Below are 56,012 nucleotides of genomic sequence, written 5' to 3' on the forward strand. Positions count from 1 at the left end.
ACACAAACATAATCACAACACAAAAAACCAAATCTACCAAAAAACATACGCCAAACCCCCACCCGCCAAACCCCCTCTCGGTCTAGCCCCTCACCCCCCCCCCCCCCGACTAGTGGGAATGCTAGCGAGTGGAGTTCGCATACAGCACGCCGCCAAATGGGGGGATAAATCCGGGGCTCGGCGCTTATTCGCTGAACGGAATATCCGACAGAAACTCCGCGTCACGCGGGTCGGGTCGCCTTGCCGTCCAGCCAGAGCGTGTCGGACTCGTCGCGGTGCGAGCCCGTCGTGCCCACGTGCTTGGCGTCGATCTTCGCGCCGTGCTTGAAGACGTGGACGAGCGCCATGCCGTGCCCCCGGCCCAGGCCGTAGTCCTCCTTGAGCCAGGTGAGGATCGCTCCCGCCTTCGTGGCCGGGCGTCGAAGCCGCGCTGCTCGGCGAGGGCGATGAACTCGCGCGGCGTCAGGCCGGTCTTGGTCTCGATGGTGTCCAGGTACGCCTGAAAGGACATGTGCCGTCTCCTGCTCGTATCGGTGTTCCGTGTCGGTGTTCAGGGTGTGGACCTGCCCCGAGCCCGAAACTCATCGCTCGACGCCGAAAATTTTCAGGCGGGTCCGTGGATCGGGCCGACGACGCGGCACCCCACACCCGCGGCCCCGCCCCGACACCCCGCAAGATCCCTGCGCACGAAGCCATTTGAACGGGGAAAACGCAACTTCGACAAGGATCGGAGAACGGGCTACCTTCACCTGACCTTCGGTGGTCGCCCACGGTCGCACCGGGGTTCCTCCAGGCTGGGCCACCCTCAACAGGACGGTTCGGTCACGCCCCAGGAACCCCCGCCCCCGTACACGAGCCACCGGAGCGGGTCCACACCAGGCAGTCCTGACCAGGGAGAGACGCATGCCCCAGCTCGCTCTGTACACCTTCGGCGTCCTGAAGTCACCGCTCGCCGATCCCGCGCCCCTCACCCGCGAGTTCCACGACAGCGCCGAGCCCATCTACCGGACGCTCAGCGAACACCCCGGCTACCTCGGTCACGCCGAGGCGGCCGAGGGCAGCCGGGGCGCCCACTTCGACCTGGACTGGGGCCCCTGGGGCCGGTTCGTCGTACCGGCCTGGTACGACAAGGGGCGCACCACGGACACCATGGCCTTCGCCGCCTCCCTCTCCCTCTGGACCGACCTGGGCCTCGCCTTCGACGCCATCTACACCGGCCTGCACCGCGCGGCACTGAACCGGCGTCACGACTGGTTCGAGCGGAGCGGACACCCGGCCTACGTGCTCTGGTGGGTCTCCGACGGCACGGTACCCACCTGGCAGGACGGGGTCTCCCTGCTGGAGCACCTCCACGACCACGGCTCCGCGCCGCACGCCTTCGGCTTCCGCCACGCGTTCGGTCCGGACGGAACTCCGGCCACCGTCAAGGGCTTCGGGCCGAAAGCGGCCCGGCCGCACTGACCGGTCGGGAGTCAGGACGGCCGGCACGCGTCAACCGGCCTGGGCGCCCCCGATGTAGGCCCGCAGTTCGGCGTGCCCGGTCGGCACCTTCCACCGTCGCAGGGCATCCGTACCGCCGTACGGCCAGGAGAGGTCGCGGTGCTCGGCGAGGAACCGCACGACCCGCTGCTGCACGTCGCTCAACTCGCCGAAGGACTGCGGTGGTTCGAACGGTCCGACTCGTTCATCCGGAAAGGCCGTGGTGAACAGCCGGTGCGCGAGGTAGTACCTGTCGCCGGACCGCTCACGGTCGTCCACGCAGTCGGCCAGGCCGGCCAGCACGGCGTCGATCGCCCGGGGCGTCGCGGCCTCGGGCGTCCCGGCCAGGGCCATCACGGCGAGGGCGGCATAGGAGCCGCTCAGGAACGACATCGTCTCGGTCTTCTCCGGTGGCCGGGCGACGGTCTCGACCAGCACGTCGACGACGGCCGCCCCGGCGACGCCGAGCCGGGTCAGGGCGAAGGCGGCGGCCCAGCGCAACTCGACGACGGGGCTCCCCAGGTGGCCTTCGAGGAAGGGGACGACCGCCGGATCACCGAGCAGCCCGAGGGCGACCAGGCCCGTCGCCGCCGCGCCCGGCGAGGCTTCGGCTTCGGCTTCGGCTTCGCGGGCGACGAACTCCGTCAGCAGCGGGATCGACGTCGCCGCGGACTCGGGGAACCAGGCGAACAGGTTCGCCGTCCCGGCGCGCAGCTCGGGAACGTCCGAGGTCAGCAGGACGGCGAGCGCGGGCAGCGCCTCCCGGACGGCGTCGTAGCAGAGCACCACCGCCTCGGCGTCGATGAGCAGTTGCTCATCGACCTCCTCGCGCCATCGGCGCTGTTCGTCGTCCGCGGCCTCGGCGATCCACCGCGCCCGCTCGTCGGCCTCGCCCCGCATGGTCTCCAGGGCGTCGCGGTCCTCGCGCGGGTCGTAGCCGTCCGGCAGGTGGTTGTTGTCGAGGCCGATCGCGATGGCGACCAGCAGTCCGACGAACCGGTGCCGGTCGGCCAGCCGCGAATCGAGCGCCATCCGCACCAGGAACGGGACGGTGTACAGCGCGGCCTGCGAGCGGGTGCCCTGGTGCACGATGTGGTTCGCGAGCAGCACACTCGGCGGGTAGTGGCCCCCCGAGTCCCCCGCCCGCATCGCCCGTAGGTGTCCGGGGACGTCGTCGGCCTTGCCGTAGGAGTGCCGCAGCCGGGCCCAGGGCACGTCGTCCAGGCCGGCGAGGGGGTCGTTGATCACAGCAGCAGATCCTGGCACACCGGGGACGCTTCCTTCGAACTGGTGTCCGACCGTGCGCGGGTCGTGCGATGCTTCCTCCCGTGCCCGAGCAGCCCTCAGCCGGACGGCGGGACGATCTTCGCCTCATGCGCGGCGATGGCGAGCTGCACCCGGTCACGCGCGTCGAGCTCGGCGAGCAGCCGGGCCACATGGGTCTTGGTGGTGGCCAGGCTGATGTACAGCTCGGCGGAGATCTCGCTGTTGGACATGCCCCGCCCGATCAGGGTCAGGACCTCGCGTTCGCGTTCGGTGGCGTGATCGGCGCCCAGACCCTGCTCGGCGAGACGGCCGGCGGTCTGATCCGCACCACCTTCATGGCCGTACCGAACCGCAGCCGGGTCCTGCTCGCCAAGGCCGGCGTCCTGACCGCCGTCCTGACCGCCGTCGGCGCGCTCGTCGCCGTGCTGACCTGGTCCGTCACCCTGGCCTGCTACGCGGACCGGATCACCGCCTTCTCCTGGAGCACCCCCGGTCTCGGCCGGTGGACACTGGCCACCGTGGTCGCGTTCCCGGTGTCCGGCCTGATCGGCATGGCCGGCGCCGCACTCGTCCGCAACACCGCGGCCACCGTGTTCGCCCTCTTCGTCAACTTCGTGACCGTGGCCGTCTGGCTGGCCGCCGGACGCTGAACGCCGTTGTTGCGGCCACCGGGGACCGGCGGTCCTGCCCTGCCCTGCCCTGCCTTGCCCTGCCCTACTCGGTCCGAGGTCGTGAACCCGTTCCCGGGTGTCCTGCACGACCGTGCTCAGCACCCCGAGCGCGACGACCGCCATGATCATCAGCGTGAGCACGGCCACCAGGGCGCCCATGGTGATCCGAGCAGTTCGACGGCCCGGCGGTACTTCGCCGAACCGGCCTCACCGAGCTGGTCCACGCGGACGCCGTCGACGGTCACGGTGCCACTGGAGGGCTTGTCCAGACCGGCGATCAGATTCAGCAGCGTGGACTTCCCGCTGCCGGAGTGCCCGAGGATCGCCACGCACTCACCGGACGCCACGGACACGGTCACACCGGCCAGCGCCGACGGGCCGTCGTCGTACTTCTTCATCGCGTCCTGGAGAGCGATCATCGGTGCATTCGTCGTGGCCATGAACCTAGGAGCGGGCCGTCATCCGCCGCGTCGGCCGGCGGATGTCACCTCTCCCCCCGGGGCCATCGGCCCGGCGGTGTACCGGCGTACATCCCCGGGGCGACGCGCGGAGCCGACGCCGCTGAATACGATCTCCGCATGGAAGAGCTCCTCCGGCGTCTCTCGACATCGAAGCGCGTGACCCGACTGGCGCCACAGGCCGTGGTGCTGGCCACTGCCTGCCTCTACGCGGCGCTGATCCCGTTGACGATGGGGGTTCCTGAGAACGGCCTGTTCCGGTTCCCCGACCTCGAACCCGTCGAGATGCTGGGTCTGTACGTCGTGCTCGCCCTGCCGGTTCTGCTGGTGCGCCGTCTGCCGGGGACCGTCTTCGCGGTGGTCCTGGGCGAATCGGTCCTCGGCAACGTCTTCGGCGCGCGGCCCGACATCATGTTCGGCCTGCTCGTCGTCCTGGCCGGGTACCTCGCCGTCCGGCGGCCGAAGGCTGCCGCCGTCGGCTCGGTCGCGGGCGTCGCCGCCGCGTTCGTCAACGATCTCCACGCCCGCGCGCAGACCGTCAGCGACGCGGCCCAGTGGGCCGGGGGGCTCGCGTTGTGGTTCGCGGTCGCGTGGGTCTTCGGGGGTGTGTACCTCAAACGCCGTGAATACCTCGGCGCCCTGCGCGAGCAGAGGGAGGCCCGCGCCGTCGTCACCGAGCGGCTGCGGATCGCCCGCGAACTGCACGACAGCGTCGCACACAGCATCGGGATCATCACGGTGCTGGCGGGAGCGGCGGCGCGGGTCGTGGACACCAAGCCCGAGCAGACTCGGCAGGCGCTGGCCGGCATCGAGTCCACCAGCCGTCAGACGCTGCTCGAACTGCAGCGCATGCTCGGGGCGCTGCGCCGCGCCGAGCCCGACGACGCCATGCTGGGGGCCGCCCCGCTGGCGCCGGCCGGCAGCCTGGCCGACATCCCGCGGCTCGCCGAACGTACGGCCGACGCCGGGGTGCGGGTCGAGGTGGACTGGCGGGGCGAGCGGCGTCAACTGCCGCCGGAGATCGAGCTGTCGGCGTTCCGGATCGTCCAGGAGTCGGTGACGAACGTGGTGCGGCACTCCGGTGCGAGCACCTGCCGGGTCGCGGTGGGCTACGAGCCGGAAGGGGTGACGATCGAGGTGGTGGACGACGGGGACGACGGTCCCGGCGAGCCGGGCCGGCCGAGGGCCTCGGCGGCGCCCGCCGGGAGCGGCTTCGGCCTGCTCGGCATGCGCGAGCGGGTGTCGCTGCTGTCCGGCCAGTTCAGCGCCGGCCGGCGTCCGGAGGGCGGATTCCGAGTGACGGCTAGGCTCCCGGCATGAGCGTGCGCGTACTGCTGGTCGACGACCAGCCGCTGATGCTGGTCGGGCTCACGATCCTGATCGGCAGCACCGACGACCTGGAGGTGGTCGGCGAGGCCGGCGACGGCCGGGAGGCGGTGCGCCTGGTCCGTGAACTGCGGCCGGACGTCGTGGTGATGGACATCCGGATGCCGGGCATGGACGGGATCGAGGCGACCCGGCAGGCGACCGCCGAGCCGGACCCGCCCAAGGTGCTGGTGCTGACGACCTTCGACGACGACGAGTACGTCTACGGCGCACTGCGCGCCGGGGCCAGCGGATTCCTGCTCAAGAGCATGGCCCTGGACGCGATCCTGGACGCGATCCGCGTGGTGGCGGCCGGCGAGGCGTTGCTCGCGCCGAGCGTCACCCGACGGCTGATCGCCGACTTCGCCGGAACCTCCGCGACCCCCGTGGCCGCCGCACCCGCCACTCCCGTACCGGACATCGAGCCCGACGCGGACTTGAGCCTCATCGCGGAGATCACCGACCGGGAGCGCGAGGTGCTGGCACTGGTCGGACAGGGACTGTCGAACGGTGAGATCGCCGAGCGGCTGGTGATCAGCGCGGCGACGGCGAAGACCCATGTCGCGCGCCTGTTCGCCAAGTTGGAGGCCCGGGACCGCGTCCACCTGGCGATCATCGCCTTCGACACCGGGCTCGTGCCGCGCAAACGGTAGGGCGGGTGGAGAGGAACAGCCCGACCACGTCGGGCTGTTCCTCTCCACCCCGACCCGGCGTCACTAGGGCTGGAAGAGCACTTCCGGATTGTCCGGCGAGGGGCCGTCCAGCAGCGGACTGTCGATCCCCTTCAGCGACTTGTCGAAGAACGCCGTCACGTACTCGCGGGTGATCGCCACCCCGCGTTCCGGGGAGAGGGCCGGCGTCGGGAGCCCGGCCTCCTCGGCGAGCACCTCGTGGTCGGCGAAGCTGAAGTGGCCGGCGCCGGCGACCGTCAGCCACTTCTTGTAGCCACCGAGGGCGTCCCAGGCGTGCCCCCAGACGACGCCGTCGCCGCTGCCGGGCGTGTGGCCGTCGGCCCTGCCCAGCAGGAGGAACGGCCGGTTGATCTGGCCGGGCAGCGGGGTCGGGAAGAAGGTGCCGTCCATGTCCACTCCGGCCCGTACCCGCGGGTCGGCGATCATCGCGGCGGCCGCCGTCGCTCCGCCGAGGGAGTGTCCGGCCATGCCGATCTCGTGCCTGTCGATGAGGTGTGCCAGGCGCCACGCGCCGTTGCCGTGCGTCAACTGGTCGATCACGAAGGACACGTCCCGCGCGCGGCTGGCGACCTCGGCGGGGAGGTCGAGCTGTGCCGGGTCGTCGCAGATCGCGCACGGCGGCGTCCGGCCGTCCGCCAGCGTCTCGCCGCTGTCCTCGTAGGTGTGGCCGACGAGCGCGACGACGTAGCCGTGACTGGCCAGTTCGGTCGCGAGCGAGGTGAGCATCATGCGCGGGTTCTCGGCCGCGGCCGAGAGGACCACCAGCGGATGCTTGCCGTGCTGCGGCCGCGCGCCGTCGAAGGCGTGGGTGGTGACGCCGGAGAGGGTCTGCGGGGTGATGCCGGTGCTCGCCGGGAACTTCTGGCGCTGGATGATTCCGGCTGCCTCGCCGAGGGTCATGTAAAGGGCCGGGGTCCCGGTCCCGGGGACGGCCGGGTAGAGCATGGTGACGGTCAGTTGGCGGGGGCCGGAGGACGGCACCCACGGGTCGGGACGGCTCTCGTCGGTGAGGTGGATGATCTCCTCGCCGGCGGCGTAGCGGCCGGTCGGCGCGGGGAGCGTGCCTTGGAAGGACCGCGTGGGCGCGGTGGCCGCGGCCGGAGCGGCGCTGAACGCGTGGGTGGCCGACGGTGCGGCCGACGGCGTGGTCGTGGCGGCGAACCCGGGGCCGGTTCCGGTGACGAGGGCGGCGAGCGCCAGCGCCGCGACGGCGCTGATACGGCGGTTGCTTTTCATGGGGACGACGCTAGATTCCGCGGCTCCGTGTCGAATCGGCCCGCGGATGTAAACACTCCGACGGCGTCCGTAACCCCCGTGAGGTATCGGAGTACACCGCCGGGAGTATGCCGTGCGGCCCGGGGTTCCCTGGCGCCCTGACTACGCTGCGGGTATGTCCGAACAGGGAAGTTATCGCCGCGAGTCCGCCCGGGTGCTGTTGACCGACGAGCTGGACCGCCTGCTCCTGCTGAAGTTCCACATCGACCCGGACGCTCCCGGGAGCGGTCACGGCTGGTGCACGCCCGGCGGTGGAATCGAGGCCGGGGAGAGCCTGGCGGAGGCGGCGGCCCGCGAGCTTCGCGAGGAGACGGGCCTGTCCGTGGCGCCGGAGGCCCTGGGAGCGGCGGTCGCGGAGACCTCCGGTTATGCGGATGTCGGGTGGGCCGAAGGGGTCTTCCGGGACGTCTTCTTCCATTGTCGCGTAACCGGCCACCAGGTCGATGTGACGGGCCAGGAGGCGCATGAGCGCACGTACCACGCCGGGTACCGCTGGTGGCCCGTCGCCGAGCTGGCGGCCACCGATGAGACGGTCCATCCCTTCGGCCTGGCCGAGTTGACGGCCCGGCTGGTGGCCGGGCACGCCCCGGCCGAACCGGTCCGTCTGCCCTGGCACCACTGACGTCCGTCCGCGTCAGCGCCGGACGAGGCCGGCCCGGTGGGTGAGGTGTGGGTCGTCCGGGGTGCCGAGGACGAGGATCTGGAGGGCCGCGCCGGTGTAGACGGCCAGGAGGCGGACGATCCTGCGGGTCTTCTGCATGGTGGGGTCTCCGTTTCCGGGTTCGGCGGGTGGTGCGGTGGGTGCGGGGGTGGGTGTGGGGGTTACCAGGAGGTGGCGTCGTCCATGGACTGCTGCCAGTAGGTGACCTTGAGGGAGTCGTCGACGTAGACGCCCTTGGCGGGCAGGGCGGGGTGGGCTCCGGTGCCGACGCTCCCGCTCATGGCGGGGCCGGAGAAGTAGACGGTCAGCGAGGTGGCGGTGTAGCCGTGCTCGGCGTTGCCGCCGTCGGTGGAGGAGAGGTTGACGGAGGCGTAGCCGGACTCGCCGGGCTGGAGGGTGACGACGGCCTGGGGCTTGGAGTCGTCGATGACCGGGGGCACGGCCTGGGCCTCGCCGAAGCGCACCGCCGGGTAGCCGTACAGGAAGCACGCCCCCGCACCGGTGTTGGTGACGGTCAGCAGCATGTGGTTGACCGGACGGTTCAACGGGGCGGCCGTGGTCTTGGTGTTGGAGCCGGTGCAGGTGCCCGGCTTGGCGGGCTTGGCGGGCTTGGCGGGCTTGGATGGCGCCGGGATGCGGGTCGGGGCCTTCGGAGCGGCGGGGGCCTTGGGAGTGGCGGCGGTGCCGGTGCCGGTGCCGGAGTCAGCGGCAGCATGCGCGCCGGTACCCAGTGGTGGCAGCGGTGTCGGTGGCGGCGGTCGGGGCGGAGGCCGCAGTGGTGGCCTCCTGGGTAGGGCGGGCGGTGGCCGACGGGGTGGCAGCCGCCTTGCCGCCGCTGTTGTTACCGTTGCCGGCGCCGTGGTCGCTGCCGCAGGCGGTCAGCGAGAGGGTGGCGAGTGCGACGCCGGTGGCGGCGATGAGACGGATGCGGGAGGTGCGGACGGACATGTGGTCTGGCCCCTTTCGGCGTTCGGTCGAGCGGTTCGCCGGCTCGATGACCAGAGCTTGCGGGCCGAACCGTCCCGGCCGGAAGGTCCACCCGCAGAACCGGCACGGTGGAACGCCGATACCGGCTCTGACCAGCAGGGACGCCACGCACCTGGAACGCTGGAACGGGACACGGCGACCTCGGGACCAACCCGTCGGGACGGCCGGGGCGGGGCCGGCGGGGCGCGGAGTTGACGAGATCGTTCGTACTCGGGAGCATGTTCCGCCGCGCCTGTGCGCGCGTTCGCGGATGGATCGTTTTCCCGAGGTGTGGGGGTCATGACGTTGATGGTGTCCGAGCAGGGCAGGGGAAGGGCCGGCCTCGCCGTCGGCGCGGCGCTGGTGGTGGCGGCCTGTGCCGTCCTCGGGGGCGGCGTGGCGTCGGCTGCACCGGTCGCACCGAGCCCTCAGGTCGCGCAGGCCAAGGCCGCGACGGTCTCCCCGGACCGGGCCCCGGCCGCCGTCTCGATCACCGAGGGCGAGGTCGGCGAGGTACGCCCGCGCGGGACGATCACCTACCCGTCGGTGACCAGCTGCCTGGTCGTCACCGTCTACCTGCGCGACGGCGGCAAGGTCGGCGGGCACGCCAGCCTGTTCCAGGTCCCGGGGAAGTACACCTCCGACGAGATCCTCCCCGCCATCAGGCGTGCCGTCGGCCACCGGCCGGTGAAGGCCGTCGACGTCAGCGGGGCCGTCGGGGCCTGGAACCCCTCGTACTTCGACAAGGCCATCGAGCACTACACCGACGGCACGCCCCCCGAGCCGACCGGCGACGCGAAGGGCATCGGCGACACGGTGGCGAGGCTGCTGGGCCAGCCGCGCACGAAGGTCACCGTCCAGGACGTGCCGGACGGCGACATCACCCGCTGAACCCGCTGAACCGCTGAACCGCTGAACCGCAGGAAGTCGGACGGGCCGACTTCCGGTGCCCCGCCGGTACAGGGGAAACCGGCGGGGCCTGGTCGGACTACAGAACCTCCTCGCGGGGGTTGTCGAGCCAGCCCGCAGCGGTCACATGGGTGCCGGCCCCGGCACCGTTGACCCAGGTCCAAGCCGCAGTACCGGCCCGGCCGGTGTCGGACGTGGCCGGGTGCTCGACGACGGTGGCGGCCCGGACCGGGGCCGGCTGTGCGGTGCCGTCCGCTCCCGCGTGGGCGGCGAGCGCGATGCCGCCGCCGATCACGGCGAGGGCGGCCGCGGCCGCGCCGACCACGATGTGCTTGATCATGTCGGTCCTCCTGGGACTCGAAGAAGTGATGCCCGTAGTCGACCAGGCGCTCGCAGACGTTTGATCAACGCCGTTCCCGCAACCCGCAGCTGAGGGCAGCAAGGCCCTGTCTACCGGCCGCCGCGACGCCCTCCGGCCCCGCCGCCGAAGCGGGTTTGGCGGGGCACACCGCCGAACTCGGCCGCCCTGACCCTCGGCATCCGGGTCGCCCAGCAGCGCCAGTGCCGATCAGCCGTTCGATCCGTACCGGGTGAAGTGTCCTCGAAGAGGCCGCGAATCGGGGGCCGGTCGTGGATCCGACGGTGCGGGAGGACCCGTTCTGGGATCGTCGGTCCCGCGCCCGGGGCCGGGTGCTCCGGGCAGGCGCAGGAGTGGGGAGACGCCGTGGTGAAGCAGGAGACGTGGACGACGGACGAGTTCGGGCCCTCGCACACGGGATCCGTCGGCGTGCTCCTGCGCGACGGGACCGTCCCCGAACCCGCGTACCTGATGCTGACGGAGCACGGGGCCGGGCTGACCACCTCGCAGTGGACCGTGTACGACGGCCGCTCAGGTCTCGCCCCGCGGGCCCACGCCCTGCGCGCCGTGTGCTCCTGCGGATGGTCCGGCCGCGAGCACCGGCTCGACTGGGAGCGGATCGGTGAACGGCGGCTCGGGGAGGCCGCCATGGAGCCGGCGGACGCCTGCGAGCAGGAGTGGGACGAGCACACGGTCGAGGTGGAGAAGTCGGCCGTGGTCGTGCCCGAGGACGTCATGGAGCAGTTGCGGCGCCTGGGTGACGCCGTCGAGCGGCTGACGAAGGACTCCCCGCTGGCGGCCTTGCGGGCCGCCCGGCTGCTGGAGGTGACCGCGGAGCGGACCGCCTACTGGGCCGCTCGCGATGCCCGGTGCGAGGTGAGTCTGGCCGAGGCGGCCGCCGGGCTCGGGTTGAACGAGGACGGGGCCCGTCACCTGTTGGCCCGCTTCGGCCGCTGGAGCCCGTACAGCTGGCCCCTCGACTACTGAGCCGTGCCGGGGTCGCCCAGCTGGCGGCCACCCTAGGGGAGGGCCGGGGGGACCGGCCCTCCCCTCCCGGGGGTGGTCAGTTGCAGGTCATGGCGACGGGGGCGTGGTCCGGGTCGTTCCGGTGGCACAGGTGCTGCGGGGCCTTCAGGTCCGTGATGGAGCCCTGCCACACGGTGCCCTGCCAAAGGGCCTGCGGGGAACCGGAGTTCTCCAGCAGACGCGGGTAGCGCAGGACCTCCCAGGACGGGTACTTGTCCTTGTTGGTGTCGACGTCGAAGCCGGTGAAGTTCTTGTTCTTGTCGTCGTAGCCGTGCGGGTAGATGTGGAAGGTCGCGTTGATCCGGCCGAGGTCCGCGTACTGCGAGCCGGGGACGTCGACGAAGGAGTTGACCGCCGAGACGTCCACCCGGATGCCGCCGTCGCCGTAGGGCTCCACCCAGTACTCGTTCTGCGGGGTCCGGTCGTCCTGGACCACCTTGGCGTGCTCGGTGCGCACCAGGGGCTTGGCGTTGCGGCAGGTCAGATCGCCGACGCAGGACTGGTCGACGTAGATCCCGACCTGGCCGGTGGCGGTGTCCCAGGCGATCGCCACCTTGGAGCTGGCCTCGGGCTCGGTGCTCCACAGCCGGTGGTTGCCCAGGGCGTGGTTGACCGGGTTGCCGTCGTCGCCGATGTAGCCGCGCACCACGACGATGCCCCGGTCGGGGCCCTTGGGCAGCAGCGTGGCGCTCTCCTTCAGATCGCCCGGGGCCGGACTGCCCTGGAAGAACTGGGCGTTCGCGCGGGGGATCAGCGGGTTCGCGGTCTCGTTCGGCGACCACCGGACGGGGCCGTGCTCGAACATCTGGGTGACGCCCTCCTGCTGGAGTTCGTCGGTGACGGGGTAGCCGTACACCCCGCCCTCCCAGCCCGCCTGTCCCCAGCGCTGGCCGATGACGCCCCAGACGGGGTGGACGCCGTTGGATCGCGTGGGGTGCCAGTAGAGCGAGCCGCCCTGGAACACCTGGCGCTTTCCCGCGCCGTCGGGGAGGGAGAGTTCGTCGCTGGTGGGGTAGCCGAGGGAGCCCTTCTCCCAGCCCAGGGCGGCCCACTTGTCGCGGATGAGGCCCCAGATGGCGTGGGCGTCGGTGGCGGGGCTCCAGTAAATCGAGCCGCCGTCGAAGACGCTGAACCGGCCCACCCCGTCGGGTGCGGTCTGCTCGTCGGTCTGCGGGCAGCCGAGGGTGGTCCGGTACTCCCGGTACTTCTCCAGGATGCGGCCCTGGACCGTGTGGCCGCAGATCTGTTCCGGGTCCTGTCCGGCGGCGGAGGCCGTCGCCGGGACGAGGGCGGAGCCGGCGAGGAGGGCGGTGAGCAGGAGCGAGATCCCCGCTCCCCGTCGGCGGGCGCGTCCACGGGGCGTTGAGTGTTCTCCGTTGGTGTTCACCCGAATGATTATCGCGCGCATGCCAAGAGGAGGGCAGTGTGCGAAGCGTCAAGGAAATGGGCGGGTCCGCGGCAGAGGAACGGAGTGAACGCCGAGGGCGCCCCGGCGCCGGGGCGCCCCTGGGTCGTGCGGGGTCGTACGGGGTGGAGCCGGTCAGGGCTGCAGGCCGGCCCGCAGCACATGACGGACGCCCTGGACGCGGCCCTCTGCCGCTGACCCGCCCACGGACGGCTTCGACCCCACCGGGATCCCGTCCCGGTGGGGTCGACGGTCACGCTCGGCCCGGACTCGACTCGACTCCGCCCGGCCCCAGGCCACTTCAGCCTTCTTCAGCCCGCCTCAGCTCGCAGGGTTCGCGGACCGGGCCTCCACCAGGCCCGATTCGTACGCCGCGATCACCGCCTGGGCCCGGTCGCGGACGCTCAGCTTGGCGAAGATGCTGGTGATGTAGTTCTTGACCGTGGAGACGCTGATGCCCATCGCCGACGCGATCTCGGCGTTGTCGAGGCCGGTGGCCAGCAGGTGCCACACCTCGATCTCGCGGGGCGTGAGTTCACCCAGGTCGGACACCGGCACCGCGACCGACGACGGCGGCTGCGGCCGGCGGGGCGTGGTGACGTAGGTGGAGATCAGCCGGGTGAGCAGACGCGGCGCCACCGCCGCCTCCCCGGTGTGCACGGTGCGCACGGCCGCCGAGAGCTCCTCCGGGGAGACGTCCTTGGGCAGGAACCCGGAGGCGCCGGCCCGCAGGGCGGCCACCACGTACTCGTCCATGTCGAAGGTGCTCAGGGCCAGGACCCGGCATTCGGGCAGCTCCCGGGCGATCCGCTCGGTCGCCTGGACCCCGTCGAGCACCGGCATCCGGATGTCCATCACCACGACGTGCGGCCGGTGCAGGTGCGCGAGCTCGACCGCCCGCTGCCCGTCGTCCGCCTCGGCCACCACCTCGAACGCCGGGTCCGGTGCCAGGATCAGCGCCAGGCCCCGCCGCACCAGCGGCTGGTCGTCCGCGATCAGCACCCTGATCCGCTCCGGGGTTCCCGTTCCCGTCATCCGAGCCGTTCCTCTCCATCGGCCGGCGCCACCGGCAGGCTGGCCACCACCCGGAAGCCACCACCGTCGACGCCGCCGGCCACCATGCTGCCGCCGTGCAGCGCGACGCGTTCGCGCATGCCGATCAGACCGTACCCGGTGCGGCCCGCCCGCGGTCCGGCCGCACCGCCCGTCCCCGCCAGGGTGCCCACCAGGGCGTCGGCCGGCACGGCGGAACCGTTGTCGGACACCTCGACGGTGACCCGGTCCGGGTGGTAGGTCAGGTGGACCCGAGCCTGGGCCCGACCGCCGGCGTGCTTGCGGGTGTTGGTGAGGGACTCCTGGACGATCCGGAAGACCGCCAGGCTCGTGCTCGGCGACAGCGGACGTTCCTCCCCCAGGACGGCGAACTCCGTGGGCAGACCGGCCCGGCGGGACTCCTCGACGAGCCCTGCGAGGTCCCCGACACCGGGCTGCGGCGCGGACGGCGCCCCGGCCCCCGCTGCCTCCTCCTCCGGCACGTCGCCGGCCCGGAGCACGTCGAGCAGTTGGCGCATCTCGCGCAGCGCCATCCGCCCGGAGCCCTCCAGCGTGACCAGGGCGTCGCGCACCACCTCGGTGTCGCCCCCGAGGTTCGCCCTGGCACCGCCGGCCATCAGCTGCATGGTGGTGATGTGGTGGGCCACGATGTCGTGCAGCTCCCGTGCGATGCGGCGCCGTTCCTGCGCCACCGCGCGGTCGGCCAGCAGCCTGCGCCGCACCTCCACCTCCTGCTGCCAGCGCTTCAGCACCTCGGCCGCGACGATGACCAGCGCCGCGGCGAACACGTTGGCCGCCACCTCCCCCGCCCGAGGGGGCAGCGGATGCCCCCGGCCCAGCAGCGGCACGGCGGCCGCCGCCAGGCCGGCCGGCACCGCCACCGCGATGCCACGGGAGCGGGCCACGGCGAACAGCGCGACGCACAGCGTGCAGTTGAAGTGGTTCGGCACCGGCCCGCTCAGGTTCAGCGCCAGGCCGAGGAGCAGCACAGCGGCCAGTGACGTCAGCGGGTAGCGGCGCCTGGTGAGCAGCGGCATGGCAGCCAGGACGAGCAGGAGTACCGCGGTCACGGCGATCGGCTGGGTTCCGTCCGGACCGCCGACCGTGTAGCCGAGCAGGTCCAGGGCGGCCGCCCCGACCGCCAGCAGCGCGTCACTGGCCGTCCAGGGCAGGCCGTCCGCTCCCGGCGACGAGGGCGGGGGCGGGGACGGCGCCGGGGGCGGGGACGGCGCCGGGGGCGGGGGTTGCGTCGGCGTCGGCGTCGGCGGCAGTGGCCGGTGGGGCGTCGACATGCTGGTGCTGGTCCTATCTGTGTGCTGCGGGAAGGCGTCCACGGTCCATTCTCCCTGCGGCCCCCCGGCCGCGGGCCGGCACCCCGGACCGATCCCCGACCAGGCCCCTGGTCCTGGTCGGGGCCGCGGACCGGGCCCAGGTCCCGACAGCGTTCTCCTTCCCCGCTCGGACGAGAACGCCCAGGTCACCGTGATGGTCTGGAGATGCGCCGGAACCCCCCGGCTACCGCACCCCGCACCCCGCACTCTGCACCACAGCCGGAGGAACATCGTGATCCGCGCCCTGACCGGATTCTCCACCAGGAATCCGTGGAAAGTGATCACCGTATGGACGGTCCTGGGACTACTCCTGACCGTCCTGAGCCAGACCCTGATCTACCGGGTGACCGAGACGCAGACGGCCGACTTCCTGCCGAAGAGCTACGACTCGGCCGCGGCGATGCAGATCGCCCACGACCGCTTCGGGACGAAGCCCGACGCCAACCCGGTGACCGTCCTGGTCGCCCGGACCGACGGCCGGGCACTGACCCCCGCGGACCACGAGCAGATCGACGCCGGGACGAAGCGGCTGAGCCGCCTCAAGGTCACCATGCCCAAGCCCAAGGACGCGGCGCCCTTCCAGAAGGACTACTCGCAGATCCCCCAGGTCGGCCCGGCCATGACGGCGCCTGACGGAACCTTCGAGCTGCTCTCCGCCAACCTCACCGGAAACCCCGCCGACCCGGGCCTGGAGAACACCTTCCGGGCGTTCCGGGACAACGCCCGGGCTGAATTCGCCGCGCAGGGCCTGCGCACCGGCTTCACCGGCTCACTCGCCGACCAGGTCGACTCCGCCGACGACGGGAAGACCCTCGCGACCATCGCCGGCGCCGCCTCCGCCGCCCTGATCGTGCTGCTCCACATCCTGGTGTTCCGCAGCGTCCTGGCCGCCCTGCTGCCGCTGCTCTCGGTGGCCCTCATCGGCGGCGTGGCCAGCGGCGCGATCGTCGGCACCTCGCTGCTCACCGGCATCAAGCTCTCCCCCTCCGTGCCGAGCCTGATCAGCGTGGTGCTCATAGGCATCGGCATCGACTACTTCCTGTTCCTGATGTTCCGCTTCCGCGAGCAGCTGCGGGCCCGACCCGACCGCCACCACCGTGCCACCGCCGCCGAGGTCGGTCAGAAGGTCGGCACCGCGATCACCTCGGCCGCGCTGACCATCGTCGCCGCCTTCGCCACCCTCGGGGTCGCCAGCTTCGGCCAGTTCCGGGTGCTCGGCCCGGCCGTCGCGGTGTCGGTCCTGGTCATGCTGCTGGCCAGCCTCACCCTGATGCCCGCCGTGCTCGCGGCCTGCGGACGCAAGCTCTTCTGGCCCTCCCGCGCCCTCGCGGCCGAACCCCGCCCCGGCGCCACGGCCCGCTTCGCCGACCTGGTGACCCGCCGACCGCTGGCCATGGCCCTCGCCTCGCTCGCCCTCCTGGGCGCCCTGGCCGCCGGGCTGGCCGGGATCAAGATGGACTACGGCATGGGCGGCGGCCCGCGCACCGCGTCCCAGACCACCGCCCAGGAGATCTCCCACGCCCTGCCCGCCGGCGTCTCGGACCCGACCAGCGTCTACGTCCAGACCAAGAACGCCGGCCCGCTCTCCCCCGCAGCCCTGGACGGCCTGACCCGGCACCTCACCGGGGTCACCGGCGTCGGCCAGGTGGCCAAGCCGGTCCTGAGCGAGGACAAGCAGGCCGCCCGCATCGACCTCTTCCTCACCGAGGACCCGCAGTCCCAGCAGGCCCGCGACCTGGTCTCCGGCCCGATCCGCGCCGCCGTCTCCCAGCACACGCCCGCCGACCTGACCGCCCACGTCGGCGGCACCGCGGCCGTCTTCGCCGACGTCTCCACCGCCGCCAGCCACGACCTGCGGCTGGTCTTCCCGGTCGCGGCGGTACTGATCGGGGTGATCCTCCTCCTGCTGCTGCGCAGCCTGCTCGCACCGGTGATCCTGATGCTCTCCGTCGGCCTCGGCTTCGCGGCCACCCTCGGCGCGGCCACCCTGATGTTCCAGCACACGATGGACAACCCGGGCGTCAACTTCATGCTGCCCCTGGTCCTGTTCCTGTTCGTGGTCGCGCTCGGCACCGACTACAACATCCTGATCAGCGACCGGATCCGCGAGGAGATGGCACAGCCCGGCCCGCCCCGGGCCGCAGTCGCCCGCGCCCTCCGGCACACCGCCCCGGCCATCGCGACGGCGGGCCTCGTCCTGGCCGGCTCCTTCGCCAGCCTCGCCGCGAACCCGCAGCCCTCCAACCAGCAGGTCGGCTTCGCCACCGGCGTCGGCATCCTGCTCTCCGCGTTCGTGCTCTCCATCGTGCTGGTCCCCGCCCTGGCCGCCCTCCTCGGCCGCGCCCTCTGGTGGCCCCTCCGCCCCGGCCGCACGGCCGCCCGCCCCACCGCCGAGCACCCCACGGACATCCAGCAGTCCCCGTGGCCCACCCCGCCGCACCAGGACACCCACCCGTTCCCCTACGCCCACCCCCAGCCGTACGCACCGCAGCAGGAACAGCACCCGGACACCCACCCCTTCCCCTACACCCACCCCCAGCCATACGCACCGCAGCAGGAACAGCACCCGAACTCCGCCTGGGCCCCTCCGAGCCACCACTCGTAGGCCCCGCCCGAAACAGCACAGGTGAGAGCCGGCACTCGGTCCCCCGAGTGCCGGCTCTCACCTGTCGGCCTCACCGCCGGGCTGGTCGGGGCGTGCCATGAATCCGCGCTCACGCAGCGGTGGCAGGCCGTGGCGGGCGCCGGTGTCCTCGTCGAAGTCGTCGAGGAACCCGTGCAGGTGTTCGGCGAGGCGGGGTAGCGAGTCGACGGCGTAGAGGACCGGCTGGTAGCCGGCGACCTGGTAGGGAACGCGGACCAGCTCGGGGATGCTGAACGGCCGGATGTCGGCCCGGGTGAAGCATCCCAGTTCTCCGTAGGAGGACAGCAACGCGGCGCCGTACGCCTTGGGGCGGCCCGCTTCCCAGGCGACGCCGTACTCCAGGGTGAACCAGTAGACGCGGCTGATCAGGTCCAGGGCGTCCGCCGACTCCACCCGGGCCGCGGCGCGGCCGACGGTGCGGTAGAGGTCGGCGAACCACGGATCGCACAGGTGGGTTCCGTGGCCGAACACGTCGTGCAGGATGTCCGGCTCCGGCGTGTACAGCGGCATCGCCGGGTGGCGGACGTACTGCACCGCGTGGAAGTAGCCGTCCGCCATGGCCCCCAGGAACCGCTTGTTGGGCACGATCCCGCCGGCCAGCGTGAAGCGGAATCCGCCCAGCGGCTGCAGCCGGTCCGAGATCTCCTCGTGCTGCGGCACATGGCCGCAGGGGATCGGGGCCGCCTCCCGCGCCCGCGCCACCGCCTGGCACACGCGGCCCTCCTGCGCCCTGGTCAGGGTCGCGTGGACGGTGCGCCAGGTGTCGTGCTCGGCATCGCTGTAGACCGCGGACGGCGAGGGGGCGCCCACCCGGTGTCCCTTGGCAGCGGCCACGATCGCGTTCCGACGGCGGAGGTACCCGCGGTCGGCGAAGGCCGGATGGTCGTCGGCACGGCCCAGCCGCTCGCCCTGGGGGTCCAACGGAGTCCGACCGAACCAGTCGGTCATGCACAGCATCCTCGGGCGCCCGCTCCGCCCACGCAAGACGCCCCGGGACGCGGGTGGCGAGCGGCCCGGCCCGGAGCGTGCTCTCCACGGCCCGGTCGACGGCCACCCCGTCATCCGGACGGAGGACCGGCTGCTGCACGACAGCCCCCGGCCCGCTGCGGCGACGACTCCCCGCAGGTCACGGGCCGAGGCAGGAGCGGTTCCATCGGCCTCCACGCCGCCTCCCCCGTACCGGGGCGTCGGCAGCGGCCGTCCGACACACCTCCTACTCGTAGCGAGCGATGAGCCCGGCGCTGTCCTCGGCGCCCAGCGCGATATCGAACTCTCTCTCCAGCAGCCCCGGCAGTGCGCCCGCCGGCACCCGGCCCCCGCCCGCCACCGACTCCCCCACCCGCCGCCCCGGACACCGCGCGTGAACACCACCCGGGTGGATCACCAACTCGCGGGCGGTGGACCGGAGTACGGCGATCAGCGCCAGCAGCATCAGCACGCCGTGGGCCGGCATCGACAGGTACGGCGCCACGCCGGGCGCGATGAACTTGAGGTAGCTGCCGAAGGACGAGAGCTGGACCAGGACCGGCAGGTACCAGAGCCGGCGCGGCCGTCGGAAGGCGGCGAGCACGCTGAGGATGTCCGCGACGTAGAAATAGCGCTCGTGCATGGACGGCAGCAGGAACGGCACCGTGATCGCGAAGGCGGTGGCCAGCAGCAGGACCACCGTCGCGGTGGGCGCCGTGCGCGCGTCGCCCGCGGTGCGGTCCTCCGGTTGTGCCCGGCTGATGCGCCGTACGGCCCGGACCGCCGGCCAGATCAGGGCCAGGACCAGCAGGCCCGCGATCAGGACGCCCGCCCGGCGCACCGGGTCCTCCTCGCCGTACGGCACCGAGACGAACTGGTAGACCGTCGGCGCGTTGAGCGTGAGGTCCTGGTAGGTCCCCGTCTGCCGCACGTACACCGTCAGCAGCTGCCAGGGGTCGGAACCGAGCAGGACGGCGGGGACGTCGAGTGCCACGTACACGGCCGGGACGGCCAGCAGGCTCCGCCACGGTATCCACCGGGTCAGGACGGCGACGAGCAGCAGCGGGAACAGGAAGACCGCCTGGAGCTTGAAGGCCAGGGCGATCCCGAACAACGAGCAGGTCCACCAGGGCCGGTCGCGCAGGAGATGGTAGACGCCTGCCACCAGGAACGTGGTGAAGACCGCGTCGGATTGGGCCCACCAGCCGCTGTTGGTCACGACCGTGGGCAGGAACAGCACGATCACCGCTGCGGTGAGCGCCCGCCGGGGCCGGTGCGGCGACTGCAGCGCGACGATGCGGTAGGTGTAGTGGGCGAGCGCCAGGTCGAAGAGGATCGACAGGCACTTGACGCCCGCCATCGCCGGCACCGGCAGGTAGGTGAGCGCGGCCATGAGGTACAGGTAGGGGACGTTGTAGTCCGAGAAGTCGGCGTTGCCGAGGGCGTGGAACCCGCCCTGCTCCGTGATGTACCGGTACCAGGGGCCGAGGAAGCGGTACCAGTCCGGCGACTCGTACTCCAGCAGCAGGAACCGGACCAGGAGCGCGGCGGCCACCGCCGTCACCGCGGTCAGGACCAGGACCGTCGGGTCGGACCGGTCCGGGGGCGGTCCTTCGTTCCGGCGTGGTTCGCGTGATTCCTCGGCGGACGTCACGGACATCGGTCTCCCGTTCGACTGGGCGGAATGGTTCGCGCGGCGGGGCGCGCCGGGGCGCGGCAGGGCATGGCGAGGCACGGCGGGGTGCCCGTCGCACGGCCCGCCGGTCGTGTTCTCGTTGTTCCTCAGGGCCGCCGGCCGCCGTGCTCCTCACGAGTCGGCGTGGCGCCGGCGCTTCGCGTCAGCCCTTCGCGTCGGGCCTCAGCGGACCTCGGCCACCCGGGGGCCGTACGTCGCTACGATCTGCTCCGCCGCGGTCTGCCACTGCGGCGTGTCCACCACCACCCCGGTGCCGTCGATGGCGACCGTCACCGCCTCGATCTCCACACCCTTGGCCAGCCAGTCCGCCCGGTCCGCCCGGATCCGGGCGCCGAACGCCGACAGCTCGTCGCGCGAACCGGCCGCGACGGCGAACTGCAGCTTCACCCCCGGCCAGTCGGTCACCATCGAGGCCGCCGCCGCGTCCAGACCGCTGCCGGGGACCCGCATCAGGTAGAGCGTGTTCGTGCTCGTGTCGCGGCAGGTGCCGAAGTAGTGGTCGCGGTATTTCGCCATCGCCATGTACTCGATGGCCTGACCCGCCCGTTCGAGATCGGACTGCGGCGTCGTGGCGTACGACAGCGGCGACGGCGAGCCCGAGAGCGTGAGCCAGGACGACGGGTCGTCGGACGACGGGCCACCGGAGGACGGCGCCCCCGACGAGGGGAAGCCCGACGACGGCACCCCCGACGACGGGGCACCGGACGATGTGAGCCCACCCGGCGACGGGGAGTCCGACAGCACCTGCTTCCCGTGCTGGTGCAGGCCCGGCGTCCGCCAGTCCGTGGGCCCGTTCGCACACCTCAGGATCACGGCGACCGGGCTCGTCGCTCCCGGCGTCGGGCTCACCAGGCTCATGCCCGCACCGGCCGGGCCCGTCCGGGAGTCCCCGGAACCGCCGCCCAGCTGTGTCAGCACCCCCACCCCGACGGCCAGCACCGCCACCGCTGCCACTCCCCGCACGGCCCTCAGCCGCCGCGCCCGCCGCCGCCCGGCCGCGTGCAGCTCGGCCAGCGGCGCGCTGCCGCCGACCCACACCGCACGCTCCGCGAGCCGGCCCGCCAGCTCTTCCTCGAACGCGGCCTCAGCGCTCACGGCCCCACCAACTCCCTCACCAGTTCCATTTCCTGCCGAAGCGCCTTGATCCCGCGCGCCAGGTGCGTCTTCGCCGTGGGCAGCGAACACCCCAGTTCCTCCGCCACCTGCGCGACCGGCAGATCCAGGTAGTAGCGCAGCACCACCGCCGCCCGCTGCCGCCGCGGCAGCCCGGCCAGCGCCGCCGCCAACTGGTCGTCCCACCCGCTCTCCTGGACCACCGGCCGGTCCGGCAGCACGGAGGTGAGCTCCTCCCGCCTGGTCCGGCGCCAGCGCGAGACGTGGGTGCGGACCATCGTCGTACGGACGTACCCCTCGGCCGCCCCCGCGTCCCGGATCACCGACCGCTTCGGGTAGACCCGCACCAACGCGTCGTGCAGGAGGTCCCGGGCGTCGTGAACGTTCCCGGTGATCAAGTACGCCCCCCGCAGCAGGGCCTGGTACCGCGCCGCGACGAACTCGTCGAACGGGTCGGATCGGCAGCCCCCCGGGCGCATCGGTTCGCGCTTCATACTCCTTGGACGCACCACCCGCCGAAAACGGATGACACGACTTCGCGATCAATTTCCGCAGGCGTGACGGGTCGGTGCTCCGGTGGTGGGCCCTGGCCGTGGGCCGGGGGTCCACGGACCGGTGGAGAAGCACCGGACCGTGACGGGGCCGTGTCCCCGGGCCGGGGACCGGCAACCGCGGACGTCACGGCCCGACCGTGCCGTGCTCCCCGCTCCCGCGCGGCAGCTGTTCGGCCGCGCCAACTTCGACCTCCTGCGCAAGCGCGTCCTCCGCGCGGCATGAGACCGCTGAGTGTGGGGGTCCCATCGGGGCTGGACTGCGATGGCGCCAAGCACGACGGCTGGCACGGAAAGTCATAGCTTGATCGTTGCTATTTTGCGATTCAGGGCTCTGGTCCCTGAGGAAGCACCCTCCACCGACGCATACAGCGGCTACGGTCCAAGAGCGGAAGCAGCGGAGGGGGAGACCAGTGAGTCAGTGGCAGGACTTCACCACAGGCAAGCGGATCAAGATGCTCCGTGGAAAGGCGCCGAGTACAAGCAGTGGCGGCCCCTGCAGCGCTACACCGGCCGCCGCGAGGGCCACACGTGGCGTTGGCCTTCAAAACCACAACCGGGTCTTGAAGGCCAACGCTGTCGTATGGGGTGGGTGTGGATACCGATACAGCCGAAGGAGGCGGGGATCGGCGCACGAGCAAAGTGTGTCCCCTTGACCCCCAGTCGACCAGCCGCTGCATCGACGAATCCGGCCGGCCCCCAGGTCCGGCTCCTGCGGGCGAATCACGGCCGCTTACCCACCGACTACGGATCGTGATCTTCTGGGCGGTGTGTCGTCTTGAGCGTGTCTTCGCCGGCTGGTTCCGAGTACTTCCGCACCGCCCCACGCACTCTGTCGCCACAGCAGCACGGTCGCGAACTCATCGACAAGTAGCTGTGGTTCGAGTCCCGGGCGTTGCATGCTCGTGGAGCGGAGGGCCGGACGCAGCTTCCGGCCTTCGGTTCCGGGTGCCGGTCAAATCTTGCTGTAGAGGATCCCGTCGGCCCACACGTGGTCAGTCCGGCCCCACTTCATGGCCGAGGCGGCGTCCGGGAAGAAGCTCCTGCCGTTCAGGTTGGCGCTGGTGTTGCACAGCACCGGGACGCCGCTGAGCACGTGGTAGGCGCGCAGCAGGTCGGTGAGGACCGGGTCCTCGTCGACGCTGACGGTCTGCAGGCGGGCGGTACCGTCCAGGTGGATGACCGCGGGGATGCGGTCGATCCAATCCGGCCGGACGTCGTGGTCGAAGAGCATGTACGGGTCCGGGGTACCGGGGTTGAAGATCTCCTCGGCGTGCTCGACGAGGCAGATCGGGGCCACCGGCCGGTAGTACTCCCGGTCCTTGATCTCGTTCAGCACGTCCTTCGTCTTGGTGTCGGTGGCCGCGGCGATGATGCTGCGCGCGCCGAGCGCGCGTGGGCCGAGCTCCGCGTTCCCGCGCAGGAAGACCAGCGGCTTGCCGGTCTCGTGGAGGATCTCGGCGACCTCCTCGACGGTGCAATCGCGCGAGGTCCACCCGGCCGGGACGGCCGGGGTCGGGACGAGGGCCGGCCCGGTGCGGGCGTGCCACTGGACGGCGGAGACGCCATTCATGTGCGCGTACGCGGCACAGGCGGTGCCGATGGCGGAGCCCGAGTCGTCGGGGAACGGCGGCACCCAGACGTCGTTGAAGAGCGGGTGGGCGCGCAGCGCGCTGTTCCACTTGATGTTCAGCGCGCAGCCGCCGGCGAAGGCGAGGTTCCAGGGGCCGTCGCCCTTCCATCGGCGGATCTTCTCGACGATCCGCTCGACGAGGAGGTCCTCCATGAACTGGTGCATGCTGGCGAGGACGTCCTCGTCGCTGACGCCGAGCGTGCCGATGCGCTCGGCGGCGTCGCTGAGGTACTTGTGTACGTACCGGTGCGAGGGTTCGCCGTTGCTGCCGCAGCCGGTGACGGCGCGGCGGTACTCGGCGACGGCGTCGGTGGACGCCTCGAAGTTGTGGTGGAAGGCGTCACGGAGCGCCTCCTGGATCGCGTCCTTGGGCTGGCCGAGCGCGATGTAGGCCATCAGCTTGCCGGCGACGGACAGGTCGTCGACGACCCTGGAGCGGTCCGCGCTCTTGCGCGCCCACGGGCCGTAGTACTGGGCGGACATCGCGTAGGAGTGACCGATCAGCGGGAAGACCTCGCCACCGTTCTCGACGGTGCCGCGGGCGGCGTCGACGAAGTACAGGCGGGGGAAGGTGCCGCCGTCCCAGACCAGGACGAAGGAGTCCTCGCCGCGGGCGGCGAAGGGGCTGGAGCAGTAGGCCGCCGCGAAGTGGCTCGACACGTGGACGAAGCTCTCGTACCGCACCGACTGGCCGCCGATGGGGATTTCGCCGGTACAGCCGGGGCGGACGAGGCTCGGCACGTCGTCGTTCTCGCGGTAGGGCGCCACGGTCAGGTCGAGCGGGCGGCCGTTGTCGAGCACGGAGATCCGGCCGGCCTCCCGGCCGTCCCAGCCGTCGAGCGCCCAGTGGTCGACGTCCGAGACCTTGAAGCCCTGGCTCGCGAGCAGTTCGGGGACCAGGCTGAGGTCGGCGACCGGGCTGTAGCGGGGATTGTTGTTGAGCTTCTGGACCTCGATGTGGAACAGGAGCTTGTCATCCTCGAGGAGTGCGAGTCCGCCGCTGTGCGTCAGCTTGAGGCCTGCAGTGATCATGGTGGTTCTTCCTGTCGGATTCGGATCTTGGGCGAAGAGAACAAGCGGCCGGACCGGCGGTCGCGGCGAATGGGTTCGGCACGTGGCGCCGGACCGGCTGAATTGCGGAGAACTGTGGAGAACCGGGCGCAGCGAGATTCGTCTGCGGGAGGGCCACCGGCATGGACACCGGAGAATCGACCTCGGCCAGCGGCTACCGCCGCGACCGCCGTGCGGGCGAGGACCAGGGAAAGGTGCGGGCGCCGTGTCCCGCCGCCCGGGGGCGGCTCCGGCGGGGGCCGACCGGGCCAAGTCCCCGGAAGGCCGCGAATCCGGTCAGCCGCGCATCAGGCCGCCCACCCCTGAAGAAGCCCCCGGTTCAGTCGGCGGCAGCGACCTCCTTGAGGAAGGTGAGCTTGGAGCGATACCCGCGGGAAGCCTCCACACCCCACTTTTCGAGCAACCGCTGGGCCTCGTCCGCCAGCCTGTTCAGTTCGGGCTCGATGGTCGCCGCCTCGGCACCATGGCAAGCGCGGGTCTTGTGGTACTCGATCTCCAGTTGGCGCATCACCCGACCGTTCGCACGGACCTCGTCCGTCTCCAGGCCGAAGAAGTGACCGGCCACGGCCGACTCGACGTTGACGTCGAACCTCGTCCGGACGAGGTGCGGAAGACGGCGGAGCCGTACTCCGGGGAGGGCCGACGTGATGTAGTCGGCGAACTGCTCCGGACCGAGCCGGACGCCCTCGTCGAACCGCTCGATGCGGCGGAGGGCGTCCTCCTCGAAGAACTTGTACTTCACCACGAACGTGCCGTCAGGGTCCTTCATGAACGCCACGTAGCCGCTCCGGCCATCGGCGTCGTGGACCTCGAAGGTGTCCTGCTCGTAGGTCCAACGCTGCAGTTCGTTGCCGAGGTCGGGGAGGAAGCCGGGCAGCTCCCGGGTCTGCACGGCATCGGCGAGACGACTGGCGATCTCCCACGGGGAGGTCTCCGTCCGGAGAGTGAGCTTCAGCTCGATCTCGACGTCGCTCTCGAACCGGGTGGTCTGAGCCACCTCGTCCGTGAACCTGTGCAGCAGGACGGGCTGCTCTGCGCAGGCCACCCGAACGGCCGCCACCGGTGACGCACCGGTCGGGGTCTCCCCGGCCCAGATCCGCGAGAACAGCAACCCGGACTCCCGGATCCTGGAGCAGCTGTACACGTAGGCCCGGGTGGCCGTGTGGGACACCTGCTCGGTCACCAGGAAGGCGGGCACCAGCCTGGGCCGGGCATCGGCTCCCTCCTTGCCGACGGCGTCGAACCGCAGCGCGTCCGCGCGCAGATCGAACGGCAGATGGGTCCAGACCGGTGCCGCCGGCCCGCACTGAAGGCTCTCGACAACGTCGCCGGTCCGGCTCAGCACCTGAACACGGTCCGCGGTGACCTCCCCGTACCGGAGCCACTCCGTGGTGCCGCCCGAACCGGTGAACGGGGCGAGACGGACCGCGAGGAGCGAGGAAGATGTGGGTGACCCGACTCCGGGGAAGCTCGCGCCGATCTCGTCGAGCACCAGCCAGCTGGTCGTGTGGGTCATGAAGGGTTCCTCTCCGCAGGAATACGAGCGGGTTCCGTCCGCTCTGTCCGGTAGGTGTGGCCCGCCCAGACGGCGAGCGAGACCGCCGACAGCAGCAGCGCCGGCACCCAGAACGAGAAGCCGTCGAATCGTGTCGCCCAGGCGTAGATCAGACCGGACAGCGGGATCGCCCCGGTGATGAACATGCGGATCGCAGCGTTGACCCGGCCCGCGATGTCGACCGGAATGGTGCCCTGGCGGTAGGTGATGGAGGCGACGTTGCTCGCTCCGAGGCAGAGCGTCACGGCGGCGTAGCCGATGACCGTGGCGGCCAGGACCGGCAGGGCGAGCACCCCGAGGAAGACCAGCAGTGTGGCCTGGAACAACAGGATCCGCCGCTCCACCGACCAGTGCGGCAGGATGTGCGGCGACAGCCTGCTTCCGAGGGCCCCGAACAGCAGTCCAGCCGCGAGGACCAGTGAGATCAGGCGGGCGTCGAGCCGCTCCTCACCGAACACCGTGACCAGCACGGTCTCCAGCTCTCCCACGGCCAGATTGGACACCGCCAATGTCACGACCAGCCAGAGGACGTCCGGCCTCGCGACCCAGCGCAGTCCCATCAGCAGATCCTGACGGATACCGGTCCGGACCCCGGTCGAGGGGATCCGGGGCAGGAACAACGTCACCAGGCCGGCCGCGGCGTAGAGGGCGGCAATGACCCAGGACGCGAACTCCGGCCCACGGGCCGTGATCGCGACTCCGCCGAGGAGCAGCCCGCCCACCTTCGACAGCTCGATGGCCGAGGACAGCTTCGCCACGGCGACGGCCTGTTTCTCCGCCTCGACCAGTTTGGGGATCAGCACGAACTGGCCGGTGATCGTGACCGCCACCGCTCCGAAGCCGGACAGCAGGAGCAGCGCCCCCAGCGCGATCCGGTCGGTGAGCATCAGTGCCACCAGCACCATGCAGATCGCCTGGACCAGCTGTGCCCAGGTGAAGACCGTCCGCTTGTCGAAGCGGTCGATGAGGGAGCCGAGCAGGGGGGAGGCGATGAACGGCAGCGCCCGCAGGGCGAAGGCTGCCAGGGCGATGGCCGGCGAGTTGGTCTCGGACAGCACGGCGAGCGGGACGACGACGCCCAGCTGCCAGTCCGCGATCTTCGACAGGATCGACGCCGCTATGACGATCCGGAGCGACCGCACGGTTTCGCGGTCGGTCGCCATCGCAGGTGAACGCTCGCTCTTATCGTCCGTGGTGCTCACGGCTGTTCTCCTTCGGTCACGTCGATGGTCTCCAGCCCGTCACCGAGGAAGAACTGGAGTGCTTCCCGGCTGTCGGGGTCGCCGTAGCTGCCAAGGGCGGGATGTGCTTCGACGTCGTCGTAGACGGCCAGCCGCCTGCGGATGGTCTCCCGCGCGCGGGGCGTGGCCCGTCCCTGCCGGTCGAAGGACTCCCTGGCCTGAGCGATGATGGTGAACCGGGATCCCACGTTCCGGCTGCGCCTGGCCTTGTGGCGGGGGGAGCTGAAGTTGAAGAACAGGCCCACGCCATCGAGCCACAGCTGCCAGTCGGGGTCCCGCGGGTCGGGGAACGCCTGGTCCGGATGGTCGAGGGCGTTCTGCCGCATGACCGCGCGCACGATGCTCCGGGCAAGGGCGAGGTCGTCGTCGAGGGACGGTTCGCCCGGCTGGTCGACGAAGACGACGCCGATTGCGTCCGGCAAGTCCTGGATGATTCCGGTCAGTTCGCGCAGGGCCGCGACCGCGGCGTTCTCGACATCGCCGTCGGAGCCGGAGATGGCTCCGAAGAACAGCTCCGATGTGCTGAACGGCAGCATGGAGAAGACGCACGGGAACTCATGGGTATTCACAACTCCGCTGAACTCGCCTACCAAATGCAGGAGTTGATTTGCTCCCGGCTCGGCGGCGCGATGCAGCTCATCGATTCGGTGCAGCATGGCTACCTTCCGGCGCATTCGTCTGCGGGGCTCGGACCACATCGAGCACCAACGCGAGCCGACGGTCGAGCTCGGCCTCCGTGTCGGCGGTCAGGACGGCCTTGTGGGCCACATCCGCGGCGTGTCGCACCCGCCCCGGGCTCTGGGGAGGCGAGTAGTGGTACGAGCGCACGCCCGGGACCCTGTCCCGGAGGTCCTCGGCGAACCGGTCCTCCCCGCCGGCGGAGGGGTAGACCAGGATCAGGCCCGTCGCATGGGGCGGCTGCGCGATCGTCGCGGGCAGGGTCGGCTCGACTCCCGACTGCAGTTCGACCGCGGCTCGCACGACGTCGACACCGTACGCGGTGTGGAGCAGGCCGCTGATGCCGGCGCCGGGCGGCCGGGCGGCTGCCTCGCAGAAGACCAACTCGCCGCTGGGCCTGCGGAAGAACTCGACATGGGTGACCGCGGAGCCTGGTGACAGGATCCCGAGCACGTGTTCGTTCTCGGCGAGGAGCGATTCGCGCACCGCTCCCCCGGTCAGGACGACACTGCCGCTGACACCACCCGGCTTGAAAGCGCCCGGAGGCGTGAGGTAGCGGGACACCGCGGTGAAGAGGATCCGCCCGTCCCGGACGACCGAGTCGCAGTGGTACATGGCCCCGGTGACGAACTCCTCGGCCTCGATCTGGTCGCCCCCGGCCTCCAGTTCCCGTGCCGCGGCGTTCGCGGCGGCGAGGTCGTCGACGATCCGCACCTGCTCTGCGCCGAGGCCCCAGCGGCTCTTGACCACGGTGCGGCCTTCCCACGGCACAGCGGTGAGTTCCTCGCCGGGCTCAAGCGCGCAGTAGCGCGGCAGCCCGGAGTACCCCGCGGCACGAAGGGTGTCCTTCATCAGCACCTTGTCCCGGAAGCGGAGCGTCGTCCCGACGTCCGGTCCGGGGAGCCCGTAGTCCTCCCTGAGGGAGGCGGCCAGGAGCAGGTCCTTCTCGTGCAGGGCGACGATCCGTTGGATCCGGTGGGTCTCGACCAGCCAGCGGGCGGCGGCCTCCAGGCGGTCCGCGAAGTACGTGTCCACCACGGTGAGATGGGGGAAGACCGAGGCGTCGTAGCCGGCCAGCCCGCCGCCGTAGGTGCGGGTGAGCAGGAATCGGTCCTCGGGCGCGGCGGGGAGATGGCCTCCCCGGTCACCGGTCGCCCAGGTGAGCACGTGGCGGTTGAGGATCAGGGTTCTCACTGGACGGTGTCCTCCGTCGTGACGATGGTGTCGGGCCCGAGTTCCGCGACAGCCCGCCGACAGGCCTCCGATGACGGACCGGTGACGGTCGCCATGCCAACCCGGTCTCCGGAGCTGTGCAGTTCGCCCACCCGGTCGCCGACCACGACGTCGACCTCCCAGCCGGCCAGGTCCGCTCCCTGGAGCGTTGCCGGCCGGTCCGCGATCGCGGTGACACGGCCCGGGGACGCGGTGAAGAAGACGTTGACGGCCGCTGCCGCCGTACCCGCGCCGCGGGTCGGGCGCACGCCCAGCGGCCACCCGAGGCTGACGCGCCGCCAGTCGATTCCCGTGGTGAGGGCCACCAGGTCGGCGATCCCGTCGCCACCGGGCCTGTTGTGGGTCTCGATGACCCGCACCGTTCCGTCGTGGACCTTGAGCTCAGTGTGGGCGGGGCCGTCCCGCAGTTCGAGCGCGTCGAGGAGTTCCCGGGTCGCCTGCTCGACCTGCGCCCGCGCCGTGCCGTCCAGCGCCGCGGGAGGCATCAGGTGCGCGGTCTCGACGAATCCGCCGCCGGTGCTCTTCTCGGCGACGGCCACGATCTCGTGCACACCGTTCGCGGAGAAGGACTCCACGCTGAACTCGGCCCCCGGTGCGAAGGCCTCGAACAGGTACTGGTCCCGTGCCGGAAGCGCCTGCGCCTCCGCCGCCGACCGCAACAGCAGGATGTCGCTGCTCCCCGTACCGGAGACCGGTTTCGCGATGACTCCGTACGCCGACGGGAAGAGTCGCTCAAGGGCCTCGTCGTCCCCGGGACCGGCGAACGGGACGCTGAGGTGGGGCGCGCGCTCCAGGAGGACGCGCCGCATCTTCGCCTTGTCCCGCATCGCCCTCACCACGGCGAGCGGTACGGCCGGGGTGCCCAGGATCCCGGACATCAGCGCGGCCGGGTCCAGAGCGTCCTCGGTGACCGACACCACCGCGGCCGGCCGTCGCGGCTGAAGGACCTTCGCGGCGAACGAGCGCACCGTCGACTCGTCCCGGTAGTCGAAGCTGAAGAGTTCGTCGACGTCGTCCCGGAGAATCTCGGGCCGCAACGACCCGGGCCGCTGGACGAATACGACCTCAGAACTGAGTGACTGGGCGACGCGCGCAATGTTTCCGGACGCGCCGACAACGACAAGACTCACGATTCCCCGCCCCCGAATGGCTGTCGCATATGAGTGATCAAGTCCCGGCCACTATGCACCACTGCGGCCGACGCATGTCAATCCGTTACTACCTGTACCACCTGTCTCACGCACTCGCCCGGGGGGGTTGTCAGGCACCATGTCGGACTTCTCCGCTATGGAGCGTTCGCCCCGGACTAGGCCACCCGGTCAGCTGGTGTCCGGTTCCGCATCCGTTCACCCGAGAGCCCGGTCAACTCAATGTCTCCGCCCTGAAACGGCTATTGACCTGCCAACATCCCAGGTGAACGGGGTGTTCTGACGGTTCGTCAGGCACGGCGCCTGCCATATAGACGTTGATCACCGTTCGCTCGGTTGATACCGTGCAGTCACGTGCTGCCGAACGGGGAGACCCGTCGAGCGCACCGAGCCGGGCGGTCTGAACGCACCTGAGCCTCCAACTGGAGTTGCCGGGAAGCGGCCCGGTGGAATCCAACGGGGGATTTTTTCATGACTGGCGAAGTCATTGGCATGCTGCGTTCCGATTTGTCCTCGGGGAGGTTCTCGGAACTTCGTTCCCGATACCGGGAGAAAACCATCCTGGAGACATTCTCCAGTGGCCGCAGGGAGACCTTTCAGGGAATCTCGGAAGCCGCCGAGAACTGGCCTGCCATAGTTCTCGGGACAGGCCGGGAAACGTATTTCTCCGTCACCGCCGAGGCCGGTGGGTATGTCGTCGACGTGCAGCGTTCGGTGTCTCCGGACAGTCGACCGGCACGGCAGATCCACACTCTGCACCTGGTCGACGGCCTGATCGAACACCATGTCGTCCACCCCGCCCGCCCCAGGGAGCCGGCCGTCCTACCGGCCGGTGCCGTCCGATCCCTGCTCGCCGATCCGATCGGCGAGTTCGACCATGACGGACTGTCCGGTGCGTCGCTGTTCCAGGCTTGGCTGGCCACCGGGGAACCCGTCGTGGTCAAGTACGTCCGGCCCGAACGGGATTGGATGGCAAGGGCGACCCACGACCCCGGACGCGAAGCGATCCTGTTCGACGAAGGGGTGCTGGCCACGCTTCCGCCGCCGCTCTCCAGTCCCGTGATCGCGACGGAGCGGGTGCCGGACGGCTGGCTCGTCGTGATGCAGGACGTCGGCGAGCACTGCCGCCGGTTCCGGTCGGCTGATCCGGGAACGGCGGGAGAGACGGCGCTCGCCGCCGTCCACGCCCTGCACACCAAGTTCACCGGTGTCCGCACGAGTGACGCGCTCTGCTCCGTCGCGGACCGGCTGCGGCTCTTCTCCCCACTGCGGCCGCTCCTGGAACTCAGGGGCAGTGACACCCTCCCGAAGACGCTCACCCACACCTGGGAGACATTCGCGGAGTTCGCCGACCCCGCCGTGTCGGCCGCCGTGCTGGGACTCGCCCTGGATCCCACCGGGCTCCTCCAGGCACTTGACCAGGCCGCCCCGAACACCCTTCTGCACGGCGACTACCGACCGGCCAACCTCGGCTTGAGCCAGGACGGAGTACACGCGCTCGACTGGGGGTTGGCCTGCCACGGCCCCGCTGTACTCGACTTCGTCTGGTACCTGTCGAACGCCGCCTGGGACGGCGACGACGAGCGGACCGGGCTGGAAACCGTGTGGGCGCGGCTCACCGGCGAGGACCCGTCCAGCCGGGCCATGGACCTCGCCGTCATCTACCACGCCGTCATGGGCGAGGTCGCCTTCCTGGTGGCCGAGGCCCGCCGCCAGCCCCCCGGATTCCCCAGGCCGTCGGACGAGACCGCGGCCTGGTGGCTGCGCCGGCTCCACCACGCCTTCGAGCGCGTGGGCGATCTGAGCCGGCCTCACTGAACGGGCAGACGTACCTCGTCTGCAATGCGAAGAACGGATCCCATGAAGATTCAGCGTGGTGTCTATCTGATCATGGTCCGGGACCGGAAGGTCCTGGCCCTGCGGCGCCTGGAGGACGAGGACCCGCTCTTCAAGGGCGTCCTCGACTACCCGGGCGGACGCATGCACGTGGGAGAGGAACCCGTCGACGCGGCCCGACGCGAAGGGCTGGAGGAGACCGGCCTGGAGGTGGAGCGCATCGAGTTCCTCCGCGAATGGGAGCACCTCTGGGACGACGGCTCCTCCTTCCACGTCACCACTTTCATCGGCTGGGACCCCGTCGGTGAAGTGACGTTGAGCGACGAGCACTCGGAGTACCACTGGCTCTCCCCCTCGCTGGTCCTCGACCAGGAGATCGCCGAGCACCAGCAGGAGTCGGAGATCTTCCGCTCGTGGCTCGACGGCTTCCAGGAGGACACCCGGCTCGTCGAGCGCAGGATCGCCGCCGGCGACGCCGGCTGAGCAGGAACCCCACCGAACCACCCGTCAGTCAGCGTACGGAAAGAGGGAGATCGCATGCTTGCGGCAGTCTTCAACGGAGTCGGCGACATCCGCGTGGAACAGGTCGCGGACGCCCGGGTCGAGTCCCCGACCGATGCCGTCGTCCGGATCCGTGCGGCAGGAGTCTGCGGGTCCGACCTGTGGTACTACCGCGGGACCGACCCTCTCGACCCGGGCTCCCGGCTCGGGCACGAGTTCGTGGGAATCGTCGAGGAGGTCGGTTCCGAGGTCACCCGGTTCCGTCCCGGCGATCGCGTGGTCGCGCCGTTCAGCTACTCCGACGGCACCTGCTCCTCCTGCCGCGACGGCCTGCCTACCTCGTGCTCCGCGGGCGGGTTCTGGGGCGGTGACGCCAGCCCCGGCGGTGCCCAGGCCGAGGCGATCCGGGTGCCCTTCGCCGACGCCAATCTGGTCCGGGTGCCGAGTGCCGGCGACTCGGCAGCGGATCTGCTTCCGTTCCTGGTGCTGGCCGACGTCCTTCCGACCGCCCTGCACGCGGTGACCACCGGCGAAGTCGGCCCGCGCTCCACGGTGACGATCGTCGGTGACGGACCGGTGGCCCTGGCCACGGTCCTCTGCGCGCTGCGGCAGGGCGCCGAGCAGGTGCTCGTCCTCGGCCACCACCCCGAGCGGCTGGCGCTGGCCGAGAAGTTCGGCGCCACCTCCACCGCGGTGTCCCCGGACGACGCGGAGGCGGTCACCGAGCTGGTCCGCCGGGAATTCGGCGACCGGTCGTCGACGGCCATCGACTGCGTCGGCACGCAGTCCTCGGTGGACTCGGCGCTGGCGGCCGTACGGGACGGCGGAGTGTTCAGCTACGTCGGTCTGCCGATCACCGGAGCCCAGGTGACGTTGCTGGATGTGTTCGACCGGAACGTTTCCATCCGCGGTGGCATCGCACCCGCCCGCCGGTACATCCCGGAGCTGCTCCACGACCTGGCCGAAGGCCGGATCGACCCATCGCCCATGTTCGAACAGCTGCTGCCGCTGACCGAGGTCCAGGCGGCCTACGCCGCGATGGACCAGCGCCTGGCCGTCAAGGCGGCCGTCCTCCCGTAGACCGCGCTGGCGGACCCCCTCCGGTGGTCCGCACCGACAGACCCCTTCCGCGTTCGCCACATCGCACCCCGATGCCCGCCGCGCGTTGTCAGAAACAACAGACCAGGAGTGCAAGTTGAGCAAGGCCCCTGTGGTTCTCGGCATCAACAACGTCTACCACGAGTCCTCGGCGGTCATCGTCCGCGGCTCCGAGGTCCTCGCCTTCGCCGAGGAGGAGCGGTTCAACCGCAAGAAGCACGCCAAGCCGGCCGACATCGAGACCGTCGACGAGATCCCCGTCGCGGCGATCCGCGCCGTGCTGGAGCGGTCCGGGGTCACTGTGGACGAGATCGACCACATCGCCGGCACCTTCGACCCCAGCCTGCGTCGGCCGCCCATCGACGAGCCGACCACCGCCGGCTCGTGGGGCCACCCGGACGGCGAGAAGCTCCTGATGGAGAAGCTGGCCGCCATCCCCACCGCCGTCTCCGAGCTGCTGGGCCAGGACATCCGCGACCGCTGGACCTGGGTACCGCACGAGACGGCCCACGCGGCGAGCACCTACTTCGCCTCGCCGTTCGAGGACGCCGCGATCCTCAGCATCGACGGCATCGGTGAGCACTCCACCGCCCTGCTGGCCCACGGAAAGGGCCGCTCCGTCACCACGGTGGACACCATCACCTACCCGGACTCCCTCGGTTTCGTCTGGGAGAAGTTCGCCAAGTTCACCGGCCTCGACGACTACTCCGCACCCAAGCTCATGGCGCTGGCCGCCTTCGCCCCGCCGGAGAAGTACCGCGAGGCCTTCGCGAAGCTGGTGTCCGTCGGCCCCGAGGGCTTCACCGTCGATGCCGACGCCTTCCGCTTCCGGGTCGAGGACTACGGCCCGCTGGAGGAGTTGTTCGGCCCGCGTCGCCAGGGCGGTCCCGGTACGCCGTTCGACTACCGTTACGCCGAGGTCGCGGCCTCCCTCCAGGAGATGACCGAGCAGACGCTGTTCGCACTCGCCGAGCGGCTGAAGCGGGAGACCGGCTCGGCCAACCTCTGCCTCGCCGGCGGTGTCGCGCTGAACTGCGTCGGCATGGGCAAGCTGCTCAACGAGGGCCCGTTCGACGGCGTGTTCGTCCAGCCGCTGGCCCACGACGGCGGCACCGCACTGGGCGCGGCCCTGTGGGTGGCGAACCAGCACGGCGACTTCGACTCGCGCTTCGTCATGGAGAACCCGTACTTCGGGTCCGCGGTCAGCACGGACGCCGAGATCGAGGCGGCCATCGCCGCGGCTCCCGTCGTGGCGACCAAGCTGGAGAACGCGCCGGCGAAGGCCGCCGAGCTCGTCGCGCAGGGTCTGGTCATCGGGTGGTTCCAGGGCGCGGCCGAGGTCGGACCGCGTGCCCTCGGCAACCGGTCGCTCGTCGGCGACCCGCGGACGGCGGGCATCAAGGACCTGATCAACGTCCGCGTCAAGCACCGCGAGTACTTCCGGCCCTTCGCCCCCGCGGTGCTGGAGGAGGAGGCGGCCGAGTGGTTCGACTTCAAGCGGGAGTCGCTGTCCACCCGGTTCATGTCCTTCGCGCTCCCGGTCCGGGAGGAGAAGCGGTCCCAGGTGCCCGCGATCGTGCACGTCGACGGCACCGCGCGGATGCAGACCGTCTCGGCGGAGGTCAACCCGCGCTACCACCAGCTGATCAGCGAGTTCCACAAGCTCACCGGCGTCCCCGTCGTGGTCAACACCTCCTTCAACACCTATGACGAGCCGATGGTCTACACCCCGGCCGACGCGATCCGCACGTTCCTCCGGACCGGTATGGACGCGCTGGTGCTGCACGACTACCTGATCGAGCGCACGTCGGAGTAGCACCTGCACGCCGCAGGGTCGGGCGGACCGTTCGCGCAACCGTCCGCCCGGCTCTGGGGCCGGCAGCGTCCACACCTCCCGCGGGCCCGTCCGGGTGCCGACGGGCAATCGCGGGCGACCCGCCCGAAGACGGGGAGAGAGCCGTGTCCCACTCAACCACCGGCGCCGGCCTGGCGCCGCCGCCTCCGGACATCTACGTCGAGATCATGACCATGGCCCGGCGCCTCAACGCCGTCAACCTGGCCCAGGGCTTTCCGGAGGACGACACCGAGGACCTCGTCGAGGCCATGACGCCTGCCGTCCAGGCCGTCGACACCCAGTACGAAGCCCTGTCCGGACTGCCGCTGCTGCGCGCCGAGTTGGCCCTTCGGGCCGAGCGGCGCGGGCTCCGGTACGACCCGGAGGACGAGATCACCGTGACGCTCGGCTGCACCGAGGCAGTCGCCGCCGCGTTGCTCGCGGTCGTCCCGGCCGGCTCCGAGATCGTCACGATCGAACCGTTCTACGACAACTACCCCGGCCTGGCCCAGCTGGTGGGCGCCACCCTGGTTCCGGTCCCGCTCGCGGGACTCGACGGCGTCGGCGAGCTCCGGCTCGACGTCGCGGCCCTTCGGGCCGCGATCACACCCCTCACCCGGGTGATCCTGCTGAACACGCCCAACAACCCCTCGGGCCACATGATCACCGACGGCGAGGCGGAGGAGATCGCCCGCCTCGCCGTCGCACACGACCTCATCGTGGTCACCGACGAGGTTTACGAGGAGCACGCCTACGATCGGCCGCACATCCGGCTGGCCGGGTACCCGGGGATGCGCGAACGGACCGTCGTCTGTTCGTCGGCGTCCAAACTCCTGTCGGTGGGCGGCTGGCGGATCGGCTGGGTGTACGCGCCGCGCGAACTCAGCGCACTCGTCCAGCACCACCACCGGCACCTCACCTTCAGCGCGCCGACGCCGCTGCAGGCGGGCGTCGCCGCCGGACTCCGGTGGGCCGATGAGACCGGCTATCACGACCGTCTGCGGGCGGAGTACCGCCAACGCCGCGACATCCTGGCCGCAGGTCTGACCTCGCTCGGCCTCACGCCCCGGATTCCCCCCGGCGGGTTCTTCATCACCGCCGACGTGAGCCCGTGGGCCGCCGGCGCCTCCATCGAGGACCTGGCACGGAGCCTGGTCGCCGAGACCGGGGTCGCCGCACTGCCGATGGGCGACTTCTTCCGTGAACCGGGCACCGCCGGCAACACCTTGAGATTCGCCTTCTGCAAACCGCAGCCCGTGCTGGAAGAAGCCGTCCGTCGGCTCGGCGCCCGATTCGGCGCCAAGGCCTCCGCCCGACCCTGACGTTGAACCGAACCGACCGGAAGGAACCGGCCATGGCCGACACCGGCCTCTACATCGCAATGCTCGGCATCGACGGCACCGGCAAGACCACGATGACGAAGATGCTGTCCAGGGAACTCGAAGCCCATGGGCACGACGTCAAGCGACTCAGCTGGCGCAAGGAACTCGACGAGGCCGAGCGGCCCAACACCCGCGAGTCGCTACGGCAGTTGTGGGTCGAGTCCCTGCGACTCGTACACCTCGGCGTCGACGGCCCGGCGGCCCCCGCCTCGTACGACGAGTTCCACGCCCAGGGCTGGGAGAAGCGCTACGGCAGCGCGACCCACACCACGAACGTCCCGGCCGGACCATTGGCGGCCGCGTGGCTGGAGTGGGTCGGTCAGATCCTGCTCCGGCACGAGATCGTCGAGCCGCACCGCACCCGCGGCGTCCACGTGATCGACGAGAGCTTCAGCCTCAAGATGGCGTTCAAGGAACTCATCATCGCCGAGCGTCTGAGCACCGACCCCGCCCTCACCGAGGAGATCAAGCGGGCCCGGGACATGCTGATCGAGCTCTTCCGTGCTTGTGACCCGGACGTCGGCATCGTCGTCACCGGCCCGATCGATCAGGCGTTCCAGTGGCGCATGCGGCAGGAGGGCTCCCTGGGCAGCCTGGAGGACATGGGCGCCGCCACCGGCGACCGAGGGCAGGACGGTTTCCTCGAACTCCAGTCCGCCTGCGACGCCTTCTTCCGCGAGTGTGCCGAGAACTGGGGCTGGATCGTCCTGGAGATGGCGGACACCTCAGCCGAGGAGAACTTCGCGAAGCTCCGCGCTCAGCTCCTCGACCACCCTGCGGCCGGACGTCTGCTGAGGACCAGCTGACCGCCCGACCACATCAGCCCGGCGAACCGTCAAAGCCACAACCGAAGGAGAGCAGTATGAGCCCGGTCAGCGCGCACAACGAGTGGGACCCACTGGAGGAGATCATCGTCGGATCGGCCGTCGGTGCCCGGATCCCCCGGGCCGAGCGCTCGATCCTCACCCTGGACTACCACGACGGATTCACCGCCGAGACGCTCCCGTCCGGTCCGTACCCCGCAGACGTCGTCGAGAAGACGGAGGAAGAGCTGCAGGCACTCTGCGACGCGCTCACCGGCCTCGGCGTCACCGTTCGCCGTCCGTCCGTCGCCGACCCGGAGGCGGTGCTGCGTACCGGCCTGTGGGAGACCGACGGCTACCTGGACCACGCACCGCGCGACGTCGCCCTCGTCGTCGGTGACCTGCTGATCGACGCGCCCATGGTGGTGCGCGGTCGGGCCCTGAAGCAGGCCCTCTACAAGGACCTGTTCACCGAGTACTTCAACCGCGGCGCCCGCTGGATCTCCGCACCCCGGCCCAAGCTGGCCGACGAGACCTACCTCCCCGAGCTGCCGGAGGGCCAGCGTCTGGCCAACCTGGAACCGCTCTTCGACGCGGCCAACGTGATCCGGCTCGGCACCGACCTGCTGTACCAGGTCTCCGACGGTGGAAACGAGTTGGGGGCCCGCTGGCTCCAGGAGACCGTCGGATCCGAGTACACCGTCCACCCGTGCCGCAACCTCTACACCTCCCTGCACATCGACACCACGATCGTGCCGCTCCGTCCCGGACTCGTGCTGCTGCACCCCGAGCGAGTGAACGAGGACAACCTGCCCCCGATCCTCTCCTCCTGGGACAAGATCTGGTGCCCCGAGCTGAACGACATCGGCTTCGCCGGCTCGTTCCCGGTCAACTCCCCGTGGATCGGCATGAACATCCTCAGCGTGCGCCCCGACCTGGTCATCGCCGACCACCGCCAGCCGGAGCTGATCAAGCTGCTGGAGGCGAAGGGCATCGACGTACTGCCCCTCTCCCTCAGCCACGCGCGGACCTTCGGCGGCGGCTTCCACTGCGCGACCCTGGATGTCCGCCGGACCGGCACGCTGGAAACCTACCGGTGAAAGGCAGTCGTATCCTCCTCGACGTGCTCCACGACGAGGGCGTACAGCACGTGTTCGGCAATCCCGGGACCACGGAACTCCCTCTGATCGCCGAGCTCTCGCGCTCCGCGGGCCCGGCCTACGTGCTGGGCCTGCAGGAGAGCGTCGTCGTCGCGATGGCCGACGGGTACGCACAGGCGAGCGGGCGACCGGCGATGGTGAACCTGCACGCCATGGCCGGCCTCGGCAACGCCATCGGCAACCTGACCAACGCCCGGGTGCAAGGGACACCGCTCGTCGTCACGGCGGGCCAGGCCGACCAGCGCCACCTCGTCTCCGACCCGCTGCTGGCCGGCGACCTCACCGGCCTCGCCGCTCCGGTCAGCAAGTGGACCCACGAGGTGCGAAGAGTCGAGGACCTGGACGTGGTCATGCGCCGCGCCTTCCGTGACGCCGCATCGGCACCAACCGGGCCCGTCTTCGTCTCACTGCCCGTCGACGTCCTGGAGGCAGACGCTCCCGAGGGCACGGCTGCGGTCCACACCGTCTCCGAGCTGGACCGTGCACCGCACGGGGCACCCGTCTCGCGGCTCGCCGAGCTACTCCTGGAAACGGACCCCGACCGCCTGGCGATCGTCGCCTCCGACGACGTCGCAACCGAACAGGCAGTGGAGGAGCTCGTCGGCGTCGCCGAGGCCCTGGGCGTCCGGGTGTACGGCTCGTCCCTGCACGCCAACACTGTGTTCCCGACCGGCCACCCGCTGTGGGCCGGAGGGTTCGGACTCAGCGCCAGTGACATCCGCACCGCCCTGGCCAGGTACGATCGCGTCCTGGTGCTCGGCGGGCGCGCATTCATGGCGTACAACTACACCCCCGGGCCGCTGGTCCCAGCCGAGGTGGAACTCATCCAGATCGCACTGGATCCCCACAGCCTCGGCCGGAACGCACCCGTCCGGCTCGGACTCGTGGGACACCTGCGCACCACCTTGGGAGATCTGCGGAAGGTTCTCGCAGAGCGCGGCGATCCGGCCCGTGCCCGCGACGCCATGACCAAACTGGGCAAGGTCCACCAGGCCGCCCGGGACGCCGTCGAGGCGCACGCCATGGGCACCTACTCCCAGGTGCCGACAGCACCGGCAGCCGCGGTCCACGCCGTGTTCCGCGCCCTGCCGTCGGACATCGTCGTCGTCGACGAGTCGATGACCTGCGATGACTACGTACGCGCGTTCCACCGGGCCGATCGTCCCGGGCAGTACTACACCGCCAGGGGCAGCGGTCTCGGGTGGGGCATGCCGGCCGCCCTGGGCGTGTCGCTGGCGCGCGGTCACGAGCCCGTGCTCTGTCTCGTGGGCGACGGATCCGCCATGTACAGCCCACAGGCGCTGTGGACCGCAGCCCGGGAGCAACTCCCGGTGGTTTTCATCGTGGTGAACAACAGCCAGTACCTGATGCTGAAGAACAGCCTGCGCCACCGCTATCCGGAGCACGGGAACGGTGACCGGTTCGTGGGAATGGACATCGACCACCCCGCGATCGACTTCGTCGCCCTGGCCCGTTCCATGGGCGTCCGGGCCGAACGGGTCGAACGGGCCACCGACATCGCCGAGGCGGCGAGGGCCGCCTGGGACTCCCGAAGCCCCCGTGTCCTGGAGCTTCCCATCTCGGCCCCGTGAACCGATGACGGACGGCCGGCGGCTGCCGCACTCAGTGCGCCGTCTCAACCTCGGCACCGACCGTCGGCTGCCGCCGGCCGAACAGCTCACCCCTCACGAATGGACCTCATGAGCAGCGGAACTACGAGACCGGACACCGACTCCCGGTCGGCAGCGACCGCACCTCCACGATCCCGGGGCACCCGGGTCGAGGAGCGCGGAATCGAATCAGTGCCCGAGGCGGAGCGGCGCGGCCGGCCGCGCGACCTCTTCCTGGTCTGGTTCTCCTCGAACATGTCCTACCTCCCCATCCTCCTCGGCGGCTCGCTCATGATGCTCGGTCTGAGCACGTGGCAGGCCGTCACCGTCCTCCTCGCGGGCAACACGTTCTGGGCACTGGTCGGCCTCCTCGCGGTGAGTGGCCCGAGTACGGGCAGTCCGAGCGCGGTCATCATGCGGGTGATCTTCGGAGTACGCGGCAACCGGGTGATCGGCTGCGGGTTGGGCTGGCTCACTGCCGTCGGCTTCGAGGCGATCAACCTCTCGATCACCGTCCTGGCCGGGCAGGCCCTGCTCGCCGAAGCGGGAATCGGCGGCTCCGCCGTCTCCAGAGGTGTCATCCTGGTCCTGGTCTCGGTCGTCACCTTCACCATCAGCGTCTACGGCTACGACGCCATCCTCCGGATGAGCCGGGCGATCACTCTGCTGCTCACGCTCTCCCTGCTCGTGGCCGCAGTGATCGTCGCCGTTCACTCCCATCCCGGAACGGACAGCAGCGCAGACGCCGCCCTCGGACCACTCGCCACCGCTCTGGTCGGGTTCACCGTCGTCGCCTCCGGACCACTGTCCTGGCTCTCCGGGGCCGACTACGCCCGCTACCTCCCGCCGACGGCGTCACGGCGCTCGGTCGCGGGCTGGACCGCAGCGGGCGGATGGCTGGCCTCGGTGTTCCTCGGCCTCGTCGGGGTCCTTGCGGGAACCGCGGTCGACATGACCGATCCCATGACGTCGATGACGGCGCTGATGCCGGCCTGGTTCCACCCTGTCTTCCTGGTCGCCGTCATCGTCGGCACGCTGGCGAACAACGTCCTGACCTCCTACTCCTCAGGGCTGCTGCTCCAAGGCGCCGGCGTCCGCATCAGGCGGGCCAGGGCGGTCCTGCTCGACGGAGTGCTCGGCGGGGGAATCGCCCTCTACGCACTGGTCGCCGCAAGCTTCCTGACCGCGCTCAACAACATCCTCGCCCTCTCGGTCGTCTACATGGGCCCGATCATCGCAATCTACGCCCGGGACCTGGCAATGCGCCGAAACCGGTACGGAGCGGACGAGTTGGCCGACCTCCAGCGGGACGGATCCCGCTCGACCGGTGTCAGTACCGCAGGCATCAGCGCGTTCGTCGCCGGAACGCTCGCCGCACTGCTCTGCGTCAACACCACGCTATGGACCGGCCCCGTCAGCACCTGGCTCGGAGGCGCCGATCTCGCCGCCATCGTCGGACCTCTGGTCGCAGCCCTCGCGTACACCGCTCTGACGCGGACCGGAAACGCTAGCCCCAGCCGCACGAACCGTTCCGCCGACTCGCCCCGTGAACCCGGGACCGCCGGGACCGCCGGGACGCCCCATGTTGTTTCGGTAGTGGACCTGCAACTCTCCACCAGAGGCCTGGTGGTGATACGCCCCACCCGACGACCCCGCGGTTGAGCCCGGACCTCTACCCGGCATGGCACGACCGACGGGCTGTGCCATGCCGGCGGGGTGGTAAGGCTCGGTACGGGACTGCGGTCCGATACCTCAGACAAGACGAGTGAGCAGGATGCGTCCTCCCTCGTACACTCCGCCGTCGATGGCGACGACCCGGTCATCGGCGTAGCGCAATGCGGTCCGTACATTCTCGGGTGCTACGCCGAACGACACCGTGAGCGTGCTGTGCCCATGCACGAGCACGTCGCCACCAAGCGTGCGCAGCACGACCGAGACGGGATCCTCGGCGTGCGCGGATTCAGCACCGCGGAACGCCCGCCGGTCGCTCATCCTCTCGCAGATCTCCAGCCATGCGGCAGTGTCCGAGCAGTTCAGGGTTTCGGACACCGCTGCATTGACGTCCGCAACAGTCGATCCGAACTCCAGGTACCGAACGGTGTCCGAGTGGATGAGCAGGTGGTCGTCGACGAGCGCGACCGCGGGCAGGCCGGCGATCCAGGCAAGGTGTTCCGGGGCGAGCCGACGCAACTCCTCCTCGCGGCCGCCGAAGCGCGCCCAGCCGCCTCGGAAGCCGTCGGGTTCGCCCCACCCCGGGACGGGTGCGGAGCCGAACCGGTGAGCGGCGAGCAGTTGCACCTCGTGGTTGCCCAGCAAGGCCCCCACTTCCCCGCCGGCGGCCGCGGCTTCGGCCGCCAGCCTCTGGACGTCCTCGATGACGCCGATGCCGTCCGGACCGTAGTCGACGTAGTCGCCGAGCAACCACAACCGGGCGCTTCCTCCGGACCACCGCCCCTGCCCGTCGACCAGCCCCGAGTCACGGAGCACTTCCCGGAACTCGGTGCGATGACCATGGACATCGGAGGCAACGAACATGGGGCCATTCGAAGTTGACATGGACTTGTACGCTACCAGCCGACTGGCCGGGGCGGTGTGCATTGTGACCGCCGACCGCAGCGACCGGCGGGCCTCGCAGCGCTGCACCTGACCACGCACGCCGTCCCCGAGTACCGCGTCGAAGTCCCGCTCGGCGCCATGGCCTCCGTCATCCCCGCCAGTGCGAGCGCGCGGGGCCGGGCCACGCTCTACCGGGTCGCGAAGGCTCCGACCTTGAAGTCGGTGCCGCAGACGCTGAAGACGCCGCCCGGCGAGCCGTTCGCCTTCATCACGTTCACCGTGGTGCCCGCGTCCTTGGGCAGCGCGACCTTGACGTGGGACGCCTGCACCGGGCAGGTGTAGCGGGCCGACGAGGTGCCCTCGCCGTTCACGTCGTTGTAGAGCACGTCCGCCACCACCGTGGCGCCGGCCGGGACGTCGACCGCTGCCGAGCCGTCCTGGGAGTTGTCCCCCGAGAGCTGGCCCGCCTTGCCCTGGTCGTCGGCGGCGACCACGGTCGTCGGGCCGACGATGGTGCAGGGGGCACCGGAGCTGTTGGTGATCTTGAGGGTCGCGGCGGCGGGCTGCGCGTCACTGGCGTGGCCCGAGGACTGGAGGAAGGTGACCGAGGTGTTCTTGGTCGTGCAGGCCGCGGTGACGCCGCCCCCGCCGCTCGTGCTCTTCTTGCCCGCGGTCGGCGCCGAGGTCGAGGCCGCAGCCGGCGCCTTCGCCGAGGCGGAACCCGCCGGGGCGGCCGATGATGCGCCGGTGCCGGTGGCGGCGCTGTCCTGCGGCCCGTTGTCGTCGTTGCAGGCGGTCAGGGACAGGGCGAGCAGGGCGACGGCGCCGACGGCGAGCAGGGTGGGACGGGCGGGACGGGTGGTGGTGCGCATGGCTGGTTCCCCCGGTTGTCGTTCGTGGGTCGCGATCCTGCACGAGGTCGTTTCCCCTTACCTGAACGAGGGTGTTGCGGCACGCTGGCAGATCACTAACGAGCGCGGCGGCGGCGCTAACGGGTGGCTAACGCTCCACGTTCCCGGATCCTGGCGTGCGCCGCCGCGTGCCGCCGCCGCAGTTCGGGCAGTGCGTCCTGGTCGGCGATGGGCAGCAGGGCGTCGAGCGCGGTGACGGCGCCCGCGTCGTAGCCGGCCTGTTCGGCCTCGAGCGCGGCCTGCGCGAGGCAGCGCCGCCCGGCCACGGTGTCGCCGAGCCCGGCCAGCGCCTCGCCCTGCCAGGTGCGCAGGAGCACACGTCGGGCGACCGCCTCGTGCTCGGGGCCGAGGCCGAGCGCCGTCTCGGCCGCCTCGTACGCCTGCCGGTGGCGGCCCGCGCCGAGGTGGATGCGGGCCAGGTGCTGGAGGGCGAGCATCCGGGTGTGCGCGTCGTCGGCCTCGGTGGCGAGAGCGAGGGCTCGGGTGCAGGCCGCTTCGGCGGTGCCGGGTTCGTCGTCGCCGGGATCAGCGCCGGGGTCGTCGTCGGGATCAGCGCCGGGGTCGTCGTCGGGAAGGGCCGCGGCGAGGTTGACCAGGGCGGTGGCCTCGCCGAGTACGTCGCCCGCGCGGGCCGCGAGTCCGGGCGCGACGCGCAGGTGCCGGACGGCCTCGGCGGTGCGGCCCTCCTCGGCGAGCACCCAGCCGAGCAGGGTCAGGACGCGGGCCTCCGCATAGGGGTCGGCGCAGACGCGGGCGTCGGCGAGGGCGGCCTCCAGGGTGGGCGCCCAGTCGGCGAGGACCCGCCAGACCACGAACGGCCACTGGGTCACGGCGATCCGCCAGGCCCGCTCGGGCCGGGCCTCGGCGCGGGCCGCGGCGGCGATCAGGGCGAGGTCGTCGCGTTCGGCGGCGAACCAGCCGAGCGCCTCCTCGCGGCTGGTGAAGTCCCGTACTGCGGGCGGCTGTTGGAAGTCATCGGGCTGCACGAAGGCGGGCTCCCCGCCGGGTTCCGCCGCCTCGGACGCGGACAGCGCGGTCGCCACGCAGTGGTCGTACAGGCGCAGCCGGGCCGCGGTACGGGCGGCCGGTTCATGGCTCAGGCCACGCGCGTAGAGCCGGACCAGGTCGTGCAGGACGTAGCAGCCGGGGGCGGTCTCGGTGAGCAGGTGCGCGGCGACCAGGCGGTCGAGGGCGCGGGCCGCGTCCGGCGGGGTGGTGCCGGCGAGCGCGGCGGCGCTGAACCGGTCGACGTGGGTGCCCGGGTGGTGGCCGAGCGCGGTGAACAGCTGCGCCGCGTCGGCGGGCAGGTGGGCGGTGGTGAGCCGCAGCGCGGAGGCGACGCCGATGTCCTCGACGGCGAGCAGCTCCAGCCGCTGACGCTCGTCGGCGAGCCGGTCGGCGAGGGAGGCGAGGGACGCCGGGCCGAGGGCGGGGCCGATGGCAGGGCCGGTGGCGAGGCCGAGGGCGGGGGTTTCCACCAGCCGGGCGGCGGCGACCCGCAGCGCGAGCGGCAGCCCACCGCACAACTCAGCCGTACGGCGGGCCGCTTGGGGCTCGGCGGCGGTGCGGTGCTCGCCGAGGATCCGGGTGAGCAGGGCCACGCTGTCGTCGATGGCGAGGACGTCGAGGGCGAGGACCCGGGCGGCGTCGGAGGCGACCAGACCGGCGAGGCGGACACGGCTGGTGACGACGGTGACGCAGCCCGGTCCCGTGGGCAGCAGCGGGCGCACCTGGGCGGAGGTACGGGCGTTGTCGAGGACGACGAGCAGCCGCAGTCCGGCGGTGAGCGAGCGGAACAGCGCGCCGGCGGCGTCCGCCGACTCGGGCACCCGGCGCGGTGGAACGTCCAGGGCGAGCAGGAACTCCCTCAGCAGGTCGGCCGGTTCGGGGTCCGAGGTGTCGCTGAACCCGCGCAGATCGGCGTAGAGCGTCCCGTCGGGGAAGTCGGAGTGCCGGCCGGCCGCCCAGTGCACGGCCAGTGCAGTCTTGCCGACCCCGGCGGGCCCGGTGAGCACGACGACCGGCCCGTCGGGTCCGGCTGCGGCCGCGGTCAGCTCGGCGCTCTCGGCGGTGCGGCCGTGGAATCCGCGCGGGGTACGGGGCAGCAGGTTGGGCCGGAACCGAGCTGGTTCCGGGGCGGGGCGGGGCGCAGCGGGTCGGGGCGCAACAGCCCGGGCCGCGGGGGCACTGTCGGGGGCGGCGCTGTCGGGGCCGCTGCCGCGGGCGCTGTCGGGGCCGAGGGCGAGGGTGAAGGCGGCGGTCAGCTCGGCGCCCGGAGCGACGCCGAGTTCGTCGGCGAGGACCTGGCGGGCACGGTGGTAGGCGTCCAGGGCCTCTGCGGAACGCCCCGCGTGGTGCAGCGCCTCGACCAGCCGGGCGGCCAGCGGCTCACGCAGCGGATGGGCCCCGGTCTCCGGCCGCAACAGCTGGACGGCGCGGTCGTGTTCACCGCCCACGACGTACGTGGCGGCGAGCAGCTCGACCGCTGCGAGCCGCGCCTCGTCCAAGGTGTGCGCGGCGGAGCGGAGCAGCGGCGACGGGTAGGCGCCGGCCAGCGCGGGGCCCTGCCACAGGGCGAGCGCCTCGGTGAGCAGCGCGGCCCGGTCACCGGGGTCGGCGGCACGGCGGGCGAGCGCCACCAGACCCTCGAAGCGGTGGGCGTCGAGCAGAGTCTCCGGCAGCTCCAGGTGGTACGCCGAGCCGCGCGTGCTCAGCTCGACGCCGTACGCCGATGCGTCGACGTCCGCCAACAGCGCCCGCAGGCGCGAGACATGGCCCTGGATCACGGTACGGGCGTGCACAGGGGGTTCGTCGTCCCACAGCGCCTCGGTGAGTGTGTCGACGGAGACCGCGACATTGGCCCGCAGCAACAGCATCGCGAGCAGGCTGCGCCGCTTGGCGGGCCCGAGCGGCAACGGCCCAGCGCTCCCGCTGACCGACACGGGGCCGAGGACCTGGAACTCCATGGACGGAACCCTATCGTCCGATGGCCGGTGGGGATCGGGACGTCGAACTGTACGGACACCGCACTGCTCCGTCAGCGACCGGGTCGGGCCGGTCGGCGGTCGCCTCGAAGCTTCTACGGTTCAGCGTTCAGTGTTCAGCGTTCGGGGACAGGGACGGGGACGGGAACGGGCAGTGTGGCGTGGACGCGGTAGCCACCGTCGGGTGTGGGACCGCTGATGAGGGTGCCGCCGAGGTTCTCGGCACGTTCGCGCAGGCCGATGAGGCCGTGCCCGGAACTGGGCAGTCGGAGACCGGGACGGGTGGGGGCCGTGTTGGAGACGGTCACCTCCAACGCCGCTGCCGGTCTGCGGATCTCGACGACGGCGGTGGCGCCGGGGGCGTGCTTGCGCACATTGGTCAAGGACTCCTGGACGATCCGGTAGACCGCCCGCTGCACGGTCGAACCGGCGTCGCCGGGCACCTCACCCACCAGACGGGCGTCCAGACCACTGCCCGCCACCAGCTCCGCGAGCTGGTCCGGGGTGGGCTGCGGCGTGATCTCGGTGTCCCGGCTTCCGGCCGCGCGCAGCAGGGTGACCATGTGCCGCAGCTCCTCCAGGGTCGCGACGCTCAGCTTCCGTATCGTCCGCGCCGCCTCCCTCGTGTCGGCGCTCCTCGCACCGACCTGCAGAGCACCCGCCTGCACGGCGATCAGGCTCACCTGGTGCGACACCACATCGTGCATCTCCCTGGCCAGCTGCGCCCGTTCGCGCGCCAGCACGGCCTGGGCGTGCAGCTCGCGCTCGTGTTCCTGGGCCTCGCGAAGCTCGGCCATGCTCCGGGCCAGTTCCCGCCGGGTCTGGACCAGGCGGCCCAGGAAGACCGCCGCGGCTGCGAACACGGCCCATCGGGAGAGGGTCGAGGCGTACAAGGGATCAGCGCTGAGGTCGTAGGGACTGAGGCGGTGCCAGTACACGACCGACGTCACGGCCAGATAGGCGGTCACCCCGCCCAGGGCCCTGCGCAGGGACTGTTCCGCGAGCATGGAGAGTGCCACCAGCACCGGGAACATGCCGTCGGCCTTGGACACGGTCGATGCCATGAGGACGGCGGCGAACACCGCGACCGGATAGCGCCTGCGCAGCAGCAGAGCCAGGGCCATCAGGGACTCGACAGTCTGGGCCGTCGGGTTGAAGCCGATGAAGTGGTAACGCGAGTCGAGTTGGAGCCAGGCGTTGAACAGCTGGAGGGACCATTGCACGGACAGCAGCACCACCGTCGGCAGCACGTCCACGACCCACAGCGGCACCGACCTTCCGAACCGGAACCGGAACCGGAACCGATTCCGGCTCACCGCACGACGCATCGAAGCGACAGCCGCGCCGACCCTGCTCATCGAGCGCCCCCGGCAGCCGGCAGCCCGGCCCGCTGCGCCCACAGGTCGGCCCGCCCGCCCGGGGCGGAGGCCAGGACCTCGGTGTCCTCCGCGGCGTCCAGGATCAGGCGGAAGCCCGACCGGATCAGCGACTCGTCGTCGACCACCACAACCCGGATCACGCCCACGCTCCGCCCTGCCGTCCTGATTCCCTTGGATCCGGTCGACAACGCCGAGCCTGTCCCGTCCATGCCAACGCGAGCCGCGCAGCCTCCAGACCATAACCGATCGCACCGGATCCATCTGCCGAGGGGACCGGCTGCGGCCGACGGGCCCACCCGGGTCGCCCCCGGCGGGGCACCCGTTGTGAGCACTTCCCGGCACGGGCCACGCACAGGTGGTTCCCTGCCGCCCCCAGGAGCCCCGCACGCCACGGCATGAGGTCCCGGGACCAGATGGCCAGCGTGCGGAGGGGCTGGGACGGGACCGGGAGGCGAGCCAACCGATCCCGTCGCCCCGCCGGACCCGACCGGGGCCCGGCGGCGGCGCCGTCGGGTCAGGCCGGGACCACCCGGTAGCTCAGCACCGGCCACGGCAGGTCGGACTGGGCCAGCGAGCCGGTCGCCCACGGGACGGCGCCGGTGCAGCCCGCGCCGGGGTACAGCACCACGGACGCGGAGCCGGAGACGACCTGGACCGACCGGGCGGGCGCCGCCAGGGTGTGGCAGGTGCCGAGATCGGCGAGGTCGACCGCGGTCGCCGCACCGCTTCCGCCGGTGCCCGAGTAGAGGTGGGCGCCCGGCTGCAGCGGGGGCCAGCCGGCCGCCTGCGCCGATCCGGCGCCGAGGCCCAGCACAGCCGCGACGAGGGTCGCCGTGACGACGGTCTTCGCGACGCCCGTCGTTTCGGCGCCGGTCGTTTCGGCGGCCGAGCCGCGGAGGATGGCCTTGGGTGTGAACATGTGAACCACCTTTCCTTTGCGTTCCGTTCCCCGTGTGTGTGCTCCCCAGCATCGGTTCCGCGCCGCTGGTCGGCATCAGTCATTTGACGGTACGTCCGCCCCACCGGCGCCGGGATCCGGGATGCCCGGCAGCGGGCCGGGAGTCAGATGACCGATGTGCCGCGGCCGCCCCCACTGGCAACCTCTCCGTCGAACGGCTCCGCACCCGCCGGGGCCCACGCCCAGCGCGGGCACACCGTCGGATCCGAGCCACACCACGTCATCGCTCCGGAGCCACCCACGTACGCGGGCTCACGGACGAGAAGGGCAGCAGACATGACCGCACCAGCACCACTTCGCCCCCCGCTGCAGCTGCGCGGGTCCTCCAGGCTCGCCACCCTGGTGGCCGTCCTGCTCACCGCGCTGGCCGCCGTGTTCGCGACCACCAGCCCCGCCGGCGCGACCTCGCCCTGGCACGAGGCGGACCACAACGCCAGCACCCCGGACTCCCCGGCGATGGCGTACTACCTGGGCAGCCACGTCGAGGTCATCCGCGGTCAGGACAACGCCCTCTGGTTCAACGTCGACGGCGGCCCGTTCAACCACATCGGCGGCGTCACGTACGCCGCGCCCACCATCACCTCGTTCCGCGGCGAGCTCTGGATCTGGCACACCGGGCAGAACGGCGACGTCTGGGGCCAGACCCTCGCCAACCGCAACGAACCCAACCACCAGCGCTGGTACTGGAGTTCGGCCATCCAGTTCCGCACGCAGAACATCGGCGGCTCCGGTTCGACCGGCCGCCCGACCTCGGGCCCGGCCGTCGCAGCCGCCCCGGACAACCTGCACTTCATCGTCGTCGGCGCCAACGAGCGCATCTACCACGGCTTCATGGACGCCAACCGCAACTTCAGCTCCTGGTCCGAGATGCCGGGCGGCGCCCGCACGGAGTCCGCGGCAGCCGCCTCGACCTCGCCCGACAACCGGCTGACCGTCCTCCACCGCGGCACCGACAACCGCATCTACCGCCAGGGCCTGTACCTCAACAACTGGCAGTGGGACCGCACCTGGCAGCGGGTGCCGAACACCAACACCGACGCCGCCCCGTCGATCGCCTACAACAGCTACGACCGTCTGATGACCGAGGCCTGGCGCGACGCCGGCACCGGCCAGGTCCTGACCTCGGAGAGCGTGACGTACGCCGCCGAGAACACGGCCCCCCACGGCGTGCCCCGCAACAACAACGTCACCAGCCCGTCGGCCCCGCGCGTCAGCTACGGGCCCAACGGTGTCGACGTGACCATCCGGGGCGGCAACTTCTACGACGTCCAGGGCAACTACTACCGGGCCAACGCCATCTACGTCTACTACGGCTACCCGGGCTGACCTGCCCCTCATCCCCCCACCGCCCCCTCGGGTCCCGTACCCGAGGGGGCGCCGTCGTGGCTGCCGCCGATGGTCACCACATGGTCAGGCGCAACCGGCAGGCGCAGCCGGTGGCACGTTCGGCGGTTCGGGGTGGCGGCAGCCGGGGCGACGATGAGGTGAATCCGGTCCCGGTGCGGCCCCGGTGGGTGATCACGGTTTGGGTTCGGCGGAGCCGGGCAGTCGGATGTCGGCTCGGGTTCCGCCGAGTTGTCCATCGGGCCGTGGGACAGCAGCGGGGCCCGCTGTGAACCTCTTCACTTCCGTTCCCATGAACGATCGGCGCGAAAAGCCGAACGGCTCCCGTTTCGCCGCCGAACGTAACGGCAGAGCCTGATCCACGAAATGGGACCTTCGTACACCCCCCACCGCAGTGCTTCTCCGGCCGAACCCCTTCCGACGGCTCCGCGGCTCGGCCGTAGTAGTGCCCCGGTGGCCCGGAACCCGGAGTGCCCGGACGTCGGTCATGGCCAGGTGGCGCATCGGTGGTGGCCGCGCGGCACACCGGGAGTGGCCGGGCGGCCGACAGGGCTTGGCCGGTCAGGGGGTTACGGCCGCTTGCCGACACGGCGGAGGCTGTTCCCGCTCGCGGTGCTCTGCACGGCTTGCACCACGCCGTGGACGTCCCGCCCTGTCATTCGCCGGCTCCGAACCCGTTCCCGAACCCGTTCCCGAACCCGGCTCCGAACCCGGTTCCGTCCAGGCGGTCGACCACGGCCGGATCCATTCCATTCCCGCCATGGACGTAGTCCTGGAGAACAGAGCTCACGCACCCCGATGACCACACACCCCCTGGCAGCTCTGAGGACCTCGACCGGCCTCTCGCAGGCCGAGTACGCGCAACTGGTCGCCCGCACCCACGCGGAACTCGGACACGGACGCATGGCCGCCCGGCGGGAGAAGGTGTCCCGCTGGGAATCCGGCCGGATCGCCCCGGAGTTCACGGCCCAACTCGCCATCGCGCACATCCACCAGGTGGACACCGACCGCGTGCTCCGGCTGGGCTGGCCACGATGGCTCACCGCCACCGTCGGCGACCACGAACTCCTGCACCAGCCCTGGACCCCGCACGGCGCCATGGCCGTCACCCGGCTCACCGCGGCGACGGCCGGAGACCCACGTCCCGGACTGGCGGCCGTCGGCCCCTCCCTCACCGCCCAGATCCGCGGCGCCATCACGGCTCTCGACGGCAACGCCCGACCACCCCAACGCAACGGTCCGCGCATCACACCCGAGGCGCTCAGCTGGGCCGAGCACCGCATCCGCGCCCTCGAACGACTCGAAACCGGAAGCCCCACCCACCCGGCCGCGCTCCACCTCGCCGCCCACACCGAACACCAGCTGATCAGCGACCTGCTGACCAGCCACGGCTACGACCGCATCCTCGGCACCGAACTGCTCCTGCTCGCCGCCCGCACCGCCGCCCTGTGCACCTGGACCAGCCACGTCCTGGGCGAGGACGCCCAGGCCGAACGCTACAACCTGGCCGCGATCCGAGCCGCGGCCGCCGCCGGGGCACCACACCGCACCGCCGCACACCTCGCACAACTCGCCTTCAGGCACCGCCGGCACGGCCACCCCCGGGACGTGCTCTCCCTCGTCCAGGCCGCCCGCACCATCGACCCCCACCCCACCCCCCGCCTGGCCGCCGTCCTGCACACCCATCAGGCACTCGCCCTCGCCCGGCTCGCCCAACCCACCACCGCCCTGCGCGCCATGGACCACGCCGAACACGCCCTCGCCGCAGCCCCACCGCAGTGGGACCCGGACACCGACCCCGCCGGCGCCACCATCGACGAGAACTACCTCGCCGTCTCCCACGGCAGCACCCGGCTCGCCCTCGGGGAGCCCACCCGCGCACTGACCTGGTTCAGCGCCCTGCTCAAAGCCGGCACGCCCGCGGGGCGACACCCGACCCCGTACGCCGTCACCGACCTGTCCCTCGTGGTGCAAGCCCAGCTGGCCGCCGGACAGACCGACGAAGCCGCAGCCACCGTCCGCCACGCGGTCGACCGATCCGGCGGCCTACCGCCGGGCCTCGCCGACCGGTTCCGGGCCCTCCTCGCCCCCCACACCCACCAACCGCCCGTACAGGCGGCCCTCGCCCACCTGGCCGCGAGAACAAGACCCCGCACCGTCGACGGCCGGGTCCCGCCCCGCCGGGTCGGGCACAGCGGCGACCCCGACTGACGGCCGGTCACCGGACCGGCTGCCCTCCCGCTCGGCGTGGAGGTCCATCACCAGCCGGTCGGCGGCATCGCTCTCGGCCGGGAAGCCGACCGGAATCCGGGGTGCCTCGGCGGGGGCACCCCGGATTCCCTTGAAACGTTCGTCGAGCACCGGATCGGCTGCATGGCGAACGAGCGAAGTGCCCCCGAAAGGGACGGGGCCTGACGAAGCAGAGAAGGAGACCGCATGTCCGACGCCGCGAACGAAACCGTCCACACGGGACACGTCCTGGAGTGGCACGCCGACCAGGGATGGGGGGTCCTGGTCTCCCGAACCCTGCCGGAACCGGTCTGGGCACACTTCTCCGTCATCCCCGGCGTCGGCTACCGGGAGCTCACAGCCGGACAGGCCGTCCGGTTCACCGCGGAGCGGGCCGACCAGGACTTCTTCCACTGGCGGGCCGCACAGGTACTGCTGCCCGACACCCCTCCCGAGTCCGGCTCCGACCGTGGAGACGGCCCCGGGTACGCGTCGACACTGCGCATCGCCTACGACGAATGACCCCGTGCGGCCCCAGCCCCGGCCCCGGCCCCCCTCAGCCCGCAGGCACCGGGCTCAGCGACTCCCGGGCCTCACCCCGGAAGACCTGCTCGGTGTGCCACCGCCGGTGTCGGCCGGCGACCGACGCAACCCCCGCCTGCGGGCCGATGACCGGGCGCCCGGCCAACGCCAGCACCTGTTGCCGGCTGGCCTCGCTGCGCCCGACGAACCGTCGTGAAACGAGTATCCGGCGCCCCTCCCCCAGGCCCAGGACACCCTTGTCGAACAGCTTGTGGTGCAGCGAGCACAGGCACAGGCCGTTGTCGACCTCGTCCGGCCCGTCGTGGGACCACCAGCGCACATGCGCAGCCTCCAGACCGACCGCGCTGGCGCCCAGCATCCCGTCGTAACCGCAGAAGGCACACTGGAACTCGTAGGCGGTCAGCACGAGTTCACGCATCCGCCGGTCCCGCTGCCGCCGTGCCGCCCGCTCGCTCCCACCCGCCCCGTCGATCCCACCCGCTCCGTCGATCCCGGCCGGGTCCAGGTCGAGTCCCACGGCCTCACACAGGTCTGCGTGCAGCGACGGCGGGAAGTGGAAGTCCAGGAGCACCCGCGCCAGCCGCCCCAGCAGCGCCGGCTCCTTCCGCAGCGCCGTCCGCAACCCGGGCGCGAGCCGTCCGGCCGCACCACTGGAACGCAGGACCCGCACCCCGGTCCCAGGACTCCCGGCCCCCTGGTCGGTCCTGACCTCCCACACGCCGTCACTGACCAGATGATGGAACGGGTACGCGGGGGTGGTCGGATGGGACGGCCCGTACTCTTCGAGCAGCCGCTTCAACTCCCCCTCGACCACGCTGTACCGAAGCTCGCCGTCGGCATCGCGCTGGAAGCTGCCCAGCGCGTACAGCAGCAACAGCGGTTTGTGCGGCGCCCGAACGTCGTTGCTCGTCCACCGTCTCAGCTTCGCCACCCGCTCCAGCCAGTCCATGACCGCCCAGCGTATTCGGGGGCACCGACACGACCGCACCGCGAACCCGCCTCGCCTCAGGTGAGGGACGCCGGCACCGGACGCCCGGCACGACGGCCGATGGTTCGCTCCGGTACGGTCGATGCCCATGACGCAGAGTTTCGCCTCACCCGTCGATGCCGCTGAAGCCATCGTCAGGGACGTCCTGCAGCTCCGGGAAGAAGCACACCGGAAGGCCCACGAGGCCAGCCGTTTCGGAGGCGGGGCCAACCTCCAGGACGTGGAGCACACCCTCAGCGCCCTGCGCGAGGATGCGATCCTGCGCTGCCTGGGCCACCTGCTGGGCGTCACGGACGAGGACGCCGTCGACCGCTACGTCCTGAGCTGGTCGGCGGCACGCGGGCTGGACCTGGAGGAGACGTCGGTACGCGTGCGGGAATCGCCGAACGCCAGCGAACTCCACACCCGGCGCGCGAAGGCAGAACTCCTCGACGTGCTCCGCGAGACGGGCGAGACCGGCATGCTCAAGACCAGACTCCTGCCTCTGGTGAAGGAGGCCGACAAGCGCTCGTGGCTCGGCGGCAGCGGCTGGCTCGATGAATGGGTCGGCGACGGCACCGTGATCGCCCGCCGGCACGGCCGCAGCACCACCTACGTCCACCGGGACTTCGCCACACCCGACGTCGCGGACCGGGCCGACAGCCTGCCGTAGGCGGACAGTCAGAAGTTCCAGCTGTAGAGGCTGCCACCGGCGTGCACCGCAGACACCGCGAGGCGGGCGATTCCCTGGAGGACTGCCCGGAGATCGTCGTCCGTCATCTCGTCCCCATCCTCGGACCGGAGCCGCGCAGTCCAGCAATCGGCGAGCTCTTCCAATTCGGTGGGGCTCGCGTCGGCCAGCGCAAGAGTCAGCCGCTTAGGCAGAGCAATCACCTCGACTCCATCGTTCAAGGGAGGAACGACCCACTCCGGCCACGGCCGCCACGCATACAGCCGCTCGGACGACGGGGCCTCGGCCGAGGGCTCCTCGAAGTACATGTCCCACTCGGCGATGGCCGTGTCCGGATCGATGAAACGGCAGCTCACGGACTCGAAGGTCGCACCGGGTCCCCGCAGACGCGTTCCGGCCGCAGCCTCGTCGTCGGCGGCAAGGAAGAAGAGGATGTCATGCGCCATCCCAGCATGATCGCAGCCCGGCGTACCGGCGCGGCCGCCCGCTGCCACGAACTCGGCCTGCTCGCGCAGCAGATCGAGGCTTCGCCCTTCTCCATGCAGCGAGCCGTCACCGCCGACGACAAGGACGGCAAGGGCGACACTTCCACCTGATGTGACGTCACCAAACCCATGGCACTCAGCACCGTCCCCCTGGGACCAACGGGCCGGCCCGCACCGCCGGAACCGCCCTGATGCGGAAACTCCCCCTCCTGTGGCTGCGGCCCGGTCCTCGATGGTTTCGAGGACCGGGCGCCCGCCCCCCCGCCGGGCGCGGTGTGTGGGCGTGAGAGGGCGAGC

The 56,012-nt window shown here is 71.2% G+C and carries 50 protein-coding genes and 3 pseudogenes; 22 read left to right on the plus strand and 31 right to left on the minus strand.

Translation table 11 applies throughout. The features are described 5' to 3' along the window. Positions 1-221: 221 nt before the first annotated feature. Both ABTZ03_RS09810 and ABTZ03_RS09815 read right to left on the minus strand, forming a co-directional pair. Positions 222-347, minus strand: coding sequence for a hypothetical protein (locus ABTZ03_RS09810; protein WP_350512475.1), 126 nt, complete (start codon positions 345-347; stop codon positions 222-224). A gap of 110 nt (positions 348-457) precedes the next feature. After that, positions 458-511, minus strand: a pseudogene (locus tag ABTZ03_RS09815) (DUF4287 domain-containing protein); the annotation flags it as partial. A gap of 392 nt (positions 512-903) precedes the next feature. Here ABTZ03_RS09815 and ABTZ03_RS09820 point away from each other — a divergent pair. Further along, complete coding sequence (locus tag ABTZ03_RS09820) at positions 904-1,461, plus strand: DUF3291 domain-containing protein (RefSeq protein WP_350512365.1); 558 nt, start codon at positions 904-906, stop codon at positions 1,459-1,461. A 30-nt stretch (positions 1,462-1,491) separates the two neighbouring features. Here the strand turns inward: ABTZ03_RS09820 and ABTZ03_RS09825 are convergent, their stop codons facing one another. Together ABTZ03_RS09825 and ABTZ03_RS09830 are read right to left on the minus strand one after the other, a co-directional pair. Further along, entirely contained in the window at positions 1,492-2,727 is a 1,236-nt protein-coding gene (locus ABTZ03_RS09825) for a HEAT repeat domain-containing protein (RefSeq protein ID WP_350512366.1), read from the minus strand. A 95-nt stretch (positions 2,728-2,822) separates the two neighbouring features. Continuing rightward, a pseudogene (locus ABTZ03_RS09830) lies at positions 2,823-3,017 on the minus strand (response regulator transcription factor); the annotation flags it as partial. A 3-nt stretch (positions 3,018-3,020) separates the two neighbouring features. On the opposite strand from ABTZ03_RS09830, the gene ABTZ03_RS09835 reads away from it, so the two are divergent. Beyond that, entirely contained in the window at positions 3,021-3,395 is a 375-nt protein-coding gene (locus tag ABTZ03_RS09835) for a hypothetical protein (RefSeq protein WP_350512476.1), read from the plus strand. Positions 3,396-3,595: 200 nt separating this feature from the next. Here ABTZ03_RS09835 and ABTZ03_RS09840 read toward each other — a convergent pair. Beyond that, positions 3,596-3,856 (minus strand): annotated as a pseudogene (locus tag ABTZ03_RS09840) (ATP-binding cassette domain-containing protein); the annotation flags it as partial. Positions 3,857-3,994: 138 nt separating this feature from the next. Between ABTZ03_RS09840 and ABTZ03_RS09845 the strand changes: the two are divergent. Continuing rightward, positions 3,995-5,194, plus strand: coding sequence for a sensor histidine kinase (locus ABTZ03_RS09845; RefSeq protein WP_350512367.1), 1,200 nt, complete (start codon positions 3,995-3,997; stop codon positions 5,192-5,194). Next, on the plus strand, positions 5,191-5,892 hold the full coding sequence (locus ABTZ03_RS09850; RefSeq protein ID WP_350512368.1) for a response regulator: 702 nt from the start codon (positions 5,191-5,193) through the stop codon (positions 5,890-5,892). Before ABTZ03_RS09845 ends, ABTZ03_RS09850 begins: the two co-directional genes overlap by 4 nt. 63 nt (positions 5,893-5,955) lie before the next feature. On the opposite strand, the gene ABTZ03_RS09855 is transcribed toward ABTZ03_RS09850, so the two are convergent. Then, complete coding sequence (locus ABTZ03_RS09855) at positions 5,956-7,167, minus strand: alpha/beta hydrolase family protein (RefSeq protein WP_350512369.1); 1,212 nt, start codon at positions 7,165-7,167, stop codon at positions 5,956-5,958. Positions 7,168-7,321: 154 nt separating this feature from the next. On the opposite strand from ABTZ03_RS09855, the gene ABTZ03_RS09860 reads away from it, so the two are divergent. Further along, positions 7,322-7,828 carry an NUDIX hydrolase gene (locus ABTZ03_RS09860; RefSeq protein ID WP_350512370.1) on the plus strand — a complete coding sequence of 169 codons (507 nt, stop codon included), beginning with the start codon at positions 7,322-7,324 and terminating at the stop codon, positions 7,826-7,828. Positions 7,829-7,840: 12 nt separating this feature from the next. Here the strand turns inward: ABTZ03_RS09860 and ABTZ03_RS09865 are convergent, their stop codons facing one another. The 3 genes from ABTZ03_RS09865 to ABTZ03_RS09875 all read right to left on the minus strand — a co-directional run bounded on the left by ABTZ03_RS09865 (position 7,841) and on the right by ABTZ03_RS09875 (position 8,815). Beyond that, positions 7,841-7,966 (minus strand): hypothetical protein, encoded by a 126-nt coding sequence (locus ABTZ03_RS09865; protein ID WP_350512371.1) that lies wholly within the window; start codon positions 7,964-7,966, stop codon positions 7,841-7,843. A 62-nt stretch (positions 7,967-8,028) separates the two neighbouring features. Continuing rightward, positions 8,029-8,391, minus strand: coding sequence for a DUF4232 domain-containing protein (locus tag ABTZ03_RS09870; RefSeq protein WP_350512372.1), 363 nt, complete (start codon positions 8,389-8,391; stop codon positions 8,029-8,031). Positions 8,392-8,569: 178 nt separating this feature from the next. After that, entirely contained in the window at positions 8,570-8,815 is a 246-nt protein-coding gene (locus ABTZ03_RS09875; protein WP_350512373.1) for a hypothetical protein, read from the minus strand. Positions 8,816-9,133: 318 nt separating this feature from the next. On the opposite strand from ABTZ03_RS09875, the gene ABTZ03_RS09880 reads away from it, so the two are divergent. Beyond that, complete coding sequence (locus ABTZ03_RS09880; RefSeq protein ID WP_350512374.1) at positions 9,134-9,724, plus strand: hypothetical protein; 591 nt, start codon at positions 9,134-9,136, stop codon at positions 9,722-9,724. Between the two features lie 97 nt (positions 9,725-9,821). On the opposite strand, the gene ABTZ03_RS09885 is transcribed toward ABTZ03_RS09880, so the two are convergent. Then, a complete protein-coding gene (locus tag ABTZ03_RS09885) occupies positions 9,822-10,082 on the minus strand; it encodes a hypothetical protein (RefSeq protein ID WP_350512375.1) in 261 nt (86 codons plus the stop codon). 387 nt (positions 10,083-10,469) lie between these two features. On the opposite strand from ABTZ03_RS09885, the gene ABTZ03_RS09890 reads away from it, so the two are divergent. Then, positions 10,470-11,087 carry a hypothetical protein gene (locus ABTZ03_RS09890; protein ID WP_350512376.1) on the plus strand — a complete coding sequence of 206 codons (618 nt, stop codon included), beginning with the start codon at positions 10,470-10,472 and terminating at the stop codon, positions 11,085-11,087. Positions 11,088-11,163: 76 nt separating this feature from the next. On the opposite strand, the gene ABTZ03_RS09895 is transcribed toward ABTZ03_RS09890, so the two are convergent. The 3 genes from ABTZ03_RS09895 to ABTZ03_RS09905 form a co-directional block, all read right to left on the minus strand. Then, on the minus strand, positions 11,164-12,513 hold the full coding sequence (locus tag ABTZ03_RS09895) for an LGFP repeat-containing protein (protein WP_350512377.1): 1,350 nt from the start codon (positions 12,511-12,513) through the stop codon (positions 11,164-11,166). 339 nt (positions 12,514-12,852) lie between these two features. Next, positions 12,853-13,566 carry a response regulator transcription factor gene (locus tag ABTZ03_RS09900; RefSeq protein WP_350512378.1) on the minus strand — a complete coding sequence of 238 codons (714 nt, stop codon included), beginning with the start codon at positions 13,564-13,566 and terminating at the stop codon, positions 12,853-12,855. After that, positions 13,563-14,876, minus strand: coding sequence for a sensor histidine kinase (locus tag ABTZ03_RS09905; protein ID WP_350512379.1), 1,314 nt, complete (start codon positions 14,874-14,876; stop codon positions 13,563-13,565). The genes ABTZ03_RS09900 and ABTZ03_RS09905 overlap by 4 nt, the downstream gene beginning before the upstream one ends. 316 nt (positions 14,877-15,192) lie before the next feature. On the opposite strand from ABTZ03_RS09905, the gene ABTZ03_RS09910 reads away from it, so the two are divergent. Next, positions 15,193-17,520 (plus strand): MMPL family transporter, encoded by a 2,328-nt coding sequence (locus ABTZ03_RS09910; protein ID WP_350512380.1) that lies wholly within the window; start codon positions 15,193-15,195, stop codon positions 17,518-17,520. Positions 17,521-17,577: 57 nt separating this feature from the next. On the opposite strand, the gene ABTZ03_RS09915 is transcribed toward ABTZ03_RS09910, so the two are convergent. The 10 genes from ABTZ03_RS09915 to ABTZ03_RS09960 all read right to left on the minus strand — a co-directional run bounded on the left by ABTZ03_RS09915 (position 17,578) and on the right by ABTZ03_RS09960 (position 30,333). Then, the gene (locus ABTZ03_RS09915) at positions 17,578-18,507 is read right to left on the minus strand and encodes a phenylalanine 4-monooxygenase (RefSeq protein ID WP_350512381.1); all 930 of its coding nucleotides are present in this window, start codon (positions 18,505-18,507) and stop codon (positions 17,578-17,580) included. A gap of 265 nt (positions 18,508-18,772) precedes the next feature. Further along, a complete protein-coding gene (locus ABTZ03_RS09920; protein WP_350512382.1) occupies positions 18,773-20,185 on the minus strand; it encodes a glycosyltransferase 87 family protein in 1,413 nt (470 codons plus the stop codon). Between the two features lie 198 nt (positions 20,186-20,383). Beyond that, on the minus strand, positions 20,384-21,316 hold the full coding sequence (locus ABTZ03_RS09925; protein WP_350512383.1) for a hypothetical protein: 933 nt from the start codon (positions 21,314-21,316) through the stop codon (positions 20,384-20,386). Continuing rightward, complete coding sequence (locus ABTZ03_RS09930; protein WP_350512384.1) at positions 21,313-21,828, minus strand: SigE family RNA polymerase sigma factor; 516 nt, start codon at positions 21,826-21,828, stop codon at positions 21,313-21,315. Before ABTZ03_RS09930 ends, ABTZ03_RS09925 begins: the two co-directional genes overlap by 4 nt. A 1,012-nt stretch (positions 21,829-22,840) precedes the next feature. Beyond that, on the minus strand, positions 22,841-24,550 hold the full coding sequence (locus ABTZ03_RS09935; protein WP_350512385.1) for a carbamoyltransferase N-terminal domain-containing protein: 1,710 nt from the start codon (positions 24,548-24,550) through the stop codon (positions 22,841-22,843). Between the two features lie 358 nt (positions 24,551-24,908). Beyond that, complete coding sequence (locus tag ABTZ03_RS09940; protein WP_350512386.1) at positions 24,909-26,105, minus strand: hypothetical protein; 1,197 nt, start codon at positions 26,103-26,105, stop codon at positions 24,909-24,911. Further along, complete coding sequence (locus tag ABTZ03_RS09945; RefSeq protein ID WP_350512387.1) at positions 26,102-27,346, minus strand: MFS transporter; 1,245 nt, start codon at positions 27,344-27,346, stop codon at positions 26,102-26,104. Before ABTZ03_RS09945 ends, ABTZ03_RS09940 begins: the two co-directional genes overlap by 4 nt. Then, entirely contained in the window at positions 27,343-28,041 is a 699-nt protein-coding gene (locus tag ABTZ03_RS09950; RefSeq protein ID WP_350512388.1) for a YqcI/YcgG family protein, read from the minus strand. The genes ABTZ03_RS09945 and ABTZ03_RS09950 overlap by 4 nt, the downstream gene beginning before the upstream one ends. Then, positions 28,022-29,257, minus strand: coding sequence for an ATP-grasp domain-containing protein (locus tag ABTZ03_RS09955; RefSeq protein WP_350512389.1), 1,236 nt, complete (start codon positions 29,255-29,257; stop codon positions 28,022-28,024). The genes ABTZ03_RS09950 and ABTZ03_RS09955 overlap by 20 nt, the downstream gene beginning before the upstream one ends. Next, the gene (locus tag ABTZ03_RS09960; protein ID WP_350512390.1) at positions 29,254-30,333 is read right to left on the minus strand and encodes an ATP-grasp domain-containing protein; all 1,080 of its coding nucleotides are present in this window, start codon (positions 30,331-30,333) and stop codon (positions 29,254-29,256) included. The genes ABTZ03_RS09955 and ABTZ03_RS09960 overlap by 4 nt, the downstream gene beginning before the upstream one ends. Before the next feature lie 582 nt (positions 30,334-30,915). Here ABTZ03_RS09960 and ABTZ03_RS09965 point away from each other — a divergent pair. The 9 genes from ABTZ03_RS09965 (at position 30,916) to ABTZ03_RS10005 (ending at position 42,330) form a co-directional block, all read left to right on the plus strand. Continuing rightward, positions 30,916-32,262: a phosphotransferase gene (locus ABTZ03_RS09965; protein WP_350512391.1), complete on the plus strand. Its 1,347-nt coding sequence runs from the start codon at positions 30,916-30,918 to the stop codon at positions 32,260-32,262. A 42-nt stretch (positions 32,263-32,304) separates the two neighbouring features. Beyond that, the gene (locus tag ABTZ03_RS09970; RefSeq protein ID WP_350512392.1) at positions 32,305-32,763 is read left to right on the plus strand and encodes an NUDIX domain-containing protein; all 459 of its coding nucleotides are present in this window, start codon (positions 32,305-32,307) and stop codon (positions 32,761-32,763) included. Between the two features lie 54 nt (positions 32,764-32,817). Beyond that, a complete protein-coding gene (locus tag ABTZ03_RS09975; RefSeq protein WP_350512393.1) occupies positions 32,818-33,861 on the plus strand; it encodes an alcohol dehydrogenase catalytic domain-containing protein in 1,044 nt (347 codons plus the stop codon). Between the two features lie 115 nt (positions 33,862-33,976). Continuing rightward, a complete protein-coding gene (locus ABTZ03_RS09980; protein ID WP_350512394.1) occupies positions 33,977-35,695 on the plus strand; it encodes a carbamoyltransferase family protein in 1,719 nt (572 codons plus the stop codon). A 143-nt stretch (positions 35,696-35,838) separates the two neighbouring features. Then, positions 35,839-37,035 carry an aminotransferase class I/II-fold pyridoxal phosphate-dependent enzyme gene (locus ABTZ03_RS09985; protein WP_350512395.1) on the plus strand — a complete coding sequence of 399 codons (1,197 nt, stop codon included), beginning with the start codon at positions 35,839-35,841 and terminating at the stop codon, positions 37,033-37,035. 32 nt (positions 37,036-37,067) lie between these two features. After that, positions 37,068-37,901, plus strand: coding sequence for a hypothetical protein (locus ABTZ03_RS09990; protein ID WP_350512396.1), 834 nt, complete (start codon positions 37,068-37,070; stop codon positions 37,899-37,901). A 56-nt stretch (positions 37,902-37,957) separates the two neighbouring features. Continuing rightward, the gene (locus tag ABTZ03_RS09995) at positions 37,958-38,998 is read left to right on the plus strand and encodes an inosamine-phosphate amidinotransferase 1 (protein WP_350512397.1); all 1,041 of its coding nucleotides are present in this window, start codon (positions 37,958-37,960) and stop codon (positions 38,996-38,998) included. Further along, positions 38,995-40,650 carry a thiamine pyrophosphate-binding protein gene (locus ABTZ03_RS10000; protein WP_350512398.1) on the plus strand — a complete coding sequence of 552 codons (1,656 nt, stop codon included), beginning with the start codon at positions 38,995-38,997 and terminating at the stop codon, positions 40,648-40,650. Before ABTZ03_RS09995 ends, ABTZ03_RS10000 begins: the two co-directional genes overlap by 4 nt. Before the next feature lie 99 nt (positions 40,651-40,749). After that, complete coding sequence (locus ABTZ03_RS10005; RefSeq protein ID WP_350512399.1) at positions 40,750-42,330, plus strand: purine-cytosine permease family protein; 1,581 nt, start codon at positions 40,750-40,752, stop codon at positions 42,328-42,330. Between the two features lie 90 nt (positions 42,331-42,420). On the opposite strand, the gene ABTZ03_RS10010 is transcribed toward ABTZ03_RS10005, so the two are convergent. From ABTZ03_RS10010 to ABTZ03_RS10035, 6 genes are all read right to left on the minus strand, one after another. After that, positions 42,421-43,203 (minus strand): metallophosphoesterase, encoded by a 783-nt coding sequence (locus ABTZ03_RS10010; protein WP_350512400.1) that lies wholly within the window; start codon positions 43,201-43,203, stop codon positions 42,421-42,423. Positions 43,204-43,412: 209 nt separating this feature from the next. Next, positions 43,413-44,096, minus strand: coding sequence for a DUF4232 domain-containing protein (locus tag ABTZ03_RS10015; RefSeq protein WP_350512401.1), 684 nt, complete (start codon positions 44,094-44,096; stop codon positions 43,413-43,415). A 116-nt stretch (positions 44,097-44,212) separates the two neighbouring features. Continuing rightward, on the minus strand, positions 44,213-47,101 hold the full coding sequence (locus ABTZ03_RS10020; protein ID WP_350512402.1) for an AfsR/SARP family transcriptional regulator: 2,889 nt from the start codon (positions 47,099-47,101) through the stop codon (positions 44,213-44,215). A gap of 134 nt (positions 47,102-47,235) precedes the next feature. Then, positions 47,236-48,390, minus strand: a complete 1,155-nt coding sequence (locus ABTZ03_RS10025; RefSeq protein WP_350512403.1) for a sensor histidine kinase — start codon at positions 48,388-48,390, stop codon at positions 47,236-47,238. 83 nt (positions 48,391-48,473) lie between these two features. Continuing rightward, positions 48,474-48,638, minus strand: coding sequence for a hypothetical protein (locus ABTZ03_RS10030; protein ID WP_502894423.1), 165 nt, complete (start codon positions 48,636-48,638; stop codon positions 48,474-48,476). Positions 48,639-49,012: 374 nt separating this feature from the next. Further along, entirely contained in the window at positions 49,013-49,417 is a 405-nt protein-coding gene (locus ABTZ03_RS10035) for a hypothetical protein (RefSeq protein ID WP_350512404.1), read from the minus strand. Positions 49,418-49,732: 315 nt separating this feature from the next. Between ABTZ03_RS10035 and ABTZ03_RS10040 the strand changes: the two genes are divergently transcribed. The 3 genes from ABTZ03_RS10040 (at position 49,733) to ABTZ03_RS10050 (ending at position 53,551) form a co-directional block, all read left to right on the plus strand. Further along, complete coding sequence (locus ABTZ03_RS10040; protein WP_350512405.1) at positions 49,733-50,782, plus strand: PLL family lectin; 1,050 nt, start codon at positions 49,733-49,735, stop codon at positions 50,780-50,782. An 816-nt stretch (positions 50,783-51,598) separates the two neighbouring features. After that, entirely contained in the window at positions 51,599-53,011 is a 1,413-nt protein-coding gene (locus ABTZ03_RS10045; RefSeq protein ID WP_350512406.1) for an NsdA family TPR-like regulatory protein, read from the plus strand. 225 nt (positions 53,012-53,236) lie between these two features. Then, entirely contained in the window at positions 53,237-53,551 is a 315-nt protein-coding gene (locus ABTZ03_RS10050) for a cold-shock protein (protein ID WP_350512407.1), read from the plus strand. 34 nt (positions 53,552-53,585) lie between these two features. Here the strand turns inward: ABTZ03_RS10050 and ABTZ03_RS10055 are convergent, their stop codons facing one another. Further along, complete coding sequence (locus ABTZ03_RS10055) at positions 53,586-54,521, minus strand: phosphorothioated DNA-binding restriction endonuclease (protein WP_350512408.1); 936 nt, start codon at positions 54,519-54,521, stop codon at positions 53,586-53,588. A gap of 127 nt (positions 54,522-54,648) precedes the next feature. On the opposite strand from ABTZ03_RS10055, the gene ABTZ03_RS10060 reads away from it, so the two are divergent. Beyond that, on the plus strand, positions 54,649-55,212 hold the full coding sequence (locus ABTZ03_RS10060; protein ID WP_350512409.1) for a hypothetical protein: 564 nt from the start codon (positions 54,649-54,651) through the stop codon (positions 55,210-55,212). Between the two features lie 8 nt (positions 55,213-55,220). Here the strand turns inward: ABTZ03_RS10060 and ABTZ03_RS10065 are convergent, their stop codons facing one another. Next, a complete protein-coding gene (locus tag ABTZ03_RS10065; RefSeq protein WP_350512410.1) occupies positions 55,221-55,676 on the minus strand; it encodes a hypothetical protein in 456 nt (151 codons plus the stop codon). On the opposite strand from ABTZ03_RS10065, the gene ABTZ03_RS10070 reads away from it, so the two are divergent. Continuing rightward, positions 55,668-55,826, plus strand: a complete 159-nt coding sequence (locus ABTZ03_RS10070; protein WP_350512411.1) for a hypothetical protein — start codon at positions 55,668-55,670, stop codon at positions 55,824-55,826. The two genes, ABTZ03_RS10065 and ABTZ03_RS10070, sit on opposite strands and share 9 nt — an antisense overlap. Positions 55,827-56,012 lie beyond the last annotated feature (186 nt).

This window comes from Kitasatospora sp. NPDC096077, from assembly GCF_040303245.1.
GTDB lineage: Bacteria > Actinomycetota > Actinomycetes > Streptomycetales > Streptomycetaceae > Kitasatospora.

What these genes read in the sequence shown, in the direction of transcription:
- ABTZ03_RS10015 (WP_350512401.1), bottom strand. Translation starts at nt 44,096, where the DNA reads ATGCGCACCACCACCCGTCCCGCCCGTCCCACCCTGCTCGCCGTCGGC.
- ABTZ03_RS09930 (WP_350512384.1), bottom strand. Translation starts at nt 21,828, where the DNA reads ATGAAGCGCGAACCGATGCGCCCGGGGGGCTGCCGATCCGACCCGTTC.
- ABTZ03_RS09970 (WP_350512392.1), top strand. Translation starts at nt 32,305, where the DNA reads ATGAAGATTCAGCGTGGTGTCTATCTGATCATGGTCCGGGACCGGAAG.
- ABTZ03_RS10005 (WP_350512399.1), top strand. Translation starts at nt 40,750, where the DNA reads ATGGACCTCATGAGCAGCGGAACTACGAGACCGGACACCGACTCCCGG.
- ABTZ03_RS09965 (WP_350512391.1), top strand. Translation starts at nt 30,916, where the DNA reads ATGACTGGCGAAGTCATTGGCATGCTGCGTTCCGATTTGTCCTCGGGG.
- ABTZ03_RS09860 (WP_350512370.1), top strand. Translation starts at nt 7,322, where the DNA reads ATGTCCGAACAGGGAAGTTATCGCCGCGAGTCCGCCCGGGTGCTGTTG.
- ABTZ03_RS10055 (WP_350512408.1), bottom strand. Translation starts at nt 54,521, where the DNA reads ATGGACTGGCTGGAGCGGGTGGCGAAGCTGAGACGGTGGACGAGCAAC.
- ABTZ03_RS09875 (WP_350512373.1), bottom strand. Translation starts at nt 8,815, where the DNA reads ATGTCCGTCCGCACCTCCCGCATCCGTCTCATCGCCGCCACCGGCGTC.
- ABTZ03_RS09915 (WP_350512381.1), bottom strand. Translation starts at nt 18,507, where the DNA reads ATGACCGACTGGTTCGGTCGGACTCCGTTGGACCCCCAGGGCGAGCGG.
- ABTZ03_RS10065 (WP_350512410.1), bottom strand. Translation starts at nt 55,676, where the DNA reads ATGGCGCATGACATCCTCTTCTTCCTTGCCGCCGACGACGAGGCTGCG.
- ABTZ03_RS09820 (WP_350512365.1), top strand. Translation starts at nt 904, where the DNA reads ATGCCCCAGCTCGCTCTGTACACCTTCGGCGTCCTGAAGTCACCGCTC.
- ABTZ03_RS10035 (WP_350512404.1), bottom strand. Translation starts at nt 49,417, where the DNA reads ATGTTCACACCCAAGGCCATCCTCCGCGGCTCGGCCGCCGAAACGACC.
- ABTZ03_RS10050 (WP_350512407.1), top strand. Translation starts at nt 53,237, where the DNA reads ATGTCCGACGCCGCGAACGAAACCGTCCACACGGGACACGTCCTGGAG.
- ABTZ03_RS10070 (WP_350512411.1), top strand. Translation starts at nt 55,668, where the DNA reads ATGCGCCATCCCAGCATGATCGCAGCCCGGCGTACCGGCGCGGCCGCC.
- ABTZ03_RS09940 (WP_350512386.1), bottom strand. Translation starts at nt 26,105, where the DNA reads ATGACCCACACGACCAGCTGGCTGGTGCTCGACGAGATCGGCGCGAGC.
- ABTZ03_RS09870 (WP_350512372.1), bottom strand. Translation starts at nt 8,391, where the DNA reads ATGCTGCTGACCGTCACCAACACCGGTGCGGGGGCGTGCTTCCTGTAC.
- ABTZ03_RS09865 (WP_350512371.1), bottom strand. Translation starts at nt 7,966, where the DNA reads ATGCAGAAGACCCGCAGGATCGTCCGCCTCCTGGCCGTCTACACCGGC.
- ABTZ03_RS09885 (WP_350512375.1), bottom strand. Translation starts at nt 10,082, where the DNA reads ATGATCAAGCACATCGTGGTCGGCGCGGCCGCGGCCGCCCTCGCCGTG.
- ABTZ03_RS09900 (WP_350512378.1), bottom strand. Translation starts at nt 13,566, where the DNA reads ATGACGGGAACGGGAACCCCGGAGCGGATCAGGGTGCTGATCGCGGAC.
- ABTZ03_RS09905 (WP_350512379.1), bottom strand. Translation starts at nt 14,876, where the DNA reads ATGTCGACGCCCCACCGGCCACTGCCGCCGACGCCGACGCCGACGCAA.
- ABTZ03_RS09855 (WP_350512369.1), bottom strand. Translation starts at nt 7,167, where the DNA reads ATGAAAAGCAACCGCCGTATCAGCGCCGTCGCGGCGCTGGCGCTCGCC.
- ABTZ03_RS09845 (WP_350512367.1), top strand. Translation starts at nt 3,995, where the DNA reads ATGGAAGAGCTCCTCCGGCGTCTCTCGACATCGAAGCGCGTGACCCGA.
- ABTZ03_RS10010 (WP_350512400.1), bottom strand. Translation starts at nt 43,203, where the DNA reads ATGTTCGTTGCCTCCGATGTCCATGGTCATCGCACCGAGTTCCGGGAA.
- ABTZ03_RS09920 (WP_350512382.1), bottom strand. Translation starts at nt 20,185, where the DNA reads ATGTCCGTGACGTCCGCCGAGGAATCACGCGAACCACGCCGGAACGAA.
- ABTZ03_RS10020 (WP_350512402.1), bottom strand. Translation starts at nt 47,101, where the DNA reads ATGGAGTTCCAGGTCCTCGGCCCCGTGTCGGTCAGCGGGAGCGCTGGG.
- ABTZ03_RS09990 (WP_350512396.1), top strand. Translation starts at nt 37,068, where the DNA reads ATGGCCGACACCGGCCTCTACATCGCAATGCTCGGCATCGACGGCACC.
- ABTZ03_RS09935 (WP_350512385.1), bottom strand. Translation starts at nt 24,550, where the DNA reads ATGATCACTGCAGGCCTCAAGCTGACGCACAGCGGCGGACTCGCACTC.
- ABTZ03_RS09810 (WP_350512475.1), bottom strand. Translation starts at nt 347, where the DNA reads ATGGCGCTCGTCCACGTCTTCAAGCACGGCGCGAAGATCGACGCCAAG.
- ABTZ03_RS09950 (WP_350512388.1), bottom strand. Translation starts at nt 28,041, where the DNA reads ATGCTGCACCGAATCGATGAGCTGCATCGCGCCGCCGAGCCGGGAGCA.
- ABTZ03_RS10060 (WP_350512409.1), top strand. Translation starts at nt 54,649, where the DNA reads ATGACGCAGAGTTTCGCCTCACCCGTCGATGCCGCTGAAGCCATCGTC.
- ABTZ03_RS10045 (WP_350512406.1), top strand. Translation starts at nt 51,599, where the DNA reads ATGACCACACACCCCCTGGCAGCTCTGAGGACCTCGACCGGCCTCTCG.
- ABTZ03_RS09850 (WP_350512368.1), top strand. Translation starts at nt 5,191, where the DNA reads ATGAGCGTGCGCGTACTGCTGGTCGACGACCAGCCGCTGATGCTGGTC.
- ABTZ03_RS10040 (WP_350512405.1), top strand. Translation starts at nt 49,733, where the DNA reads ATGACCGCACCAGCACCACTTCGCCCCCCGCTGCAGCTGCGCGGGTCC.
- ABTZ03_RS09880 (WP_350512374.1), top strand. Translation starts at nt 9,134, where the DNA reads ATGACGTTGATGGTGTCCGAGCAGGGCAGGGGAAGGGCCGGCCTCGCC.
- ABTZ03_RS09995 (WP_350512397.1), top strand. Translation starts at nt 37,958, where the DNA reads ATGAGCCCGGTCAGCGCGCACAACGAGTGGGACCCACTGGAGGAGATC.
- ABTZ03_RS09975 (WP_350512393.1), top strand. Translation starts at nt 32,818, where the DNA reads ATGCTTGCGGCAGTCTTCAACGGAGTCGGCGACATCCGCGTGGAACAG.